At 68.4% G+C, this 57,671-nt stretch carries 49 protein-coding genes, 1 pseudogene and 1 riboswitch (1 of these 51 running past the window's edge); of the genes and pseudogenes, 28 read left to right on the top strand and 22 right to left on the bottom strand.

What is annotated here, in order from left to right:
• Positions 1–194: 194 nt before the first annotated feature.
• Positions 195–392 (bottom strand): hypothetical protein, encoded by a 198-nt coding sequence (locus NBG84_RS26510; RefSeq protein ID WP_250922131.1) that lies wholly within the window; start codon positions 390–392, stop codon positions 195–197.
• A gap of 38 nt (positions 393–430) precedes the next feature.
• Positions 431–1,375, bottom strand: a complete 945-nt coding sequence (locus tag NBG84_RS26515; RefSeq protein WP_250922188.1) for a glucosyl-3-phosphoglycerate synthase — start codon at positions 1,373–1,375, stop codon at positions 431–433.
• 182 nt (positions 1,376–1,557) lie between these two features.
• Positions 1,558–1,760: riboswitch (SAM riboswitch) on the top strand.
• Between the two features lie 17 nt (positions 1,761–1,777).
• Here NBG84_RS26515 and thrC point away from each other — a divergent pair.
• The 4 genes from thrC to groL all read left to right on the top strand — a co-directional run bounded on the left by thrC (position 1,778) and on the right by groL (position 6,360).
• Complete coding sequence (gene thrC / locus NBG84_RS26520) at positions 1,778–3,061, top strand: threonine synthase (protein WP_250922132.1); 1,284 nt, start codon at positions 1,778–1,780, stop codon at positions 3,059–3,061.
• Between the two features lie 28 nt (positions 3,062–3,089).
• Complete coding sequence (locus tag NBG84_RS26525; RefSeq protein WP_250922133.1) at positions 3,090–3,365, top strand: MoaD/ThiS family protein; 276 nt, start codon at positions 3,090–3,092, stop codon at positions 3,363–3,365.
• A 439-nt stretch (positions 3,366–3,804) separates the two neighbouring features.
• Entirely contained in the window at positions 3,805–4,008 is a 204-nt protein-coding gene (locus NBG84_RS26530) for a cold-shock protein (RefSeq protein ID WP_005315736.1), read from the top strand.
• A 729-nt stretch (positions 4,009–4,737) separates the two neighbouring features.
• The gene (groL, locus tag NBG84_RS26535) at positions 4,738–6,360 is read left to right on the top strand and encodes a chaperonin GroEL (protein WP_250922134.1); all 1,623 of its coding nucleotides are present in this window, start codon (positions 4,738–4,740) and stop codon (positions 6,358–6,360) included.
• Between the two features lie 435 nt (positions 6,361–6,795).
• On the opposite strand, the gene NBG84_RS26540 is transcribed toward groL, so the two are convergent.
• Together NBG84_RS26540 and NBG84_RS26545 are read right to left on the bottom strand one after the other, a co-directional pair.
• Complete coding sequence (locus tag NBG84_RS26540) at positions 6,796–8,493, bottom strand: hypothetical protein (protein ID WP_250922135.1); 1,698 nt, start codon at positions 8,491–8,493, stop codon at positions 6,796–6,798.
• On the bottom strand, positions 8,483–10,174 hold the full coding sequence (locus NBG84_RS26545; protein ID WP_250922136.1) for a hypothetical protein: 1,692 nt from the start codon (positions 10,172–10,174) through the stop codon (positions 8,483–8,485). The genes NBG84_RS26540 and NBG84_RS26545 overlap by 11 nt, the downstream gene beginning before the upstream one ends.
• Before the next feature lie 419 nt (positions 10,175–10,593).
• On the opposite strand from NBG84_RS26545, the gene NBG84_RS26550 reads away from it, so the two are divergent.
• The 6 genes from NBG84_RS26550 (at position 10,594) to aroQ (ending at position 17,088) form a co-directional block, all read left to right on the top strand.
• The gene (locus NBG84_RS26550; RefSeq protein WP_250922189.1) at positions 10,594–12,129 is read left to right on the top strand and encodes an alpha/beta hydrolase; all 1,536 of its coding nucleotides are present in this window, start codon (positions 10,594–10,596) and stop codon (positions 12,127–12,129) included.
• A 504-nt stretch (positions 12,130–12,633) separates the two neighbouring features.
• Positions 12,634–14,160, top strand: coding sequence for an alpha/beta hydrolase (locus tag NBG84_RS26555; protein ID WP_250922137.1), 1,527 nt, complete (start codon positions 12,634–12,636; stop codon positions 14,158–14,160).
• Positions 14,161–14,359: 199 nt separating this feature from the next.
• Positions 14,360–14,575 (top strand): hypothetical protein, encoded by a 216-nt coding sequence (locus tag NBG84_RS26560; protein WP_250922138.1) that lies wholly within the window; start codon positions 14,360–14,362, stop codon positions 14,573–14,575.
• Between the two features lie 86 nt (positions 14,576–14,661).
• Complete coding sequence (locus tag NBG84_RS26565) at positions 14,662–15,069, top strand: RidA family protein (protein WP_250922139.1); 408 nt, start codon at positions 14,662–14,664, stop codon at positions 15,067–15,069.
• A 217-nt stretch (positions 15,070–15,286) separates the two neighbouring features.
• Positions 15,287–16,321 (top strand): Clp protease N-terminal domain-containing protein, encoded by a 1,035-nt coding sequence (locus NBG84_RS26570; protein WP_250922140.1) that lies wholly within the window; start codon positions 15,287–15,289, stop codon positions 16,319–16,321.
• Positions 16,322–16,455: 134 nt separating this feature from the next.
• Positions 16,456–17,088, top strand: a complete 633-nt coding sequence (gene aroQ, locus NBG84_RS26575) for a gamma subclass chorismate mutase AroQ (RefSeq protein ID WP_250922141.1) — start codon at positions 16,456–16,458, stop codon at positions 17,086–17,088.
• 119 nt (positions 17,089–17,207) lie between these two features.
• Here aroQ and murQ read toward each other — a convergent pair whose 3' ends face one another.
• Positions 17,208–18,200, bottom strand: a complete 993-nt coding sequence (gene murQ, locus NBG84_RS26580) for an N-acetylmuramic acid 6-phosphate etherase (protein ID WP_250922142.1) — start codon at positions 18,198–18,200, stop codon at positions 17,208–17,210.
• A 67-nt stretch (positions 18,201–18,267) separates the two neighbouring features.
• A complete protein-coding gene (locus tag NBG84_RS26585; protein WP_250922190.1) occupies positions 18,268–19,221 on the bottom strand; it encodes a MurR/RpiR family transcriptional regulator in 954 nt (317 codons plus the stop codon).
• A 99-nt stretch (positions 19,222–19,320) separates the two neighbouring features.
• Between NBG84_RS26585 and NBG84_RS26590 the strand changes: the two genes are divergently transcribed.
• Positions 19,321–19,677, top strand: coding sequence for a hypothetical protein (locus tag NBG84_RS26590; RefSeq protein ID WP_250922143.1), 357 nt, complete (start codon positions 19,321–19,323; stop codon positions 19,675–19,677).
• Positions 19,674–19,940 (top strand): DUF4031 domain-containing protein, encoded by a 267-nt coding sequence (locus NBG84_RS26595; RefSeq protein ID WP_250922144.1) that lies wholly within the window; start codon positions 19,674–19,676, stop codon positions 19,938–19,940. Before NBG84_RS26590 ends, NBG84_RS26595 begins: the two co-directional genes overlap by 4 nt.
• A gap of 78 nt (positions 19,941–20,018) precedes the next feature.
• On the opposite strand, the gene NBG84_RS26600 is transcribed toward NBG84_RS26595, so the two are convergent.
• Both NBG84_RS26600 and NBG84_RS26605 read right to left on the bottom strand, forming a co-directional pair.
• Positions 20,019–21,236: a Cmx/CmrA family chloramphenicol efflux MFS transporter gene (locus NBG84_RS26600; RefSeq protein ID WP_250922191.1), complete on the bottom strand. Its 1,218-nt coding sequence runs from the start codon at positions 21,234–21,236 to the stop codon at positions 20,019–20,021.
• A 196-nt stretch (positions 21,237–21,432) separates the two neighbouring features.
• The gene (locus NBG84_RS26605; RefSeq protein ID WP_250922145.1) at positions 21,433–22,113 is read right to left on the bottom strand and encodes an HD domain-containing protein; all 681 of its coding nucleotides are present in this window, start codon (positions 22,111–22,113) and stop codon (positions 21,433–21,435) included.
• Positions 22,114–22,263: 150 nt separating this feature from the next.
• Between NBG84_RS26605 and NBG84_RS26610 the strand changes: the two genes are divergently transcribed.
• Entirely contained in the window at positions 22,264–22,578 is a 315-nt protein-coding gene (locus NBG84_RS26610; RefSeq protein WP_250922146.1) for a DUF6479 family protein, read from the top strand.
• A 34-nt stretch (positions 22,579–22,612) separates the two neighbouring features.
• Here the strand turns inward: NBG84_RS26610 and NBG84_RS26615 are convergent, their stop codons facing one another.
• Positions 22,613–24,892: a heavy metal translocating P-type ATPase gene (locus NBG84_RS26615; protein ID WP_250922147.1), complete on the bottom strand. Its 2,280-nt coding sequence runs from the start codon at positions 24,890–24,892 to the stop codon at positions 22,613–22,615.
• A 191-nt stretch (positions 24,893–25,083) separates the two neighbouring features.
• Here NBG84_RS26615 and NBG84_RS26620 point away from each other — a divergent pair, with 191 nt between their 5' ends.
• From NBG84_RS26620 to NBG84_RS26645, 6 genes are all read left to right on the top strand, one after another.
• Positions 25,084–25,782, top strand: coding sequence for a copper homeostasis protein CutC (locus NBG84_RS26620; protein ID WP_250922148.1), 699 nt, complete (start codon positions 25,084–25,086; stop codon positions 25,780–25,782).
• A gap of 708 nt (positions 25,783–26,490) precedes the next feature.
• A complete protein-coding gene (locus NBG84_RS26625) occupies positions 26,491–27,243 on the top strand; it encodes a DUF6879 family protein (RefSeq protein WP_250922149.1) in 753 nt (250 codons plus the stop codon).
• Positions 27,240–28,085 carry a helix-turn-helix domain-containing protein gene (locus NBG84_RS26630; protein WP_250922150.1) on the top strand — a complete coding sequence of 282 codons (846 nt, stop codon included), beginning with the start codon at positions 27,240–27,242 and terminating at the stop codon, positions 28,083–28,085. Before NBG84_RS26625 ends, NBG84_RS26630 begins: the two co-directional genes overlap by 4 nt.
• A 295-nt stretch (positions 28,086–28,380) precedes the next feature.
• Positions 28,381–29,502: a radical SAM protein gene (locus NBG84_RS26635; RefSeq protein WP_250922151.1), complete on the top strand. Its 1,122-nt coding sequence runs from the start codon at positions 28,381–28,383 to the stop codon at positions 29,500–29,502.
• Positions 29,499–29,678: a hypothetical protein gene (locus NBG84_RS26640; protein ID WP_250922152.1), complete on the top strand. Its 180-nt coding sequence runs from the start codon at positions 29,499–29,501 to the stop codon at positions 29,676–29,678. Before NBG84_RS26635 ends, NBG84_RS26640 begins: the two co-directional genes overlap by 4 nt.
• 100 nt (positions 29,679–29,778) lie before the next feature.
• Complete coding sequence (locus NBG84_RS26645) at positions 29,779–30,585, top strand: aminoglycoside phosphotransferase (protein WP_250922153.1); 807 nt, start codon at positions 29,779–29,781, stop codon at positions 30,583–30,585.
• A 531-nt stretch (positions 30,586–31,116) separates the two neighbouring features.
• Here NBG84_RS26645 and NBG84_RS26650 read toward each other — a convergent pair.
• The 3 genes and pseudogenes from NBG84_RS26650 to NBG84_RS26660 all read right to left on the bottom strand — a co-directional run.
• Positions 31,117–31,326: a DUF397 domain-containing protein gene (locus tag NBG84_RS26650; protein ID WP_250922154.1), complete on the bottom strand. Its 210-nt coding sequence runs from the start codon at positions 31,324–31,326 to the stop codon at positions 31,117–31,119.
• A gap of 175 nt (positions 31,327–31,501) precedes the next feature.
• Complete coding sequence (locus tag NBG84_RS26655; RefSeq protein ID WP_250922155.1) at positions 31,502–31,699, bottom strand: DUF397 domain-containing protein; 198 nt, start codon at positions 31,697–31,699, stop codon at positions 31,502–31,504.
• Positions 31,696–31,941, bottom strand: a pseudogene (locus tag NBG84_RS26660) (Scr1 family TA system antitoxin-like transcriptional regulator); the annotation flags it as partial. The pseudogene NBG84_RS26660 and the gene NBG84_RS26655, both read right to left, overlap by 4 nt.
• A 195-nt stretch (positions 31,942–32,136) precedes the next feature.
• Here NBG84_RS26660 and NBG84_RS26665 point away from each other — a divergent pair.
• Positions 32,137–32,496, top strand: a complete 360-nt coding sequence (locus tag NBG84_RS26665) for a hypothetical protein (RefSeq protein WP_250922156.1) — start codon at positions 32,137–32,139, stop codon at positions 32,494–32,496.
• 622 nt (positions 32,497–33,118) lie between these two features.
• Here NBG84_RS26665 and NBG84_RS26670 read toward each other — a convergent pair.
• Positions 33,119–35,197, bottom strand: a complete 2,079-nt coding sequence (locus NBG84_RS26670) for a HelD family protein (RefSeq protein ID WP_250922157.1) — start codon at positions 35,195–35,197, stop codon at positions 33,119–33,121.
• A 340-nt stretch (positions 35,198–35,537) separates the two neighbouring features.
• Here NBG84_RS26670 and NBG84_RS26675 point away from each other — a divergent pair, with 340 nt between their 5' ends.
• Entirely contained in the window at positions 35,538–35,735 is a 198-nt protein-coding gene (locus tag NBG84_RS26675; protein WP_250922158.1) for a hypothetical protein, read from the top strand.
• 110 nt (positions 35,736–35,845) lie between these two features.
• Entirely contained in the window at positions 35,846–36,169 is a 324-nt protein-coding gene (locus tag NBG84_RS26680) for a hypothetical protein (protein WP_250922159.1), read from the top strand.
• A 17-nt stretch (positions 36,170–36,186) separates the two neighbouring features.
• Here the strand turns inward: NBG84_RS26680 and NBG84_RS26685 are convergent, their stop codons facing one another.
• Both NBG84_RS26685 and NBG84_RS26690 read right to left on the bottom strand, forming a co-directional pair.
• Positions 36,187–37,821 carry a DNA repair helicase XPB gene (locus tag NBG84_RS26685; protein WP_250922160.1) on the bottom strand — a complete coding sequence of 545 codons (1,635 nt, stop codon included), beginning with the start codon at positions 37,819–37,821 and terminating at the stop codon, positions 36,187–36,189.
• Positions 37,822–38,197: 376 nt separating this feature from the next.
• Positions 38,198–38,446, bottom strand: coding sequence for a hypothetical protein (locus tag NBG84_RS26690; RefSeq protein ID WP_250922161.1), 249 nt, complete (start codon positions 38,444–38,446; stop codon positions 38,198–38,200).
• 393 nt (positions 38,447–38,839) lie between these two features.
• Between NBG84_RS26690 and NBG84_RS26695 the strand changes: the two genes are divergently transcribed.
• Entirely contained in the window at positions 38,840–39,520 is a 681-nt protein-coding gene (locus NBG84_RS26695; RefSeq protein WP_250922192.1) for a VanZ family protein, read from the top strand.
• On the opposite strand, the gene NBG84_RS26700 is transcribed toward NBG84_RS26695, so the two are convergent.
• Complete coding sequence (locus NBG84_RS26700; RefSeq protein ID WP_250922162.1) at positions 39,483–42,041, bottom strand: helicase-associated domain-containing protein; 2,559 nt, start codon at positions 42,039–42,041, stop codon at positions 39,483–39,485. The two genes, NBG84_RS26695 and NBG84_RS26700, sit on opposite strands and share 38 nt — an antisense overlap.
• Positions 42,042–42,140: 99 nt before the next feature.
• On the opposite strand from NBG84_RS26700, the gene NBG84_RS26705 reads away from it, so the two are divergent.
• A complete protein-coding gene (locus tag NBG84_RS26705; RefSeq protein WP_250922163.1) occupies positions 42,141–43,223 on the top strand; it encodes a hypothetical protein in 1,083 nt (360 codons plus the stop codon).
• 285 nt (positions 43,224–43,508) lie between these two features.
• The gene (locus NBG84_RS26710; protein WP_250922164.1) at positions 43,509–44,144 is read left to right on the top strand and encodes an HAD family hydrolase; all 636 of its coding nucleotides are present in this window, start codon (positions 43,509–43,511) and stop codon (positions 44,142–44,144) included.
• Here NBG84_RS26710 and NBG84_RS26715 read toward each other — a convergent pair.
• Positions 44,141–44,377, bottom strand: a complete 237-nt coding sequence (locus tag NBG84_RS26715; protein WP_250922165.1) for a hypothetical protein — start codon at positions 44,375–44,377, stop codon at positions 44,141–44,143. The genes NBG84_RS26710 and NBG84_RS26715 overlap by 4 nt on opposite strands.
• A gap of 180 nt (positions 44,378–44,557) precedes the next feature.
• Between NBG84_RS26715 and NBG84_RS40765 the strand changes: the two genes are divergently transcribed.
• On the top strand, positions 44,558–44,941 hold the full coding sequence (locus NBG84_RS40765; protein WP_308312115.1) for a cold-shock protein: 384 nt from the start codon (positions 44,558–44,560) through the stop codon (positions 44,939–44,941).
• 48 nt (positions 44,942–44,989) lie between these two features.
• Here NBG84_RS40765 and NBG84_RS26725 read toward each other — a convergent pair whose 3' ends face one another.
• From NBG84_RS26725 to NBG84_RS26740, 4 genes are all read right to left on the bottom strand, one after another.
• Positions 44,990–45,829 (bottom strand): 1,4-dihydroxy-6-naphtoate synthase, encoded by an 840-nt coding sequence (locus tag NBG84_RS26725; RefSeq protein WP_250922166.1) that lies wholly within the window; start codon positions 45,827–45,829, stop codon positions 44,990–44,992.
• Positions 45,826–46,485 carry a futalosine hydrolase gene (locus NBG84_RS26730; protein WP_250922167.1) on the bottom strand — a complete coding sequence of 220 codons (660 nt, stop codon included), beginning with the start codon at positions 46,483–46,485 and terminating at the stop codon, positions 45,826–45,828. The genes NBG84_RS26725 and NBG84_RS26730 overlap by 4 nt, the downstream gene beginning before the upstream one ends.
• A gap of 34 nt (positions 46,486–46,519) precedes the next feature.
• Complete coding sequence (locus tag NBG84_RS26735) at positions 46,520–46,999, bottom strand: DUF2771 domain-containing protein (RefSeq protein ID WP_250922168.1); 480 nt, start codon at positions 46,997–46,999, stop codon at positions 46,520–46,522.
• A 344-nt stretch (positions 47,000–47,343) separates the two neighbouring features.
• A complete protein-coding gene (locus NBG84_RS26740; protein ID WP_250922169.1) occupies positions 47,344–48,693 on the bottom strand; it encodes an MFS transporter in 1,350 nt (449 codons plus the stop codon).
• A 473-nt stretch (positions 48,694–49,166) separates the two neighbouring features.
• Here NBG84_RS26740 and NBG84_RS26745 point away from each other — a divergent pair, with 473 nt between their 5' ends.
• Both NBG84_RS26745 and NBG84_RS26750 read left to right on the top strand, forming a co-directional pair.
• Positions 49,167–50,102, top strand: coding sequence for a DUF3027 domain-containing protein (locus NBG84_RS26745; protein ID WP_250922170.1), 936 nt, complete (start codon positions 49,167–49,169; stop codon positions 50,100–50,102).
• A gap of 805 nt (positions 50,103–50,907) precedes the next feature.
• Positions 50,908–54,054 (top strand): sacsin N-terminal ATP-binding-like domain-containing protein, encoded by a 3,147-nt coding sequence (locus NBG84_RS26750; protein WP_250922171.1) that lies wholly within the window; start codon positions 50,908–50,910, stop codon positions 54,052–54,054.
• Positions 54,055–55,857: 1,803 nt separating this feature from the next.
• On the opposite strand, the gene NBG84_RS26755 is transcribed toward NBG84_RS26750, so the two are convergent.
• Positions 55,858–57,671, bottom strand: partial view of an HAD-IC family P-type ATPase gene (locus tag NBG84_RS26755; protein WP_250922172.1) — the 3' portion only. The gene runs 643 nt beyond the window's last position; only the last 1,814 of its 2,457 coding nucleotides appear in the window; its start codon lies off the right edge, out of view — the gene reads right to left on this strand; it ends in the stop codon at positions 55,858–55,860.

Genomic DNA, 57,671 nt, shown 5'->3' on the forward strand with positions numbered 1-57,671 from the left:
CCCCACCAAGACAGGCCCCTGCCAGGAGCCCACCTCAGCCCGTCCGGCGTTTGAGGACGGAACCCCCCACCCCCGGTGGGGACAACCAAGACGGGGGCCGCCGACCCCAAGAACCAAGGCCTCGCCCCAGGCACAGGCACCCCTGCCAACACAGGCCCCCGCCAGGACCCCACTCTGGGCCGGCAGCCCCAAACTCACTCCCGCCCCCGCCCCCGCGCCGCCACCACCCCCACAACCCCCGCCGCCGTCAGGCTCAGCGCCAGTCCCCCCAGCAACCAAAGGCGCTCGGTTCCTGGATTACCGGCCGGAGCCGCCGGAGCGGCCGCCCCCATGATGGTGACGACGATGAAGAACAATCCGATGTGCCTCAGCGCATGACTTCCAAAGTTCATAAATAGGATGGTCATTTACCAAGAGGAATCGGGCGTGGCTATGCCGCGCGACGCGCCGCATACTCACCGATCTCGCGCATTGGCGGTCGTTCCTCGGTGTCCACCGGATAGGTCCGGGGAACGAACCCCTCTTCGCCCCGTTCGAATTGCGTCAGTGATGGGCGTACCAAATGGCCACGGGAGAGTCGCAGTTGCGCGGTTCGATAGATCGTGGCGGCCATACGGCCCAGCGCCTGTCCGTCTTGGTGGCGGTGCTTGCGTGAGCCGACATCGACCTGGGCGAGGCCGTCGAGCCCCACGGTGTGCAATGCGTCCACGAGAAGCCCCAACTCCACCCCGTAACCGACGGGGAAGGGCAACCGCTCCAGCAAGGAGCGCCTCGCCGCGTACTCCCCGCCGAGCGGTTGGACGAACCCGGCCAGTGCCGGCCAGTGCAGATTGAGCAGTGGGCGGGCCACCAGCTCGGTCACTCGGCCGCCCTGGCCTGCGAGGTCGCCGAGCGGGCGGTCGTACATGGCCTTGACGAAGTGCACATCGGGCTCGGTCAGCAGAGGGCCCGCGATTCCGGAGACGAAGTCGGCCGAGAAATCCCGGAGGTCCGCGTCCACAAAACAGACTATGTCACCGTGCGTAACCATTAGTGAGCGCCAGAGCACCTCGCCCTTGCCGGCGAGGGTCGGAATCCGCGGCAGGATCGCGTCCCGGTGAACCACCCGGGCGCCGGCTTCAGCGGCGACCTCGGCCGTACGGTCCGTGGAGCCCGAGTCGATCACCACCAACTCGTCGATGAGTGGCACCGCCTCCATCAGCTCACGGCGGATGACGGTGGCGATATCGCCGACCGTGGCCTCTTCGTTCAGGGCGGGTAGAACCACGCTGATGGTCGTTCCCGCTGAGCGTTTTGCCGCCATCAGCCGGGCCAGCGGGCGGTCGGCTGCGGACCAGGATCGCCTGGTCAGCCAGCGCTCCACCTCTTCGAGCACGTTCGCCACTCCTGCACCTTGTGATCCATCTCGCGGTTCGGACGACTATCTCAACAGTCCGGGCGTTCGGTTACAGTCTTGAGCAACGCTGACGCCCGGCGCATGTCGGGGTGGCGTGTTGATCGGTGCGGAGCGGGTTCAGCTCAGCCTGATCGACATCAGCATGATCGATAATTGAATACCGCTCATCCAGAGGGGCAGAGGGATACGGCCCGTTGAAGCCCCGGCAACCACCAGCCGGTCTCCGTCGCATGAAAGAGTCTGCTGCTAGTCACTGACAGTTTCGTCAGACGGCTGCGGCAGTGCCATCAGCGTCGCGAGGCTCCCGGCTAGGGAAGGTGCCAAATCCGTCTCATGGCGAAATGCGTCATGAGGAAGATGAGGAGAAAGGGCCTCGCCTCCATGGCTGTGCAGACTGCCGCAGACACCACCACACTCGACCTCGGACCCGCCTCAGCGCTCTCCTGTCGCGAGTGTGGCGAGCGATTCGAACTCGGCCCGATCTTTGCCTGTGCCTCGTGTTTCGGCCCACTGGAAGTCGCCTACGACCTCCCGACCGAAGGCCCCGAAGAGCTGCGGAAGCGGATCGAGGCCGGCCCGAACAACATCTGGCGCTACGCCCCGCTGCTGCCCGTCCCCGCCGATGTGGCCGACAAGCCCAGTCTCAACCCCGGCTTCACCAAGTTGGTCGAGGCCGGCAATCTCGCCCGCGAACTGGGCGTGACCGGCTCGCTCTACATCAAGGACGACTCCGGGAACCCGACCCACTCGTTCAAGGACCGGGTCGTGGCCATCGCCGTTGAGGCCGCCCGTGCCTTCGGCTTCACCACCCTGTCGTGCTCCTCCACCGGCAACCTCGCCGGTGCGGTCGGCGCCGCGGCAGCCCGTGCCGGCTTCCGCTCCTGCGTCTTCATCCCGCATGACCTGGAGCAGGGCAAGGTCGTGATGGCCGCGGTCTACGGTGGTGACCTGGTCGGCATCGAAGGCAACTACGACGATGTCAACCGCTTCTGCTCCGAGTTGATCGGCGACCCGCTCGGTGAGGGCTGGGGCTTCGTCAACGTCAACCTCCGCCCGTACTACGGCGAGGGCTCCAAGACCCTCGCGTACGAGATCTGTGAGCAGCTCGGCTGGCGGCTGCCGGACCAGATCGTGATTCCGATCGCTTCCGGCTCGCAGCTCACAAAGATCGACAAGGGGTTCCAGGAGCTGATCAAGCTGGGACTCGTCGAGGACCGCCCGTACAAGATCTTCGGTGCGCAGGCCGAGGGGTGTTCACCGGTGTCCGCGGCCTTCAAGGCCGGCCACGAGGTGGTACGCCCGGTGAAGCCGAACACCATCGCCAAGTCCCTCGCGATCGGCAATCCCGCCGACGGGCCCTATGTGCTGGACATCGTCCGCCGCACCGGTGGCGCCGTCGAGGACGTCGATGACGAGCAGAACGTGGCCGCGATCAAGCTGCTGGCCCGCACCGAGGGCATCTTCGCCGAGACCGCGGGTGGAGTGACGGTAGGGGTGACCCGCAAGCTGATCGAGAGCGGGGCGCTCGACCCCACCCTCACCACGGTCGTCCTCAACACCGGCGACGGCCTCAAGACCCTGGACGCCGTCGCGCCGACCACCGGCCCTGCCGCGACCATCCGCCCGAGCCTGGACGCGTTCCGCGCCGCCGGCCTAGCCATCTAGAGCCACTGGATCACTGGGAGACCCGAAGATGAGCGTCAACGTCCGCATCCCGACCATTCTGCGCACCTACACCGGCGGCAAGGCCGAGGTCCCGGCCGAGGGCGCGACCCTCTCCGAGGTCATCGCGGACCTGGAGAAGAACCACACGGGGATCGCCGCACGCGTCCTGGACGACCAGGGGAAGCTGCGTCGCTTCGTCAACGTCTATGTGAACGATGACGACGTCCGTTTCGAGCAGGGACTGCAGACGGCGACCCCGGATGGTGCGGGCGTCTCCATCATCCCCGCCGTGGCCGGTGGCTAATTACGCAACGTCATTTCAATTGCCCCCTCCGTGAGAGAAGCGGAGGGGGCAATTCTGTGTGGTTGAGCGCGATACAGTTGGGGAACGCCTCGCCGCCGCCCTTGTTGGCCGCGTAAGAGAATGCGCCCCGGGTCCGATAAGAAACAGCCAATGTGCTCCGGAGATTTGTCTCATAAGTCTCCTTTGCCTGGCCCGACTTGCCCCGGAACTTCTGGAATTCATATCAATTTCCCGTTAGCTGATGCTGCGATTTCTCGTCCGATTGACCTGTTGCAGAGGGCAGTTGGGCAGATACATTCAGCCGCGGTCGACGCGTTCCGGCGCACACCTGTAGCCGCCTCCCCACTGCTTTCGTCAGGGGAGAACGACAGCAGGTGAGGTCTGACCCGGGTCCGCGAAGTGCGGTCCTGCGCAAGGGCCAGTAATAGGGGAGTTAGGCATGGCTCAGGGCACCGTCAAGTGGTTCAACGCGGAGAAGGGCTACGGCTTCATCGCGGTCGACGGTGGTGCGGATGTTTTCGTCCACTACAGCGCGATTCAGATGGACGGCTACCGCACCCTGGAGGAGGGTCAGCGAGTCGAGTTCGAGATCTCGCAGGGGCAGAAGGGTCCGCAGGCGGACATGGTCAAGCTCGCGGTCTGACTCCGCGGCATCTGCGACGCGATCGGCCACCGACACGCTCATCTATATGTATATGGGGTCCACATCCCGCCGGGGGGTGTGGACCCCATATGCGTGTCCCGCTCGGGCCGCCATCCCCATCGTCTCGTGATCGTCTCAAGGCTCCGGCCCGATCCCGTGCCGGGGCCCTGGGCCTCCCGCACCGCTCGGCCCCGGCCCCGCGCCGGGTTCGCTCCCCGCCACCGCGGCTCCGCGCGCATTCGCGCCCCCGCGTACAACCCCGCGGGCCCGGCCGCCCCGGCCCCTGGGTCCCGCCCAAGTGACCCGGCGCACTCGGCTTCATCGCGCCCCCGTTCCGTCGTCGGAGCCCGCGAGCGCCCGCTGTCCGCTCCAGTCGCGCGCCCCATGGGCCCCGGCGAGTCCACGGTGGGTCTCCATCGGCTGGGTATCGCAGCCGCGCCGCGCGCCCCCCTTCCCACCTGCTCTCTTGTCCTTGCACAGGCTCCGCCCAGGGCCCTTTTCGCAGGGCCGGCCCGGGGGTGGTTATCCCCAAGGCGCTTGCACTCGGAGGGGGCGAGTGCTAATCATTGGCGTTAGCACTCTCCGGGTGAGAGTGACAAAAAGAAGGACCGGGTCGGTGAGGCCCGCAGGCCGGAAGGTACAGAAAACCATCCGGCAGGCAGGCCGTCCGTCGCGGGCGCCAGCGCGGTCCCCCAGAGCTTCCCACCCAGTCCGTGGAGGACACTTCACATGGCAAAGATCATCGCGTTCGACGAGGAGGCACGGCGCGGCCTTGAGCGCGGGATGAACCAGCTCGCCGACGCCGTCAAGGTGACCCTCGGCCCCAAGGGCCGCAACGTCGTCCTTGAGAAGAAGTGGGGCGCGCCCACGATCACCAACGATGGTGTGTCCATCGCCAAGGAGATCGAGCTGGAGGACCCGTACGAGAAGATCGGCGCCGAGCTGGTCAAGGAAGTCGCCAAGAAGACGGATGACGTCGCTGGCGACGGCACGACCACCGCCACCGTTCTCGCTCAGGCGCTCGTCCGCGAAGGGCTGCGCAACGTTGCGGCCGGCGCGAACCCGATGGCCCTCAAGCGCGGTATCGAGAAGGCCGTTGAGGCCGTCTCCGGTGCCCTCCTTGAGCAGGCCAAGGACGTGGAGACCAAGGAGCAGATCGCTTCTACCGCCTCGATCTCCGCTGCTGACACCCAGATCGGCGAGCTCATCGCCGAGGCCATGGACAAGGTCGGCAAGGAAGGCGTCATCACCGTCGAGGAGTCCCAGACCTTCGGTCTGGAGCTGGAGCTCACCGAAGGCATGCGCTTCGACAAGGGCTACATCTCGGCGTACTTCGCCACCGACATGGAGCGTATGGAGGCGTCCCTGGACGACCCGTACATCCTGATCGTCAACTCCAAGATCGGCAGCGTCAAGGACCTGCTGCCGCTGCTGGAGAAGGTCATGCAGTCCGGCAAGCCGCTGCTGATCATCGCCGAGGACGTCGAGGGCGAGGCCCTGTCCACGCTCGTCGTGAACAAGATCCGCGGCACCTTCAAGTCCGTTGCCGTCAAGGCTCCGGGCTTCGGCGACCGTCGTAAGGCCATGCTGAACGACATCGCCATCCTCACCGGTGGCACGGTCATCTCCGAAGAGGTCGGCCTCAAGCTGGAGAACGCCGGTCTCGACCTGCTGGGCCGCGCCCGCAAGGTCGTCATCACCAAGGACGAGACCACCATCGTCGACGGTGCCGGTGACAGCGACCAGGTCGCCGGGCGGGTCAACCAGATCCGCGCCGAGATCGAGAACTCTGACTCGGACTACGACCGCGAGAAGCTCCAGGAGCGCCTTGCGAAGCTGGCCGGCGGCGTGGCCGTCATCAAGGCCGGTGCCGCGACCGAGGTTGAGCTCAAGGAGCGCAAGCACCGCATCGAGGACGCCGTTCGCAACGCGAAGGCGGCCGTCGAAGAGGGCATCGTCGCCGGTGGTGGCGTGGCACTGCTCCAGGCTTCCTCGGTCTTCGAGAAGCTCGACCTTGAGGGTGACGAGGCGACCGGCGCCAACGCCGTGCGGCTCGCCCTGGAGGCCCCGCTCAAGCAGATCGCCATCAACGGTGGTCTTGAGGGTGGCGTCGTCGTCGAGAAGGTGCGCAACCTCACCCCTGGTTTCGGTCTGAACGCCGCGACCGGTGAGTACGTGGACATGATCGCCGCGGGCATTCTCGACCCGGCGAAGGTGACCCGCTCGGCACTGCAGAACGCCGCGTCGATCGCCGCGCTGTTCCTCACCACCGAGGCCGTCATCGCCGACAAGCCGGAGAAGGCCTCTGCGGCTGCTCCGGGCGGTATGCCCGGCGGTGACATGGACTTCTGATCCACCCGGATCGGTAGCCCCAGCACATCCAGAGGGCGGCACCCCAACTTCCAGGGGGTGCCGCCCTTTGGCGTGCCGGGGCGCGGCCGTACGGAAGGCCGGTCGAAGCTGCTCTGAGCCCCCCGAGCCCCCGAGACCTTCGGAAAGCCCGGGGGCTGTCAGGGAGTGGCTCAGGCGCCGATGGCACCCGCCCAGGGCAGCCAGGCCCGCTCGAAGCCAGCCCGCGCCCCACCGGGCTCCGGCGACACCTCGCCCCTCACCGGCGCCACGGCACTGACGCAACCGCACCGGCAGGACGGCACCGGCAGGATCGCCCCGGCGGGGCGGGTGCTCCAACCGGCCCGGCTTCAACCGGTCTGGTTCCAACCGGGCCGGTTCCAACCGGCCCGGTCTCTCTCCCGGCCCGGTCCCCCGCCCCTGACGCCCTCCCCGACCTCAGCGCACGTCGACCCAGTCGCCCACGCCGGTCGAGTTGAAGCGGGTCGAGTCACCGAGGTAGCGGATCAACCAGGTGCCGTCCACGGTCGCCTTGGCCGTCAGCTTGGCCCGCCCGGCCGAGTCGGTCTTCCCGGTGCTGACCCGGGCGTACCTCGTACCGCTGGACGGCTTGAACCACAGCTCCACCGGTGCCTTGGCGATCCCCTTCCAACCACTGCCCTTCTTCTCGCTGAGCAGCCCGGCGACCGTGATGGTCTTCCCCTTCCCGATGGGTTCCGGAGCCGCGTTGATCCCCGTCACCCGGGTCTCGGCGCGCGCCAGTCTGAACACCGGGCTCACGCTCTCCGCGAACTCGTCGCTGACCAGATGGCGGACCCGGAAGTACCCGCCGGTGGTGCTCTTGGAACGCAGGGTGTAGGTGTGGGCGTACCAGCCGCCTGAGTCGGCGAGTGAGGTGTCGCCCGTGCCCACCGGCTTCCAACCGTTCTTGCCGTCGACCGAGTGCTCGATCTGGAGCCACTGTCCGCCCTGGTAGGTGGAGCCGCTCTGGTAGGTACCGCGGAAGGTGCCGCTGACGGTGACCACGCCGTCCGCTGAGAGCGAGGCCGACAGCACCCCGAGCGAGGACTCGGACGGCATGGCCACCTGGCCGATCGCGGTGCCGCTCTGGAAGGGATCGTCGGGGGTGGCGATCCATCCGGTCACCTTGTTGTCGGGGGTCGCGGGCAGTTGGGCGGTGAAGCGTCCATCAGCGTCGGTGGTGACGGTCGTGGTGACCACCGTGTCCTGGTAGTCCCTGGTGAGCCTGACCCGCATGGCCGTGTTCGCGACCGGTTCCGTGCCGCTCAGCACCCGCCCGTCGACGGTGAGCCGCTCCCCGGGCAGTACCCGGGCCTTGTCGGCGCTCGCCGACACCGTGAGGCGCTGGGTCGCCCACTGCCAGACCCTGGCGTCATGGGACGCTTGGCCGTTGACCTGGGCACTGGTCTCGGCGAAGGTGGCACGGAACTCGCCCGCCGGCGCGGTCAGCGCGAAGGCGGGAGAGGTGAACTCACCGCTGTCCGTGGTGACCACCTGGTGGGTCGGACCGCCCCTGCCGTCGGTGCGGGTGACCTCGACGGTACGGCCGGGCAGCGGCACCGAGTCGTTCGAACCCGGCTGGTAGCCGATCAGCCGGCCCTGGGGTCGGGCGTTGCGGTCGTCGAAGGTCGGCTTCCCGACCTGGAAGCCGATGCCGGGACGCAGGGTGAAGTTGAGCGTGCCCGCGTTCTTGCGGGTCACGGTGTTGCCCTTGTCGTCGGTTGCGGTCACATCGATCGCGTACCGGCCGAGTTCGGGGATGGAGCCGCCGTCCTCGGTCAGCTTCAGCGGGTTGGCGGCGGATATCCGGAAGGTGCCCGGGTCCCCGGCCAGTTCCGGAACCGAATCCACGTCGGCTATGACGCGCTCGTCCTGGCGGATCCGCGCCGACACCTTCTGGATGCGTGCGCTGGGGGCGTCGGTCCAGGCGGTCACCTGGAACACCCCGCGCTGGATCTGGTCGGTGGCGGCGACGCCGACGCCGACGGGGGCCGGATCGCCCGGGGCGTTCGGGGCGGCGATCGCCGGAGCCGTGGCCGTGGCGATCGAGAGGGCCGCGACCGATGCGACGAGGGAGAGCCTGCCCCTTCGGGGGCCCGTGAGGTCAGCGCGCATCGATGTAGGTCACCTTCGTCTCGCCATGGAAGTAGCCCTTGGTCTCTTCGGTGATCACGGCCCAGTGCCCGTCGCCGTGCACCTTGCCCTTCAGCGAGTACTTGCCGCCGCTGCCGGACTTGCCCTTGGCCACCCAGTACCACTGGGTGTCGCCCTTGGGCTTGAAGAGAACCATCAGCTTTGCGCCGGCGTACGGCTGCCAGACGCCCTTGACCTGGCGCTGGAGCGTGCCGGACGCGGTGAGGTTACTGTTCTTGGCCGGTCGGGCCGGTGACAGCTTGGGGCCGGCGAACCGCACCGGGTACCGCGACTGGTAGACCGGTGTACTGGCCTGCTCGCGGTAGTAGTCCGACTCGGCGTGGTGGACGCGGTAGTACGCACTCACATAGCCGGGAGCGGCGGTACTGAACGCACAGTTGCTGGTGGTGTTGACGGTGCGCATGTTCCACCAGGTTCGGCCGTCGACCGAGTACTGGAGGGAAACCCTCTCGTTCTCGCACCACCCCTGGGCGAGTTGGCCGCTTGCCGACACCTCGCCGTACGAGGAGAGCGCGATCTTGACGTTCTTGTAGGCGACCGGCTGTGGGACGAAGACCTGGCTCCGGTCGAACGCCAGATCCGCCAGATGGCCGGAGGGCCGTACGAAGGTGCTGGCCGCGGCTGCGGTGTACGCCTTCGCCTGGTACGAGAACGTGCCGTCAGCCGCCGCCGTGCCACTACCCAGCAGACCGGCGATATGGGTGATCGACGACTGCCGGGGGTCCTGCTCGGTGGTCACGATCGGCGCACCCGCGAAGGGCTTCCAGCCGTCCCCGGTCAGCCGTTCGACCTTCCCCTTCACCGTGAACGGCACGCCCTGATGGACCCGGCGCCTGTCCGTCTGGGCCGTGATCCGGTACTTCGTCGTCTCGGCCGAAAGCCCCGGCACGGCGAACCCGCTGACGGGATCGGTGTCGGCGGCCGGTTCGACCACATGCGCGTAGCCGTTCTGGATCTCCCCGTCGGGGGCGATCGGCATGGCGAAACCGCCCGCGGGACCGGTGAGCGCGGTGGCGGTGACCTGCCGGTGGTCCAGCCGCGTCCACACGCGCAGGGACACCTTCACCTTGGTGCCTTCGCGGGCGGGTGTGCGGGCGCCCGTGGCCGGGTTGTAGGTCGTCGCGGTTCCGGACAGCACCACATGGCGGTTGTCGTAGTCAGTGCTCTCCCGGTCGTACTCCAGCCGGGAGACACCGGTGTGCAGCTTGTAACTGAACGTGCCGCCGAGGAGGCGCTGCACGGACCCGTTGGGCAGCCGGTACTCCACGCGCACCGGATAGTCGCCGAGGGCGACGCCCTCCGGCAGTCGAATCGGCTCGGTGGTCGTCCACGCAGGGGGAGCCGACGCGGTGTCCAGCCACGTCAGGTCATCGGTCGCGGCGAGTACCTCAGCCCCCGCCGCGGTGGACGCCAGGACGCTCACCTTCACCCAGAGGGCGGTGGACGGGGCGCCGGTGAGCAGCCGTCCGTCATCGAGGGTGAGGGACGTGACCGCCGCCGCGTGGGCGGGCGGCGCGTTGACGAGAGCGGGCGCCGCAACACCTGCTGACAGAGCGAATACTGCTGCCGTACGCATCAGGGCATACGGCAGCGTGCGCTGGGAGCGCAGCAAAAGGACCCCCCACAGGTCAGTTGGCGGCATGCCCTACCCGGGCAGCCGCAGGGCGATAACTCGCGAGAATGCGAGATCGCGTGGGGTGCACGATATCCATGTGGCGGGTGAGGTGCTACGGCTGGGTAGGAAACTCCGTGTTCTCGGCATCCATCTCGGTCGGGAAGGGCATTCCAGGTGAACTGACCGCCCGTCAAGTGCGCTCGAAGCGGGTTGCTCCCACCATCGGCCGCCCTGCCAACAGCGGACATAAACAGGTCGCTTGACGTTGTACGCCGCAAGGAGGAGAAGGGTCGATCAGTTGTCCGACCTGAGGTGGAGAGAACCCCACCTGACCGGGGGATTCACCGAACGCCCCGGCACGGCAGGGTCGTCATGTCCCTTGCAAGCGCTGGAAGGATTCCTCCGTGCAAAGACGTCGACTGGTCCCTGTGCTCGCCGTGAGTGTGATGGCGACACTCGCCCCCGGGCTCGCCGCGACCCCGGCCGCCGCCGCGAACCCGCTGGACCAGTACACCCAGCAGAAGCCGACGTGGAAGCGGTGCGGGTCCAGCACCCCCAGCACCATCCTGTGCGCGACGATCAAGGTGCCGCTCGACTACAAGAAGCCGACCGGGAAGAAGACCGAGGTCACGATCTCCAGGATGAAGACCAGCGTCGCCGCCAAGCGCCGCGGTGTGCTGTTCTTCAACCCCGGTGGCCCGGGCGGCGAAGGGCTGTACATGCCGCTTGAGATGAGGCAGGTGCTGCCCAAGTCGGTGCGGGACCGCTATGACCTCATCGGCTTCGATCCCCGAGGCGTTGGGCGCAGCGCCCCCGTCAGTTGTGGGCTCTCCGCCAAGGACAGTGACTGGCCGCGCCCGTACAAGGCTGCGACCTTCAACAAGGACGTCTCCTGGGCGCGTGGGGTCGCGGACAAGTGCGCGAGGAAGGTCGGGGACAAGCTCCCGCACTTCACCACCCGTAACACCGCTCGGGACATGGACATCGTCCGCGCTGTCCTGCGTGAGAAGAAGATCTCCTACCTGGGCTACTCCTACGGAACCTATCTGGGCGCCGTCTACACCCAGATGTTCCCGAGCAGGTCGGACCGGTTCGTCCTGGACAGCGCGGTGGACCCGAACCTCGCCTGGCGCGGCATGATCCAGGCCTGGGCGGTGGGCGCTGAGCCCGCCTTCAAGCGGTGGACCGAATGGGCCGCCAAGCGGAACTCCACGTACGGGCTGGGTGACACTCCCGCCAAGGTCAGCAAGACGTTCTGGGACCTGGTCGCCCAGGCCGACCGGAAGCCGATCGACTACTACGGTGAGCTCCTCACCGGAGACGACATCCGCGCCGGGCGCCACATCTTCTTCGATGTCGAGTGGGCCTCCGATGAGATATCGGAGTTGAAGTTGGCTGCGGCCGGCAAGCTGTCCTCCCGTAAGTCCCCCTCGGGTGAACGCTCCATCGGCCCCGGTGCGCCGACCCGTTCTCCTAACTCCTTCGCGCCGCTGGACAACGGTGAGAGCGCGTTCTGGACCGTTGTGTGCAACGACAACTCGGCCGCCTGGCCGAAGGACGTCGAGCAGTACCGCAAGGACGCGATCCGCGACAAGGCGCGCTACCCGATCTACGGCGACTTCACTTCCAACATCAAGCCGTGTGCCTTCTGGGGCAAGTCCGTCGAGCCTGTCACCGTCGTCAACAACAAGGTTCCCGCTCTGGTCCTCCAGAACGAGTGGGACTCCCAGACCCCGCTGTCCTCGGGTATCGGGCTGCACCGAGCCCTGCGTGGCTCCAAGATGATCACGGTGAAGAACGGCCAGGGCCACGGTGTCTACGGCTTCGGCAGGAACTACTGCGCCGACAGCAAGACCAACGCGTATCTCAACACCGGAAAGCTCCCGGCCAAGGACCTCATGTGCAACGCGCCGGCCTCGCCGCGCGCTTCCGAGGCCCGCACCAGTCGTCCTCCGGTTCCGCAGCAGCCCAACCGATTCTGATGAAGCGTCAGTAACGGCACCAGTGAGTTGACCCCGGTGGGGGATTCGGCCAAACGGCATGCGGAGTAGGGCAATCCTGTCCTGTACGCGCCGTTCGGACGGTCCTCCACCGGTGGAGGACCGCCGATGAGGTCTCCGCGGTGTCCCTGAATTCCGCTGTTCAAGCCCCCTGGGCCTGGAAGCTGCGAGCTGAACCGCTATTCAGCGTGGCGAAGGTCACAGGGCCGTATCGATGGCTGTTTCTGGTGCCTCGGCGCCCCGCCGACGGCCTCAGCGATTCCTCCGAGTTTCGGCCGGGTTCTCGGTAAAAGGCATGGTCCCTCGCCGGGGCCGGATGCGTGCCCAGTGAATCCAGTGCCCTGTTGGATGGGTCGGGCAGCCCCTCGGCAGCGGGAAGATACCCCCTGGTGTGACCAACTGGGGGTTTCGGTCGCACCGTTAGGCACGGCAAAGTCATTGCAGCCCGTTCCCTGGGCCCCGGACCGTGACCGGAAGGACTTCTGCATGCGCGCCCAACGGTTGGTGCCACTGATCGCGGTCACCGTGCTCGCGACACTGGCCCCCGCGCTCTACAGCGTTGAGCCCGCCAGTGCCGCAAGTCCTCTGGACAGATACATGAAGCAGTCACCGCTCTGGAAGCAATGCGCCGAGACCGACCAGGACCTTGAGTGCGCGACGATCGAGGTGCCGCTCGACTACCGGGAACCCGGGGGCAGGGCGATCGAGTTGGCGGTATCCCGGCTCGCGGCCGGCGACCCGACCAAACGCCGTGGGGTGCTGTTCCTCAACCCCGGTGGCCCCGGCGCCCAGGGGCTGGGCATGCCGCTGCAGATGATGACCGCCATGCCCGAGTCTGTTACTGGCCGATATGACCTGATCGGTTTTGATCCACGCGGAGTCGGCCAGAGCACCCCCCTCAGCTGCCGCACCACCGAGGCGGAACGGCAGTGGATGCGCCCGTACAAGGCCACGACCTACACCCAGCAGGTGGCCTGGGCGCGCACGATCGCACGCAAGTGCCGCACCGAGTCCAGCGACCGCATGCGGTACACCACCACCCGTAACACCGCCCGGGACATGGACGTCATCCGCAGCGTGCTCCGCGAGCAGAAGATCTCGTACTTCGGATACTCGTACGGGACGTATCTGGGCGCCGTCTACGGCCAGCTCTTCCCGAAGCAGGCCGATCGCTTCGTACTGGACAGCGCGATCGACCCCGAACTGATCTGGCGCGGCACCTTCCAGAAGTGGGCGTCGGAGGCCGAACCGGCCTTCCAGCGGTGGACTAAGTGGACCGCCTCGCACCACTCCGCCTACCAACTCGGCGACACCCCGGCGTCAGTGAGCAAGACCTTCTGGGACCTGGTCGCCCAGGCGGATCGTCACCCCATCGTCTGGGGGAAGTACTCCCTGACCGGAACCGACATTCGTGACCTCTTCCGGGGCACGTTCTTCTCACCGCGGGTGGGGGCGGGATACATAGCCGATCTGAAACGGGCGGCAGCGGGTGAGCCGGTCCCTGAGCTACCGGAGTTGGGAGAGCTGCCCGACAACGCCGTTGCCGTGCTGTACGCGCTCCTGTGCGGTGACACCCGGAGCTGGCCGCGTGACCCGGGTACGTACGCGAGGGAGTCGCGCCGCGACGCGGCCCGCTACCCGCTCTACGGGGACCATCCGTCCAACATCTCGCCCTGCGCCTTCTGGACCAAGGCGATCGAGCCGGCCACGAAGGTGAACCACCGCGGCAGCGCCCTGATCCTCCACAACGAGTGGGACTCACAGACTCCGCTCTCCACCGGGATCGCCATGCACAAGGCGCTGAAGGGCTCCCGCCTGGTGACCGTGGACGAGGGCGAGGGGCATGGGGTGTACGACCTCAGCGGGAACGTCTGCGCGGAGAGCGCGGCCAATGACTATCTCGTCACCGGTCGGCTGCCGACCGCCAATCTGATCTGCGAGGCCCCCTCGGCCCAGAAGCGAACCGGTTCCCTACCCGCCCCGAACAACCCGCTCACCCCTGGATTCCACTGAGGGTCGGGGAGGTCGACGGATCTCCCCGACCGCCTTGGCCGATCCACGGACGTGAGCAGGGTGGTCTCGCCGTAACTCACCCCCAGAGGCCACCGCGTCGGTGAGCCGTCCTTCGTACGGGATTGTCCTTGTTCAGGCGGACCACTTCTTGGACACGCTGTGTACGTAAGTAATTGCATGGCGTGGAGGTGGACGGCGTATGACATTGCGATCGGCGGAGCGGCTGCGGGCTGCCGAGGAGGTCATCGAGCAGTTGCGGACCGAGCTGAGGGAGATGGGGGTCACGCTCCCATCGCTTCGGGTCGATCCCGTCTCGCTTGCCAGTGATGATCCGTATCCGCTTGTCGACCTGGGGCGGTGCAATCTGGACACGGCGATGCGACTTGCCGTCGTACTCCATCAAGTCCGGAGCTGACCGGCTGGGTATCTGAGTACGGGCATGGGGCGAGCCGGGTGGAAAACCCGGTGCGCCCCGTTCGTCGAGGGGCGAGAATCGGACATATGACTGCACAGATCACCCGCATCAACCCCGACAATCTTCACGCAACCCCTGGATACCACCACATCACCGTCGTTGAGGCCGGCCGCACCGCCTATCTGTCCGGCCAGTGTCCGCTGGACCCGGCCGGCGAACTGGTGGGCGCCAGTGACCTCAACGCCCAGATCGACCAGGTGGCTGCCAACGCGCTCGCCGCCCTCGCGGCGGTGTCCGCTACCCCGGAGGATGTCGTCCGTTCGGTGATCTATGTGGCCAGCGACGATGCCGAGGTCCTGGCGGCGGCCTGGTTCCGCCTCAATGACTCCGTGATCGCCCCGGCCTTCACCACGGCGAGCACCCTGCTCGGGGTCGCCCAGCTCGGATATCCGGGCCAGTTGATCGAGGTGGACCTGACCGCCGCGCTCGGCTGAGCCTCGGGGCGGTGCCGCTGGGATGGCCGGGACGGAGGCCATCCCAACGGTTCCATCCGCGTGGATGGAGTGGATGGGACCGACCGCTAGCCCAGCGACCCCGTCGGCGCAACTCCCTTCGGGTGCTTTTCCCGCCCTGACCCCGCGACCAACGAGAACGCCGTGGCTCCCTCTCACAGCCGATGCCCGCACCGTCCTGATCAGGCACTCTTGCCCTATGAGCAGCCATGCGGGGAACTCCCCGACCCAGCACGTCCTTGAATCCAACTGGCCCGCCGTGGGGGTGTTCGGCGCGGCTCAAGGTGCCCGGGACGGGGATGGACCGATCGGTACGGAGCAACTGCTCGCCGGGCTTTCCGGCGAGGGCGGCAAAGCGAGAACCGTCCTCAACGACGCCTGGGTGACCAAGACCGTCATACTCAGTCTCCTGCGGGACCGCGAAGGGCGCACCGACGCCTGGTCGAGCAGCGACGATCGCGACCAGGGCGTTGCCGCTTCGCCCGTCGTCGGAGACCACATGGGCAAGAACGCCCGGCTGACCGGCGCGGCCAGACGAGCCGTCGAAGCGGCCATGGCAGCGGCCCGCCAGGAGAGGGCCAAGAAGCTGACCCCGGTTCATCTCCTGAAGGCCATCCTCCAGGACGACGGCAACCGGGCCGCCGAGACACTGCGGATCTGCGGCACCACCCCGGAGGCGGTGCTCGCCCTCCTCGACGGCGCTGAGCCCGATCTCGAGGACGGGCTCGACCTCTTCCTCTGGCCCACCCGTAACTCCCTGCTGGGGCTGCGCAGCTATGCGGGACTGGGGCTCTTCAGACGGTGGACGACGCAGTTCGCCGGGATCAACTGGGCCACTGACCCGATTGCCTGGATCAAGCTGGAGTCCCGCTACCAGATGCAGGCCGTCGGCCACGGGGAGGGAACCGAGCATCTCCTGCTCGCCGTCCTCGCCACCCATGAGGTGGCCGTGCGCTATGCGCATCTGGCGGCTGAGGGCCTTGAGGGTGTGGACATCCTTCAGACCCGTTACGCGGGTGGCCAGCGGCTGGCCGAGATGGGCATCGGCTATGTCGCCGCCCGTGCGGTCATGGACCGTGACCCGGACCTCGGGACAGCCGATCAGCGGCCCCTTGAGGCGTATCTGAAAGCTGCTCTGACCGACGGGGGAACCGGCCCCCTGGTCGATGCCCTCCTGCGGGACGACACCCGGGCCCGGCGACTGGTGGAAGCACTCGGCGCCGCCAGCGACTGACCCGGCACACCACTCGTTCACCGCGGTCGGCACTGACCGTACTGCGGGCGAGCACATCGGCGCGTTTCGGCAGCACCGTTCACCGGTTGCTCCTTGACGTGTCTTCGTCCGCCCCGGCCTTCATAGGGAGATCCATGTTCCACCACAACACCGCACGCCATGCCTTAACAGCGGCTGCCGTCGCTGTGGTCCTCCTCGCGGGGGCCACAGCCGCCAGCGCGGCACCGCTCGCCGCCGATCCCCGCCCGACCGTGGGCGAGGCCCACTCGGGGTCGTACGGCCAACTACGTACCATCGCTGTGCTCTCCGCCGAGCGGCTTGCCACCGCCGATCTGGTGGCGGCGGCCAAGTGGGGGACGGCCAGCCCCATCGACGATCCCGCCCGGGAGCAGGTGGTGCTCGACACGGTGCGTCAGCAGGCAGTGGAGATCGGGGCCGATCCCGAAGCGACGTCACGGATCTTCCGCGATCAGATCGAGGCCAACAAGGTGGTGCAGCGCGGGCTGCACCGGCTGTGGACCGCGGACCCCTCCCAGGCACCCACCTGGCGCCCGGACCTCCATGAGGTCCGCAAGGAGATCAATCGCGTCAATTCCGGCTTGGTGCGTGCCATCGCCGATTCGGCGACGGCGCGTTCGGCCGCGTACTGCCGTGGGCTGTTGACGGTGTCGGCCGTCCAGGTGCGCCATGAGAAGCAGCTTGATCGGCTGCACGGCAAGGCGCTGTCGCGCGCTGTTCCCTCGGTCTGCGAGGAAGACGCCGGCTGACCGTGGGGGCGGTGCCGGGGCCTCGGATGCGGCCGAGGGCTTGACGGGCGCGACGGCGATGCCGACTCCGCAAGCTGTCCCTCTCGCAGTACTACGACGAAAGTGCGGACCAGCCGTTGTCAGCCGGCCGCGATGAGGGCCGCACGAAGATGGCCCTTGCTCTGGGTCAGCAGCCGAGCTGCCGTGGTGCCGTCCACCTTTCCCAGGATCGTCAGGATCGCGCCCTTCACCTCGCCGTCCGTTGCGATGAGAGCGGCCTCGATCTCATCGTCGGACGCGTCGGTCGCCAGGGCGACGATGCGCCGGGAGCGGGCGCGTAGCTTCTCGTTGGAGGCCCGTAGATCGACCATGAGGTTTCCATAGGTCTTGCCCAACCGGATCATGGTGATCGTTGAGATCATGTTCAGCACGAGCTTCTGTGCCGTGCCGGATTTCAACCTGGTGGAACCGGTGAGGAGTTCGGGTCCCACCACGACTTCGACGCGGTGATCGGCGGCGGCCGACAGCGCGCTCCCCGGATTGCAGGAGAGGCCCACGGTGAGTGCGCCGAGCGAGCGGGCGTGGCTCACGGCGCCGACCGCGTAGGGAGTGCGGCCCGAAGCGGAGATCCCCACCACGGTGTCGTCCGGTGTCGGTGCCAGCGCGGTCAGATCCTCGACGGCCAGTTCGGCGCGGTCTTCGGCGCCTTCGACCGCTTCCGTCATGGCCGCTGGGCCACCCGCGATGAGACCCAGGACCTGGGTGGGGCTGGTGTTGAAGGTGGGCGGGCACTCGCTGGCGTCCAGAACACCCATCCGACCGGCGGTGCCCGCACCCGCGTAGATGAGCCGTCCACCGCGGCTCATCCGCTCCACGATCGCGTCGATGGCCGCGGCGATCTGCGGCAGTTGGGCGGCCACGGCGGCCGGTACGGTCTGGTCCTCGCCGTTCATGATCCGTGCGATGTCCAGCGTGGACCGCTGGTCGATCTCCGCCAACTCGGGGCGGAACGCCTCGGTGGTGAGCACGTCGAGTTGGGCGCGGAGCTCATGGTCCGGTGGCGCGGTGGGGGGAGGCGAAAAGGAAGCGGACGAAGCGGACGAAGGGGACGACGGTGATGACGGGTAGGCCATGGAACCCTGCTCTCTGTGAGATGGTCCGTCGCTGCTGTTCATCTGGTGCTGCCGTACTGGGTGTCGTTCATCGGGTGCTGCGGTGACTGTGGCTGCTGTTGCGGTGGCTATGGCGGTGGGCGAGTGCCTCGTAGGAGGCGGCCAGCGCGGGTGCCGCCGTCTCATAGGTGCGCTGGGCCACGCCTATGAACAGGCAGTCGACGACCAGCAGTTGTCCGGTACGGGAGGACATGGCCGCCGGCCGTAGCTCGCTCTCCCTGGCCGTGGAGGTGGTCAGTACGTGGTCGGCGTACTGGGTGACCGGTCCGTCCGGTCGGCCGGTGATGGCGATGGTCGTCGCACCGCGATCGAAGGCGGCCCGCAGGGGCTCGATCACATCGCTGGTCTTTCCTGAGTGGGTGATGGCGATGGCCACATCGCCGGACCTCAGCTGTACGGCGTTGGTGATGGCCAGATGGGGGTCGGCGTGGGCATGGACGATCAGGCCGATGCGGAGCAGTTTCTGCTGGAGATCCATGCCCACCAGACAGGACGCCCCCACGCCGTAGATATCGATGCGGCGGGCGGTGGCGAGTGCGGTGACGGACGCGGAGAGCTGACCGACGTCGAGACCGGCCGCCGTATCGGCGAGGGTCTGCTGTTCGTCGTACGCCAGCTTGGCGACCACCTCGCTGATCGGGTCGTCGACAGCGATGTCAGCCGTGACGCTGGGGGATCGGCCGGACTCCTGGTGGGCGGCGAGACCGGCGAGCGCGAGGCGTAGATCTCGATACCCGGGGTAGCCGAGGATGCGCGCGGTGCGTACGACGGTCGCCTCGCTGGTGCCGGTCAACTCGGCGAGACCTGTGACAGTGAGGGCGGCGCAGCCGGCGGGGTCCTCGGCGACGGCTTCGGCGACCCGCTGCATGGAGCGGGTCATCGACGGCGCGAGGGTGCGGACTTTCGCGGCGAGGGCGGCTGGGGCCGGGGGCGTATGCCCCCTTGACCCAGTAGGGGGACGCGTGCTGAAAATATCCTTCACGGAATCACTCACATTATGAAAGATATTTTCATAATTGTGCTCACGTCAAGACCCTGTGCGGCGCCGCGGTCGGTACGCCACAGGGGTGACAATGGCTGCATGGATGACACCGACCCCCTTGAGCAGGCCCTTCATATGGCCCGCGCCCTCGTGCTCGCGGACCTCACCGCGCGCGATGTGGCTGACGCGGAGGTCGTATCGATCGTGGAAGCATCGGTGACCAGTCGGCGTTGGTGGGTGGAGCAGTGGCCACAGGGCATTGAGTACATCACGGGCTTGGTCGCCCAAGATGTACAGGACGCACTTTTGGAACGCCATGGCCGTTGGCCGCTCTGCCCCGTATGCGACAAGGGCGACCCCCACGCCCTGGAGGTGGTGCCCGAACTCGGGCCCGATCCCCAGTGGGTGTGCCACCAGGCGGGCGTGGTCGTGGCCCGGGTCGGCGGACTCGCGTGACCGTGTACATAGACCCCCCGACCTGGCCGGGCCACGGTCGGCTCTGGTCCCATCTCATCAGCGATCAGTCCTACGACGAACTGCACGCCTTCGCCGCCTCGATCGGCTGCCCGCCGCGCGCCTTCGAGCGGGACCACTATGACCTGCCCTCCCACCGGTACGCGGACGCGGTGGCTGCGGGCGCGGTGGAGGTGTCGAGCCGCGAGGTGGTGAGACTGCTGGTGGGCGCGGGCCTCAGGCGCCCCAAGGGGCGGGCCTGGTAGCTCCTTCGCCGGGAGCTCGGCGGGGGAACCGCGCGGTGTCCAGCTTTACGTCGAAGGGCGCGGGTAGGCGCGTCTGACTCATACGTGCTCGGCGCTCGGTGTCGTGCTGCGAGTGGCCGAGGGGAGGGACGAGGAACTCGCCACCAGACGTGAGGTGCCGTGGAGCCGTAGGGAGACGGCGACCAGGGCCAGTGCCACGATGGTCATCCCCGCCCCCGCCCAAGCCGTCGCGGCGGCGCTGAAGCCCCCGTCGATCACCCTGCCGCCGAGCCATGGGCCACCCGAGTTGCCCAGGTTGAAGGCTGCCGTGGTGGTCGCGCCCGCCAGTGTGGGGGCCGCGCCGGCGACATTGAACATCCGGGCGTTGAGCGCCGGAGCGGTGAAGAACGCGGAGAGCCCGAGCAGGAACGCCAGGGCGATCGTGACCGCGGGGGTGGCGGCGAAGAGGGCGAGGGCCACCAGAAAGACCGTTGAGGCCGTGATCCCGGTGAGCAGCACTCCGAAGAGATGCGCGTCCGCGACCCGACCGCCCACGGTGGTACCGATCAGCGCACCCAGACCGAACAGCCCCAGCACCATCGGCACCGAGCCCTTGTCCATCCCCGTGACCTCGGTCAGCAGCGGTGCGAAGTAGGTGAAGACCGCGAAGACCCCGCCGGCCGCGAGTGCGGTGATCGCGATCGACAGCCAGACCTGTCGATCGCGGTAGATCGACAGTTCCTTGCGGAGCCTCGGCTTCTCGGCGGGCACCGGGATGCGCGGGATCAGCGTCACCACACCGACGAGCGCGATCGCCGATGCCAGGCCCACCGCCCAGAACGCGGACCGCCAGCCCAGATGATCACCGAGGAAGGCCCCGGCCGGGACGCCGAGCACATTGGCTATGGAGAGCCCGCCGATCATCACGGCCATGGCGCGGGCCCGAGAGGTGACCGGAACCATGGCGATGGCGACCGTCGCGCCAACCGCCCAGAACCCCGCGCAGGCGAGTGCGCTGATGACGCGGGAGGCGAAGAGGATCTCGTAGGTCGGTGCGAGGGCACCGGCCACCTGTCCCAGGCCGAACACGGAGATCAGGCTGATGAGGGTGGTCTTACGGGGGAGCCGCAGGGTGGCGACGGCCAGCAGGGGCGCGCCGACGACCATACCGATCGCGAAGGCGGAGGTGAGCAGGCCTGCCTGCGGGATGGAGACGTCCATGTCGTCGGCGATGGGCGGCAGCAGCCCGGAGAGCATGAACTCGCTGGTACCGAGCGCGAAGACGGAGAGGCCGAGGATATAGACGGCAAGGGGCATGCGGGAGCGGGGGACGGAGTCGGGCATAGCAGTGGCAACGGGAAGTACGGGGGCTGGCATTCCCAGCGCGCGGTGATAGCCGGCGCCGGCGGTGGTCCCCGGTAGCGGGGGGAGGGGACGCGGAGAGTGCCGTCCCCGCTCGCCCGACGGGGGCGCTGGCGCTTGGGCCGAGCGCTTCCGCTCCCTCCCCTTCGAGTCAACTTCCCTTATGATCAGCCGAGTTGGGACCCTGCCCGAGAAGTACTAGTTCGGCCGTCAGATTGGCTCGCGCCGGGGCTTCCCACTCCCGTACCCCATGGGGTGTGTGGAACAGCGACGGAAGAGCGAGGAGCTGCTGGAGCACCGCCGCGCGACCCGCCCGGAAGGCGTCGTCCGGGACGAAGCCGTACTCCTCCCGTACCGCCGCCGCATAGGCCGCGTACGGCGCCGGTGGGGCGGCGAGGATCGCGAGATCGGCGTCGCACAGCACCGCACCCCGGGCATCGGACGGCTCGGGTGCGTGGGTGATCGTGAGCCGGACGAGCCGGGTGACCTCGGCGGTGGCCTCGGCGGGAAGCCCCGCTTCGGTGAGCGCGCGCTCGGCGAGGCGGGCGGAGCGCTCCTCGTTCTCGGAGCGGTCGGGGAGGTAGACCGCGTCATGGAACCAGGCCGCGAGCCGTACGAGATCGGGCTCGCTGGCGTGGGCGGCGAGCGTGTCGATGTGGTCGAGGACCGCCGTGAGGTGCGCGGTGGTGTGGTACCGGCGCTGGGGCTCGGCCCAGCGGGTCAGAAGCTCATCGGCGTACGGAAGGGGATCGGGGCCCTCCGCACCGGCGCGGGCGGCGAGGAGTGCCCGGGAGAAGCGTTCCCGGAGGGCGTCAGCGGCGGTGGGGCTCATGGCTCTGACTCTAGAGCGGGCCGTGGGGGCCGCTGAGGGAAGGAGGCGAGCCCCGGGGCACTGGACCTGGCCAAAAGGTACGAAAATGGGCAAATGGGGTGACACTGGGGTTAGGCGGTGCGTGCACCCCTGGATGGAAGGCGGACAGCCATGATCTTTGTGATGCTCGTTATCGGTATCTTCCTGGTGGCCATGCTGACCGCCGCCATGTGGTGGGACTCGCGCCGCCGGGACGAGTTCGTACCACCACGCGCCGATGAGCAGCCGCATCAACCCGACCATCGAGAGCACATCGAAGAGGTCAGGGAAGAGGACGAGGGCACCTTCCCCCCGGGGGAGAGGCTGCTCCCGTACAACATGAAGGCATTCAGCAGTCACAGCACCGGCAAGGGCCGGGAGGCCCGGCCCAAGCACGGTAAGAACGTCGGTGGCGGGGCATTCGGAAGCGGAGGCCTGGGCGGCTGACGCCCAGACCTCCGCTGTTCCCGTTCTCCCGTTGTCAGCTGTTGGAGAGTGCCTTGAAGCGCCTCAGCCGCAGACTGTTGCCGACCACGAACACCGACGAGAACGCCATCGCCGCGCCCGCGATCATCGGGCTGAGCAGCCCCAGCGCGGCGAGCGGCAGGGCGGCGACGTTGTAGGCGAAGGCCCAGAACAGGTTCGACCGGATCGTGCCCAGCGTGCGGCGCGCCAGCCGGATGGCGTCTGCCGCCGCCCGGAGGTCACCGCGTACCAGGGTCAGATCGCTGGCCTCGATGGCCGCGTCCGTACCAGTGCCCATCGCCAGTCCCAGATCGGCCTGGGCGAGCGCTGCGGCGTCGTTCACACCGTCGCCGACCATGGCGACACTGCGGCCCTCCGCCTGAAGGCGCTTGACCACATCGACCTTGTCCTCCGGCATGACCTCGGCGATCACCTCGTCGATGCCCACCTCGGCGGCCACCGCGTCGGCGACGGCCTTGTTGTCACCGGTGAGCAGGATCGGGGTCAGCCCCAGGGCGCGCAGCCGGGTGATGGCCTCGGCGCTGGTGTCCTTCACCGCGTCGGCGACCTCCAGGATGGCGCGTGCCTCGCCGTCCCATGCCACAGCGATCGCGGTACGGCCGCTGGCCTCGGCGTCCGCCTTGGCGCGCTCCAGCTCCACCGGCAGCTGGATCTCCCACTCGGCGAGCAGCTTCTGCCGGCCCACCAGGACCGCGTGGCCGTTGACGATGCCCTGCACGCCCAGACCGGGGATGTTGGCGAAGTCCTCGGGGGTGGCGAGCGGGCCGGTCTTCTCGATGGCGCCGGCTGCGACGGCCTGGGCGATGGGGTGCTCGGACGCGTTCTCCAGGGCTCCGGCGATCCGCAGCACCTCGGCGTCGTCGGTGGACGCGGCGGAGTGGACGGCGAGCAGGGTCATCTTGCCGGTGGTGACGGTTCCGGTCTTGTCCAGGACGACGGTGTCGACCTTGCGGGTGGTCTCCAGGACCTCGGGACCCTTGATCAGGATGCCGAGCTGGGCTCCTCGACCCGTACCGACCATGAGTGCGGTCGGGGTGGCCAGACCCAGGGCGCAGGGGCAAGCGATGATCAGTACGGCCACGGCCGCGGTGAAGGCCGCTGCCCAGCCCTCTCCGGTCGCCAGCCACACCGCGAGGGTGCCGAGCGCCAGGAGGATCACGATCGGGACGAAGACCCCGGAGATCTTGTCGGCCAGTCGCTGAGCGGCCGCCTTGCCGTTCTGGGCGTCCTCGACCAGCTTGGCCATCCGGGCGAGCTGGGTGTCCGCACCGACCCGGGTGGCCTCCACGACCAGCCGGCCGCCGGCGTTCAGGGTGGCACCGGTGACGGCGTCACCTGGGGAGACCTCTACGGGTACCGATTCGCCGGTGAGCATGGAGGCGTCCACGGCGGACGAACCCTCGACGACGACACCGTCGGTGGCGATCTTCTCGCCGGGGCGCACCAGGAAGTGGTCGCCGACCGCGAGCTCACCAGTGGGTATACGGACCTCGTCACCATCGCGCAGGACCGTGACTTCCTTGGCCCCCAGGTGCATCAGGGCCCGCAGCGCCGCGCCGGCCTTGCGCTTGGACCGGACCTCGAAGTAGCGACCGGCCAGGATGAAGGCCGTGACGCCTGCGGCGGCCTCCAGGTAGATGTTCGACGCGCCATCGGAACGGGAGATGGTGAGCTCGAAGGGGTGGGTCATGCCGGGCATGCCCGCGTGGCCCCAGAACAGGGCGTACAGCGACCACAGGAACGCGGCCGTCGTGCCCACCGAGACCAGGGTGTCCATGGTGGCGGCGCCGTGCTTCAGGTTCTTCCAGGCCGCACGGTGGAAGGGCCAGCCGGCATAGACGACGACCGGGGCGGCGAGGGTGAGCGACAGCCACTGCCAGTACTGGAACTGGAGCGCCGGGATCATCGCCATCGCGATCACCGGTACGGAGAGGGTGACGGCGGTGATCAGGCGCTGGCGCAGGGCCACCACCTCGGGGTCGTTCCCCTCGTCCTCCTCGTCGTCTCCACCGCCGGCCTGGCCGCTTCCCGCACCGGGTGCGGCCTTCGGCTTGGGCTGCTTGGCGCTGTAGCCGGTCGCCTCCACCGTGCCAATGAGATCCTTGATGGAGACCTCATCGCTGAAGGTGACCTTGGCCTTCTCCGTCGAGTAGTTGACGGTGGCCTCGACGCCGTCCATCCGGTTGAGCTTCTTCTCGATACGGGCAGCGCAGGAGGCGCACGTCATGCCGCCGATGGCGAGTTCTACCTCTTGATGGGTGGCTGTGTGCGCCATGAGTCCTCCCTGTACGACGTTTATACCCCTAGGGGGTATGTCTTCTGAGTTCATGTATACCCCCTGCCCGTATCTTCTGCAAGTCTGAACCCATGGGGGTGCTGCTGCGGTGGTGAAAGCTGCGCACTAGGCTTGCTATTGGACTAGACCTATTGGAGCGATATGCCGTCTCCCTGGAGGAATGGGGTCACATGAGCAACCGTGCAGTCCTTGAGGTGATCGCTCTGGACGCAGAGGACGCGGTCGCGGCCCAGACCGGAGGGGCGGACCGGCTGGAGCTCATCACCGACATAGCGGCAGACGGTCTGACCCCGTCCCGCGAGACCTTCGGCCGTATCCGAGCCGCCGTGGACATTCCGCTACGGGTCATGCTCCGCCTGGCCGACGGATTCTCCTGCGGGTCCCCGGAAGATGTGGACAAGCTCGTCCAGTCCGCCGCGGAACTCCGGGCCGAAGGCGCCGAGGAATTCGTCCTCGGCTTCCTCGACGAGAAGGGCAACCCCGACCTGGTCACCGTGGAACGACTGCTCGTCGAGATCTCCGGCTGCGCCTGGACCTTCCACCGGGCCATCGACCGCGCGACCGACCGCGACGCCCTCCGCAAACAACTGGCGGACGTCCCCGGCCTCGACACCTACCTCACGGCAGGGTCCCCCTCCGGCGTCGACGAGGGCATGCCCACCCTCCTCGCCGAACTCGCCCTCGCGGGCGAACCCGGCTACGAGGCCCACATCCTGGTCGGCGGCGGCCTTCGCCTGGACCATGTCCCCGTACTGCTCGCGGCCGGGATCGACGGGTTCCACATCGGCGGGGCGGCGCGGCCTGGAGGGTGGGAGGGGGCGGTGTCGCCTTCGGCGGTACGGGAATGGCGCGAGGTGCTGGACGCGTAGGGGTCCCCTTGGCGGGGGGCCTGTGCCTGTGCCTTGGTTCTTGGGCTGGGTGCCCTTGCTCTGTCGTGCTCACCGGGGGTGGGGGGTCTGTCCTCAATCGCCGGACGGGCTGGGGTTGTCTTGGGCGGGGGTGCTTGTGCTTGGGGGCCTTGGCTCCTGGGCCGGGCGCCCTTGCTTTTGCTGTCCTCTCCCGGGGCGGGGGGTTCCGTCCTCAAGCGCCGGACGGGCTGGGGGTGCCCCCTGGCGGGGGCTTGTCTTGGCGGGGGTTGCCCGGGGTTGGGGTTTTGGGTTTCCCGCCGTGAGGGTCTTGTCCTGTGGGGGTTGGGGGGTGCTATCGGGGGTGACTCCTCAGCGTCGACGGCCTGAAGGTCCTTTGATCCGGCATGCGGGTCTTGCCGTCGATCGCTTCCGGGGACACCCCCTGCGCGCCCCCACGCCGAGACTTACATCCCCTGCCCCCAGGGGCCTCTTTCCGCTGAGGTAGCTAGAGGGAAGGCCCATGTGTGACCCCATGCCCAAGCTTGGTCCCGCTTGCCCCTTGGGACGCGTGGCCTTGGTAGGAGCCTGGGGGAGGTTGCTGAACCTCAAGCGCGGGTGCGGGGCCACCGCATAGCACCGGGGATGCGAATAATCGAGAATCACCCCGGACGGACCCCCCTTCGGATCGTCATGCTTGCGTTGTTGTGTCCGACGACGAGGGGAACGGCCATGGCAAGGCGTCTGCGGGTCCTCGGGAGCACATCCGGATTGGGTGACTGCCCCACGCTGTATGAGGATCTGGACACGGGGGAAATGCTCGTGCAGGGGGACGCGGTGATTGACCCCACGGACGTGGCGCAGCTCAAGTACGTCAAGGATGGGGAAGCGTTCGTGGTCGTACCTCGGGCACTGCTGGCGGACTTCTCCCCAAGGGAGGTCACGCACGTGCCGGAGTTCGTTCCGCAACAGAAGATCAGCGAGTTCATCAACGACGGGTTCGAGCACACCGCATGGCGGCTGGAGACCCGAAGTGGGTACGCGTCCGACCAGGCGATGCCGTCTTACCAAGAGTTCCTGCGGACCGGTGACACCGCCGGGGAAGTAGGGCACTCATGGTTCGCCAACGTGCGGCGCATGGTGGACGTTGGCAAGAGGTTCGAGCGGGTACGGATCGTGGACAACCCGCCGACCACCGGCCAGCGGTACCTGCTTGCCTGTGCGCGGACGAACGTGGCAGCCGGTGAGGACATCCGTCACCTGTGGCGGGACGATGCCGAGCGTCACGGTGTGAACCTCTCGGACTTCTGGCTGTTCGACTCCCGCACGGTGGCGCGTTTTCATTTCGAGGGTGAGCGCACTATCGGCATGGAGTTGATCACCGATCCTGCCGAGGTGCTGCGAGCCTGTCAGCTGCGGGACGTCGCATGGCACCACGCCATCCCCTACCAGGAGTTCACGGGGAAGGTACCGTCCTCTGAGTGAGTACGGACTTTCAGCAAGCCCGGGTGTCCCTCGGTGCGCGCCTGCGGGAGTTGCGCACCGAGGGCGGGCTTACGGGCCGCGAACTGGCTGACCGGCTTGAGTGGGGACAGTCCAAGGTCAGCAAATTGGAGACTGGAAAACAGACACCGACTGTCGCGGATCTCAGTGCATGGGCTGAGGGGACCGGGAAGCCGGGGGTAATCGGCGAACTCGTCGGGCGACTGCGTGGGCTGGAGACGCAGTACCGATCATGGCGCCGACAGTTGGCGGGTGGCTATCGCGCCGTGCAGGAAGCGCACGGGGCACAAGCTCAGAAGACGCGCACTCGGCGCAGCTTCGACCCCGCGCTAATACCAGGGCTCTTGCAGACCGCCGACTACGCGCGCGCAGTGCTCACTCGATACTCCGCTATCCACACCGCCCCTCGGGACATCGAGGCCGCTGTGCAGGCACGTATGGGGCGTCAAGACATCCTCATGGACCAGAGTCGGACGTTTCACTTTCTTGTCTGGGAAGGGGCTCTACGGGCGCGGCCTTGCTCGCCCCCGGTGCTCTCGGTGCAGCTTGACCGAATTGTGGGGCGGCTCGGTCCAGGGAACGTGCGGGTAGGTATCGTGCCATTCGAAGCAGACATGAACGTTCCCGCTGGTGTCGGATTCTCCGTCCATGATGACAGCCTCGTGATCACCGAGACCTGGCACGCCGAAATGTGGTTGGACGATCCGGAAGACGTAGCTCTGCACATTCGTGCTTGGGCCGCGTTGGAAAGTAATGCCCTCTATGGCGCCGGGGCGCACCGGGTCGTCATGCGGGCTAGGCAGTCTTTGGGCCCGCGAGAGTAACCGCGAGTACCACCTCTACGCCGTCCCGAGCCTTGCCTAGCGTTCCGTCGGATAGAGCCAGTGGCGAATGGCGGTCGGTGAGCCGAGAAGGCACGAACACCAACAGCCTGGTGCCATGTTGCTGTGGATATTTCGGGATAGCGACCCCATGCCCGTTAGCTTCGATAACGCATGGCGGAAGTTTCCTGACCAACCGGTCTGAAGGACTACCCGAAAGCGCACACTCTCACCGGGGGAGCGATCCAATCATGGTGGTTCAGCGAGGGTGGGTAGCCAGTCTGCTGAATGGAGAGCCATGCACCAAGTAGTCGCTACTCCGCAGGATGACAAGTTCGCTGTTGTACGGCAGGGGGAACAAAAGGCGCTCCACATCCCCCGTTCCTTCTACGAAGAAGTGGTGGAGGCGGTAGCTGGGGGAAGCCCGGTCCCGGGTTGGCTCGCTGACGCTGCTCAAGCCGCCTGGGGGCTCCGACCCGCCGGACAGCCTAGCGACACGGCGGTCCTCGTTCGGCCGCTCACCATCCTCAATTACAGCCGGGCAACCTTCGAGATCAACAAAGGCTGCAACTTTGGGTGTGAGCACTGTTTCCTTCCGGAACGGAAGTTCGAAGGATTGGGCATGGACGAGAAGAGGCTTCTCCTCACCATGCTCCGTGACGCCGGAGTTCTCTGGCTCCAGTTCACAGGCGGTGAACCGACGATTGATCGGGACTTCCCTGCCGCGTATCGGATGGCCCATGGCATGGGAATGCTGCTGGAACTTCTCACCAACGGCTCACGGCTCTACCAGCCTGCCATGATCGACATGCTCACCGCCCTACCGCCCCACAAGGTGATGGTCTCTCTGTACGGCGCCACATCAGAGAGCTTCGATGCCCTCACTCGGCGTCGCGACTCCTTCAAAGGCGTGATGAAAGGAATAGCAGCGGCAAAAGAAGCTGGTATTCCCTTGGAGATCACGCTCATCATCACAAAGCGCAACGCCCACGAAGTGGACGCTATGCGCGATCTCGCCGACCGATACGGGGTCTACCGCAAGGAGTACGGGAGCATTTCCCCCACCTACGACGGCGGAAACGAGCCTCTTGCTACCCAGGCGGAAGACTGGATTGGCCGCTCGTCTGTCTTCGCCGGGTGCCCGGCCGGTTACCGCTTCTTTCACGTTGACCCGCACGGCTGGGTGACCATGTGCAAGATCGGTCGCGAGAACCCCATCAACCTGTTGGCCGAAGGATTGAGCGGGCTTACCCGGCTGCCCGCAATCGCAGATTCTCAAATGTCCCGCGCCGGTGGATGTTCCGGCTGCAAGTTGTCGAAGACCTGTCGGGTCTGTCGGCCGCTTGCGAAGGTGTACCAGGAAGCGGAGGCACCCCTCCGCACCTACTGTCAGCACGGAATGAAGGAGGCAACGAAGTGACTGTTGTTGCGGTAGAGATCACCCCCCTAGGCGCGGTGGGGGACTGGCAGCTGACCACGATCCAGGAGCGTCCCCGTGCGGGCATCCCTGAGCTGACGGGCGTCCAGATCGTGGACGTGGAGACGCTCGCGTCTGCTTCAGACCGCGGATGCGGCAACGACAACCCTTACCAGTAGTCGGCCCGCCGCTCCGGGCCTTTACGTACCCGCGCGGGCTTCGCGGCGTTCATTCGACGTGGTGGGGCCGCACAGCTCGTGTGTGGAAGTGTGAGGAGCCGTGGCAACAAACCGAATCGCCTTTGAAGAACTGCCTTCGGCGGTGCTCGCCGAAGTCGAAGCGCTCACCGGACCTCTCCTGAAGGCCGAACCGGCGGAGGAGGGGTTCAACAGTGAGATTGCTGCCCGTGTCTTCACGGAGACCGGGAGCGTCTACGTGAAGGGACTCCGGGCCGGCCATCCCCGGGCCTGGACCCAGCGTCGCGAAGCGGAGGTCAACCCCTTCCTTCAGGGAGTCGCCCCGGATCTCCGGTGGCGGATCGAAGGTGAGGAGTGGGACCTCCTGGGCTTCGAAGCCCTTGAAGGCCACCATGCGGACTACTCGCCCGGATCGCCAGACCTCTCGAAGGTTGCCAACCTGCTAGTTCGTCTGGGAGAAGTCGCTTGCCCGGACATCGAGCTGCGGCATGCAGAGCAACGCCTTGAGCGATACGCAGCGAAGCCTGGAGACTTGGCCCACTTCGCCGGGGACTCTCTCCTTCATACGGACCTCAACAACGCCAACGTGCTGGTGGAGGAGACCGCATTCCTTGTGGACTGGGCCTGGGCCACCCGGGGCGCCAAGTGGTTGGACCCTGGCTACTGGGTGATCTGGCTCATGGCCGCTGGGGGCCACACGGCGGAATCCGCGGAGCACTGGGCGGGAGAAGTCCCCTCATGGCGGAGCGCCCCATCTGAGGGTGTGGACGCGTTCGCCATGGCCAACGCCAACCTGTGGGAAGAGATCGGGGGCGGAGACCCGGACCCATGGACCGCCCGCATGGTCACCGCGTCCGCCCGCTGGGCCGCCCACCGCACCAAGGCATGAGCGCGCACTGAGCCTCGCTAGACCACCTACCCATGGGGATTCAAGGGGTGTGGCGGGGCTTTCGTTGTTGAGTGGTGCTGCGCTGTGGCTCGGAGCCGCCGCGCTGGTCTTCCTCGTCTGAGGCGGAGGGTTCCGTCCTCAAGCGCCGGACGGGCTGGGGGTGCCCCCTGGCGGGGGCTTGTTTTGGCGTGGGTTGCCCGGGGTTGGGGTCTTGGGTTGCCTGGGCTGGGGGTCTTGCCTCTGTTGGGGTTGGGGGGTGCTATCGGGGGTGGCTCCTCAGCGTCGACGGCCCGAAGCTCCTCCGAGCCGGCAAGGCTCTCTTGCCGTCGATCGCTTCCGGGGACACCCCCTGCGCGCCCCCATCCGAGGCCCGGTACCTCTTGCCCTCAGGGTCCTGTCCCCGCAGGGGCCGGGGGAGGTAGATCGTGGCTATGGCGCACGCGAAAGCCCCGCCATGTCCCCGAACGGAATCCGAATGTGGCGAGGCTTTCGATGGTGGATGTGCTGCCCCGTACATGCTTCGTCGGCCAGTCAGACAGTGCTGAACTCCCCGGCCTTGACACCCGCCACGAAGGAGGCGAACGAGTCGGCGGGAAGGCTCAGTATCGGGCCGTGCGGCTCTTTGGAGTCACGGACGGGGACCATGCCCGTAGTGGACGCGTGTGCCGGGGCCCACTCGACACAGTTGCCCCCCTGCTGGCTGTAGGAGGACTTGATCCAGATAGGAGATTCGGTCGTCATGAGTCGCCCTTTCGAAGACTGATCCGTCGTTACAGATGCAGCTTGGGAGAGCCCTTTCCACTTGGCCGTCGAGAGAAGACCGTCAAATGCTCTTACTAGGAGTCTTGTTGCCTGACACGGCTGAGCCCTGCACTCCGAAAATGATGTGCAGGGCTCAGCTTGCATCGGAGTGTTGTTAAAGCTCGCTGGACCGGGCAAGGGCGACCAGCCCGGCGAACGCCGACGGGGACACCAGGAGGACCGGGCCGTTCACTCGCTTGCTGTCTCGGACGGGGACGACGCCGGATGACGCAAATACGGGGGCCCACTCAACGCACGCACCGCCGTTTTCGCTGTAGGAGGACTTGATCCAGCGGGGGGATTCAGTCGTCACGGGTTGCCCTTTCGCAACTGATTGATCATGGCTACGGATGCCGCTTGGGACAGTGCTTCTGCTTGTAGTTGATGGTAGGCGGTCAACAGAGGCACTACGGAGGTGCTTTCCCGCTCAAGTTGGCCCCGTTGGGCGGACTCCGCGTAGGACAACAGGGATCGGTTCTGCAAGGTCAGGATGTAGAGCGGCAAGCTGAGGGGGCGACTGTCACCCATGTCGAACGGGGCGACCTGGAGCACGGTCGGACGGGCCACCCAACCCAATTTTTTTCTGGTCGGTGCCGCTCCCCGCCAGGGGACACAAGAACACAACATCGGCCATCCGCGCCACACCCCTCCATGCGCACACGCAGCAGTGAAAAAGAAACGCCCCAAGGAACCGGTCGTACCCAGTTCCTCGGGGCTCACCGAACAGCTTTCTCAGGAGCTGAACGACGTATGTGTGATCGTATCGCCCGGGCACTCGTATGGGTGCTGAACGTACTGCCGTGGACCCGCCGACCCCGGCCCGGATGGCACTCCGCCGACTACAGCGGGTCGGGTGAGATGTCGGGGAGAGTTCGTCGATGTTCATGCGGCTACCGCCGCTGTGTTGACCGGGACTTGGTGGACACCGGTGGTGGCGGTGTAGGGGGCGCCGAGCACTGTTGCGACTGCGGCAAACTCACCCGTGCCCCCATCGCCGTACGCCACCTCCACACCACCAACGGACCCGGGACCACCCTCTACACCTGCCCCCACTGCTTCCCCAACCATGATCCAGGCCCCACCCCCGGCGACCTGATCTGGAAGGCATAGGCACACACGAAGACAACTGCACCCCCACCCGGACCCATAGGGGTACACATACCCGAGGGCAAGAGGAAGCTGGCATGGGCGTGGGGGCGCGCAGGGGGTGTCCCCGGAAGCGATCGACGGCAAGACCCGCATGCCGGATCAAAGTGGCATCAGGCCGTCGACGCTGAGGAGTCACCCCCGATAGCACCCCCCAACCACAACACAACAAGACCCTCAACCCCGGAAAACCCAAAACCTCGACCACCAGCAGCCCCCGCAAACAAAAGCACCCCACGCCAAGGAGACCAATTCAGCCCGTCCGGCGTTTGAGGACGGAACCCTCCACCCCGGGTGAGGACAACCAACACGGGAGCGTCCAGCCCCTGGGCTCAAGGCCCCAGGGCACAGGCGACCCACGCCAATACAGGGCACCCCGCCAAGGGGCAACCCCAGCCCGTCCGGCGTTTGAGGACGGAACCCCCCACCCCCGGTGAGCACAACCAACACCGGCGCGTCCAGCCCAAGAGCCAGGGCTCCCACCCCCGGTGAGCACAACCAACACCGGCGCGTCCAGCCCAATAGCCAGGGCTCCCACCCCCGGTGAGGACAACCAACACAGGCCCCCAAGCGCAGGCCGCAGGCCTCACCCCAGTTGGGGCGGCAGCGCCCCAACATGCAACACCGTCAACCCCGACACCGCACGCGTCAAGGCCACATACAACCGACGAAGCCCCGTGCGCTCGTCAGGCTCGGCCGCCACCACCGTCGCGGGATCGTCGAGGACCACGTAGTCGTACTCCAGGCCCTTGGCCAGGGACGCCGGGACCAGGGTCAGGCGGGAGTCGGCGGTGGTTTCGGAGCCGGGGGTGAGGTGGGGGAGGTTGGCTGTGGTGAGGGCGGTGGCGAGGGATTCGACGCGGCTGTCGGCGGCGATCAGGCCGATCGATCCCTCGTGTTGGAGCGCATCCACGCACGCTGCCACCACCGCCGCGTCCAAGTCCCCTCTCACCTCGCGCACTTCCAGCGACCCGGGGGACTCTCGCATCGAGCGGACCTCGGCCAGACCTGGGGACATATGGGGGAGCAGCCTGGAGGCGTAGGCGATGACCTCGCGCGGGACTCGGAACCCCGCGGTGAGCTCTTCGACCACGGCGTCCGACTTCCCGAGGTGGTCGAGTGCCTCCTGCCAGCTTTCGGTGGCCCAGGGGGTGGTGCCCTGGGCGAGGTCGCCGAGGACCGTGGCCGATCCGGTGGAGCAGCGGCGGCCCACCGCGCGGTACTGCATGGGGGAGAGGTCCTGCGCCTCGTCGAGGACCACATGGCCCAGCGACGCGGTGCGTTGTACGAGGTCGGTCGCCTCGTCGATCAGCACGGCGTCCGCGGGCGACCACTTCACGGTCCGTACGCTCCGCGCCGGCTTCGCCCAGAGGATCGTGTGCTGTTCCTCCGGGGTGAGCAGCCCTTCCGCGTGGGCGGCGAGGAAGTCGGCGTCGGAGAGCAGTCGTAGCACCAGTTTGGCCGGTTCCACCGGTGGCCAGATGGCCTTGACCGCTGCTTTCACGGCCGGGTTGCGGGCCACGGCGTCCTGTACCCGGTCGTCCGGTGCTTCTCCGGTGGCTTCCATCCGGACGAGTACGGCGTGGGCGATGCGCTGGGGCAGAGCGTCGCGGGCGGCCCCGTAACGGATGTCGCGGGCCAGTAGCTCCTGGACGATCTCTTCGAGTTCGTAGGCGGGGATCCGCCAACGTCGGGAGCCTCTCACCACCATGACGGGCTCGGTGGGGAGGGTGACATGCGATCGGAGGGCCCTGCGCAGTACTTGGGCCATCCGGGCGTCGCCCTTGATGACGGCCGCTGCCGCCGGGTCGCTCCCGCCTACCTCGACCTGGGCCACCAGGTCGTCGACGGTGGCCTGTCTGACCTCCAGTTCGCCGAGCGCGGGCAGCACCTGCTCGATGTAGTGGAGGAAGGAGCGGTTCGGCCCGATCACGAGGGTGCCGGTCCGTGCGAGTCGTTCCCGGTGGGCGTAGAGGAGGTAGGCGACTCGATGGAGGCCCACGGCCGTCTTCCCGGTGCCGGGGCCGCCCTGGACGCAGACGGTCCCGCCCAGTGATGACCGTACGATCTCGTCCTGTTCCGGCTGGATGGTGGCGACGATGTCCCGCATGGGACCGACTCGGGGGCGTTCGATCTCGGCTTGGAGGAGCTTGCTGGTGTGTTCGCCCTCCGGGGCGGGATCGGTCAGGTCCTCGTCCTCGTAGGCGGTGAGCGCTCCGCCGGTGTAGCCGAATCGGCGACGCAGCCGGACATCGTGCGGGTCCTTCCGCGACGCCCGGTAGAACGGTTGGGATACGGGTGCGCGCCAGTCCACGACCATGGGGTCGCCGCCCCCGTCGTGCACATGGCGGCGGCCGATGTAGTAGCGCTGTCCCTCCTGGGTGGTGTGGAGGTAGTCCAGACGGCCGAAGAAGAGGGGGGTGTGGGAGAGGTCGGCGAGCTCTGCGATGCGCGCGTCGATCTGCGACTGGAGGACGGCGGCGCTGACCCAGCTCCCGGTGACGTCCTTGATGTTGAGTTGCTGCACCTCCTCACGCATGGCGCGCAGTGCGGTGCGGGAGGCGCTGAGATGGGCGCGTTCGCGTTCCAGCGGGTCGGGTGCGGGGGTGGGTTGGGCGTGCGCGGGCACGGGGCGCCTCCGGAAGCTGCGAGCGGTTCTGGGCATGGCTGGGCCGTCCGGTTTCCGGCCGGACGGCGGCGCTCCGCGAGGGGAGGCGGGCAAGGCGCAGGAGTCTACCGAGCGTTCCGGAGAGCTACGACCGGGTTTTCGCCGACCGCTCTCCGCGTGGACGCGCCCCTGGCCGCCGCGATTGCGGCCCGGGGTGTCCGGGGGCAAGCTGAGTCATACGGCCGTGGATCGGTTGCCTGCCGCAGGGATGAGTTGCGGGTCCTCCTGAGGTGCGTGCCCGTAGGGGACCCCCTATGCCTGGAGTCGTAGGAGGGTGGGGGCGAGGTTCAGTCCTTGGTTCGATGTCTTCGGTGTGCCGGCTCGCGACCATGGAGACATGAGTACAGCGACCTTCACACCCACCGCCCAGGTCCCTCGACCGCGTGCCCACCAGGGCGCCACGGCGAGCGGCACCCCGCACTCCCCCCACCGCACCGGCAACGCGCTGCGCGCGGTCAAGGTGTTCGTCGGCACGATCTTCAGTGTTGCCGTGCTCGGCGAATACGCGGAGGAGGCGGGCGTCCACCGCCGCTGATGGCCACCGTCGTTCCGCTCCCTACCGCACACCCCTGAGTACCGGTACTCACCCCTGCTTTGAGCAGCCCGACCGTGGTCGGGCCGCGTCCATCCTGTTGGGATGGACGGATGAAGACGAAGATCGCCCCGCGCCCGGCGACCCCCGCGGCAGCGCGGCCGCACCGGCTGGTGGCAGGCGTCGGAATGCTGTTCCTGCTCTGCGCCTGGGTGCTGTGCGCAGTCCTCACCCTGCTCGACCCGCACGGGCCTTCCCGCGTCGAAGCGACCATGATCGAGGCGGCTTTCGGCCTTCTGTGGCCCGCGGGCATCGCGGGCCTGGCAGCTCTCGCCCTGCCCTTTGACGCACTCTCGACTCGCGTCCGGACCTTGTGCCTGGTCGTCCAGTACGCGCTGATGACGATCGCGCCGCTACTGATCGCCTTCACCCTCTGACCGTTGCCGCCCCGGCGTCAGCTGAGTAGTTCGTCCGCGTCCATGATGCGGTAGGCGTATCCCTGCTCCGCCAGGAAACGTTGGCGGTGCGCGGCGAAGTCCTGGTCGATCGTGTCCCGTGCGACCACCGAGTAGAACCGTGCCTCATGGCCGTCCGCCTTCGGCCGCAGTACCCGGCCCAGGCGCTGGGCTTCCTCCTGGCGGGAGCCGAAGGTGCCCGAGACCTGGATGGCCACGGTCGCCTCGGGCAGGTCGATGGAGAAGTTCGCGACCTTGGAGACGACGAGCACCGAGATCTCGCCCTGCCGAAACGCTTCAAAGAGCTTCTCGCGCTGGGCGTTCGATGTCTCACCCTTGATGACGGGTGCGTCGAGGTGTTCGCCGAGCTCGTCGAGTTGGTCGATGTACTGGCCGATGACCAGGGTCTGTTCGCCCTTGTGCTTGGCCACCAGGGCCTCCGTCACCTTCCGCTTGGTCGCGGTGGTGGCACAGAAGCGGTACTTCTCCTCGGTTTCGGCGGTGGCGTAGGCGAGGCGCTCGGCGTCGGTGAGGTTGACCCGCACCTCCACACAGTCCGCGGGGGCGATGTAGCCCTGGGCCTCGATCTCCTTCCACGGAGCGTCGAAGCGCTTGGGACCGATCAGTGAGAAGACGTCCGACTCCCGCCCGTCCTCGCGTACCAGGGTGGCGGTCAGCCCCAGTCGACGCCGGGCCTGGAGGTCGGCGGTGAACTTGAAGACGGGCGCGGGCAGCAGATGCACCTCGTCATAGAGGATCAGCCCCCAGTCACGGGAGTCAAAGAGCTCCAGATGGGGGTAGATGCCCTTCCGCTTGGTCGTCAGCACCTGGTAGGTGGCGATGGTGACCGGGCGGATCTCCTTCCTCGTCCCGCTGTACTCACCGATCTCCTCCTCGGTCAGCGAGGTGCGCTTCACCAGTTCGTGCTTCCACTGGCGGGCCGAGACGGTGTTGGTCACCAGGATCAGGGTGGTCGCCTTCGCCTGAGCCATCGCGCCCGCGCCGACGAGGGTCTTGCCCGCGCCGCACGGCAGTACGACGACTCCGGAGCCGCCGTGCCAGAAGCCTTCGACGGCCTGCTTCTGGTACGGGCGCAGTGCCCAGCCGGTCTCGTCGAGCTCGATGGGATGGGCCTCGCCGTCGACATATCCGGCGAGGTCCTCGGCGGGCCAGCCGAGCTTCAGCAGGGTCTGCTTGATCTGCCCGCGCTCCGAGGGGTGCACGGCGACCGAGTCGGCGTCGATCCGCTCCCCGACCAGCGGCTGCACCCGCTTGGACCGAAGGATCTCTTCGAGGACCGGTCGATCGGTGCTGGTGAGCACCAGGCCGTGGGTGGGGTGCTTGGAGAGGGTGAGCCGGCCGTAGCGGGCCATGGTCTCGGCGACGTCGACAAGGAGGGCATGGGGCACGGGGTAGCGGCTGAACTCGACGAGCGCGTCCACCACCTGCTCGGCGTCATGCCCGGCGGCTCGGGCGTTCCACAGCCCGAGCGGGGTGATCCGATAGGTGTGGATGTGCTCGGGGGCACGCTCCAGCTCCGCGAAGGGCGCGATGGCGCGCCGGCACGCGCCGGCCAGCTCGTGGTCGACTTCGAGGAGGAGGGTCTTGTCGCTCTGGACGATCAAGCAGGACACGCATACCTCCGTAGTTACGATCGTCCTGTGACGGACGGCACACCCGCCACAGCGCGGGCTTCGCCCCGTGCCGGACGCTCAAACGGCGTCTCGGCTAGTGCGCCGGGAATGCGCGCTGCCATCTATGTCAGGCTTTCGCGTGAAACAGGGGAGTCTACCTCGCCGAGCGACAGCGGGCGGCGTGGGAGGCAGTGGGTGAAGCCAGGGAATCGCAGGTCGTGGCCCCTGGAAGAGGACATCGACCTACCAGGATACCCGCGCGGACCACACCGCCCCGTGGTGTCGCGTCCGCGGTCTCGCCCACCGAGTTCCCTGTGATCGTTCTCTTCGCGGATCGACCGGGGGCAGTACATCGCCGAGTGTGCCCCGGGGGCGACTACCGGCCCTTGGCGATCTGATCCACTCGGGCGTATGTCAGGTCCAGGATGGCGGCCACCTCACGCAGGGTGCGCCCCTCGCGCAGCTTGAGGACGACTTCCTGGCGCACGCCCTTCGCCTTCCTGGCGGCGTCGGGCAGCAGGGTGTCCAGCATGCGTCGTGCGGCGCGCTCGCGCTCCAGGGGGTCGGAGATCTCACCCAGTGCGGCAAGGGCGGCATCGATATGAGTGGCGATCTGATCTGACATGACGTCAACCTAGAGTGTTCCCACGACCACTGTATAGCCCTGGCTTGACATGAGTGTCTCGGCTTCCCGGGGAGGGGCCGAGGAGGCGCGCTCCGATCGATCGGCCTTCAGCTCGGCGGCTTTGGGCCAGTCCTCCGCAGATGCTCCCTGGACGGGAGTGAAGGGTGAGGGCCCGGTGCGCTCCTGTTGCGGGTCGCGGTGGATCAGCCGGAGGCCGGCCAGCGAAGGCTGGTGCCGGAGGCCATTCGGAGGCCTGATCGCGGGCTCGCGGGGCAACCGCGAGCTATGACCGTACAAAGGGGAGCACAAAGGGAAGGGGGCACTCCGGCAGTCGATTCCTCGGCGGGCCCGTCGGGTGTCTCATGGCGCACTACAGCTCTGCGTTTGCTGATCATGACAGTGGCGGTGGCCGCGCTGGTCGCGTTCTCCGTTGTGCTGGCCAGGTTGACCCTCACTCCGTCGACCGCGTCCGCCGACATCGCCGGGGCCAATCTCCAGCCAGGGAAATCCCTTCGGCAGTACGCCGAGGAGTACACCTTCCTCGCCGCCTGCAAGCAGGTCGGCGGCAATCTGCTGCTGGGAGCGCCGTTCGGAGTGATCCTGCCGGTGCTGGTGCCGCGGCGGCTGCGGATGCTCCGGATGCTGCTGCTGACCATCGGGGTGATGGTCTTCGTCGAGTTGGCGCAGGGGGCGCTCGTCGAGGGGCGGGCGTTCGACGTCGACGATGTCATCCTCAACACCAGCGGGGCGCTGATCGCCTATCTTCTGCTGGGGCGGCGCATCGGGCGTCACTTCCACCATCTGGCGGAGTCGGACCAGCGGCTGGCGGCCGAGCGGGCCGAGAAGGCCAAGCGCGCCAAGGAGCAAGAATCGGCAGCCGCGTTGGACACCCAGGACGCACGGGACGCGGGAGACCCGACGGCAGCCGTCGGGCCGCGGTCCGGGAAACCGTCCCTGCGCAAGCCGGTGTCCCGCACCGACCCCCGGAACCGGGCCAACGCGCTGGCCCGGCTCAGGGTGAGGTTCGGCGACGGGTTCAGCTCACGTCGTCCGCGAGCTCCGCGACGCCCGTGATGCGGTGGAGGGGATAGGTGCGTACCTCGTCGGCCGTATGGTCATACGCGGTCACGAAGCCGCCCTCCACCCGGACCGGCGCGATGACCCGCTGGCTCGCCGAGCCCTCGGCGTTCACATAGCCGATCCAGACCACCGATCCGGTCATCGCCGCCGCCTGGACCGTGGCCAGCGTCTCGGCCGGGGTTGATCTGGGCAGTTCACCGCTGGCCGGCTGTTGGGCCGGCTCGGACGGGGTGGGCTTGAGCGCCACCGTGGACGCCAGATCGCCCGCCCGGATCGCCTTGACCGCCGCGGTCAGCAGGGTCGTGTTCGGTACGGGTGGACCGTCGGGGACCGGGGCCGGTGGGGTGCGCGGCGGGGTGCGGCGGGCATGGGCGCGGGCGATCAGCACGGCCCCTTCCGAGGACTCCGCCGCCGGTGCGTAGCCCAGGGTCCGGAGCGCGTCGAGCAGAACGGGCGCCTCGGCTTGGGCGGCCAGCACCGTGGGGGCGATGCGCCGGAGCCCCAGCGGCTGGGAACGCCTGTCCGCGAGGATCTCATCGAGCAGGGCCTCATCGTCACAGCGGACGTACGCGGAGGCCGTGCCGACCCGTAGATGACCGTGGCGACGGGCCACATCGTCGATGAGGTAGCTCAGCGGCTGCGGTACGGGCGTACGCGAATGGGCGGCCAGGAAAGCGTGGAGGTCGGATGCCGAGCGACCGGCGTCCAGAGCGCGACGCACCGAGCCGGGGGTGAAGCGGTAGACCGTGGCGCCGCCCTTGGACTCCACGTCGGCGAGCACGGACAGGGTCTCCGCGAGCGGGCGTTTGAGCGGGCCCGGGGCGACGGCGGTGAGGTCGGCCTGGAGCAGTACGTGGTCCAGCGGCTCGGGCAGCAGCGGGGTGAGGACGGCGGCGGCTTTCCGCGCGGCCTCAGCCGAGACGGCCGCCACCTCGGCCTGGTGGGTCGGCTGGGTGGCCCCGGAGTGTTCCGCGGCGGACGCGCCCAGCAGCGCCCGCCCGTGACTCGCCAGTGCTCCCCGCCCGGTCACCCCCATGGATTCGGCCTCCGCCAGCGTCCACGCCGCGATGCGTGAGCGCAGGTCGATCGGTCCGCTCGCCCGGTCGGCGGGGTTGTTGCTGGTGATGGTGTTGGCCGCGGTGGCCGCCTGGAGCGGACGCTCCCAGCGCAACCGCGCCAGCAGGGTGTCCTGCGCCGCGGCCGTTCCCTCCGGCAACTCGGCGAGCAGTTCCAGCACTCGCAGCCTGGTCTCCACCGTCGCCGAACGGTCCAGACCGGGACCGAGTACCGAGTAGGACCGCCCCTTTCCGTCCAGGCTGCCCACCAGACCGGAGGTACGGGTCGAGGTGAGCCAGGCCTGGGCCAGCTGGGCCCAACGCCCGGCCGACGGGAGGGTGAGCCACTCGTCATAGGCGGGCGTGGGGGCGTACCGCTCGTCCGTCTCACCGTCCGATGCCAGCAACCCGGCCGCATAGGCCAACTCCAGCCAGAAGGCGGCCATCGCCTCGGTGGTGTCGAGCGCCATCGCGGCCCGTTTGAGGTCCCGTACCGAAAGCCCGCCCGCGCGCAGGACCGCGGGACCGCCCTCGTGCCAGTCCTGGAGCAGATCCTCCACCGCGGTCAGCGCGGTGAGCGCCTGGCCCGCCGCTGTCGCGTCCACCAGCTGTGGACGGCCCTCGCCGAGAGCCGACGGCGCGGCCCTGACCGCGGGCGGTACCGGCTCCGGAACGCGATGGGCCCGGCCCGCGCGCAGATGGAGGGCCACCTCCCGCGGGAGGACCACCGTGCGCGGCGAGGCGGGCAGCAGCAGCCCGCGATCGCGCAGCCAACGGACCGGCGGGGTGGGGTTCGACGTCACCTCTCCGTACGGCGGGCCCCAGACCAGCCGGTCCAGCACGGTCAGCGCCTCGGAGGGCGCGGTGTCAAGGAGGGCGGCCATGCGGTCCCGGTCGGTGAACAACGCCGTCAACCCGGCTACCGCCGATACCGGATCGTGGGTTGTTGTGAGCCCCGCCGCCGTGATGATCTGTTGAATCCGGCCGGGTGACATCCCGGATGTGGACTCTCCGACGGTCGGGCCGAGTCCCGTTGGCGACGGCCGGCTGGGTGAGGGGGCGAGTAGCTCACGGGCGGTGCGCACCAGCCGGAGGCGGTCATCGCCGCCCCAAACCAACGCCTGGGTACGCAGCAGCGCGACCGCACGCGGTAGGGCCGCTTCCACCACCTCATCGCCATCGTCGCCGGCCATCAGGGCCACCAGGGCGTCGTACGGGGCCAGATCAGGGGCCACGGCCAACGCTTCGGCGGTTTGGAGCGCAAATCTGTCGAGCCGTTCCAAGGCCCGTACGACAGACGCGCGGGTGCCCGCTCGGGTCGCCAGCTGGCTGAGATCGCTGGGTACCGGGGACAGCAGATCGGGGCGCGCGCGCAACAGTGCCGCGAGCTCCCCATCGTCTCGGGAGCGCAAGGCCTCGGCCAGTGTGCGCGGGCTGCTTCCTTCGGGTGTGGTCCCCATCCGCCCCACGGTAGCCCCTGGAGCGCTACGGTCTGGTGCAGGGCGGGCCGGACCGGGGAAGACGGAGTGGCCCGGGCAGGGAACGGCAGGGGAAAGCCTGTGGGGATCGAGAGCGATCAACTCGTCTACGACTATCTGAGCCGGGTCGGCGATCTGGCGCAGCAGCGGCAACTGTCATCCGGCACCCGCATGCAGTTGGTGTCGGCGTTGCGTGGGGAGATCGACCGCGAGCGGGCCAAGGCGATCGCGGACAATCCCGCCTCGGTGCGGCGCATCCTGGGACGGATCGGCACGCCTGACGAGGTGGTGACGGCGGCGGGATCCGGCGGTTCGGACACACCGCCCCCGTTCCCGACCGGAGCCGGGCCCGCCCCGCCCACCAGCGGCTCCGCTCCCCCTTCCGCCACACCCTCGCCAGGGCTCCCTCAGCAGCGGGTGCGCCGGCGCGTTCCGCGGCCCCGCAAGTTCTGGGCGGCCGAGTCGAACGGCGCCGTCGAGGCTTCGAGCGACCCACCGGCCCCGGCCGGTGCGCTGCCGCCGCATGTCGCGGGCCTGGACGAACTCGGTGGGTCGGGCATGGGCCCCGACGTGGACTGGTGGCGGGTCGAGTCCACCCCGTTCGGGGTGGGCGAGCGGGTCGCCGGCTTCACGGGCGGGGTGGAGATCCCGGAGATACTGAAGCCGCCACCACCTCCGGAAGACGAGACGGAAGACGAGACGGCGGAGGACGGAGTCGAGGCCGAGGCCGAGACAGCGGCGGAAGGGCGGGGGGCGTTCCGCTGGATCCGGTTTCTGCCCCGGCTCGGCCGTCGCAGGGCGGGAGTGGTCACCGAAGGCGGTAGCGGCCTCGGCAGTCCGCTGCTTCTGGTGGCCGCTGCCCTGCTGATCGCGGGCGCGCTACTGAGTTCTCTGCTGGCGCTCGGCGGTGGATGGTTGATCGCGTGGGCCTCCCGCGGGCTCACCGTCATCCAGAAGAAGATCGCGGTCCTCGGGATGCCAGGGGTGGCGGTGGCGGGCGGTCTGGTGTGGCTTTGGGGCCGTTCCAACGAGCGCTGGGGCACGGCGATCCCCACGGACGGGATGCGGGACGCGCTGGTGGAGACCTGGCCATGGGTACTGAAGGGGGCCGCTGTGGGATCGGCGCTCTATCTGGTGTGGCGGGCGCGGAAGCCGGTTGAGTGAGGCGGCGACCGTCGGTCGCCTCTCGTCATGGAGAGTAGTGAGGTGACCGGTCCGGTTGCGTGATGGCTCAGCGCGGCCCGCTCCTCACCTTGCGGTGTTCGCGCCGCCCGGGGAGTTTGTAGCCGTAGCCGTAGCCGTAGCCGTAGCCGTAGCCGTAGCCGTAGCCGTAGCCGTAGCCGTAGCCGTAGCCGTAGCCGTAGCCGTAGCCGTCGTCCGCGGTCGGAAGATGGTCGGCTGGGGCGATCAGCGGGTGGGTGTATCGGACACGCAGGCAGAATGGGCCCTATGGCTCCTGACCCGACGACGGCTCCCCTGACCATCGGCTTCGACCTCGATATGACCCTGATCGACTCCCGACCCGGAGTTCGCGCTGCGTTCATCGCGCTCTCCGCCGAGACCGGTGTGAGGATCGACGCCGATCTCGCCGTCACCCGGCTGGGACCCCCGCTGGAACAGGAGTTGGCGCACTGGTTCCCGGACGATCAGATTCAGGCCATGGGCGATCGGTACCGCGAGATCTATCCCGACCACGCGATCGCCCCCACTACGGCCCTCCGCGGTGCGCGTGAGGCGGTCGCCGCCGTGCGGGAGATCGGTGGGCGCGCGATCGTCGTCACCGCCAAGTACGAGCCCAATGCCCGCCTCCATCTCTCACACCTGGGCATCACCCCCGACGCGGTGATCGGATCGCTGTGGGCGGAGGGCAAGGCCCTGGCCCTGCGGGAGCACGGCGCGAGCGTGTACGTCGGAGATCACCTCGGCGATGTTCGCGGGGCACAGCTTGCGGGAGCCCTTGCCGTCGCGGTGCCCACCGGCCCGTGTACCGGCGCTGAGCTGCGAGAAGCCGGTGCCGAAGTGGTCCTCGACGATCTGCGGGAATTCCCGGACTGGCTGCGCGGGCACACCGCCGCGCGGGCCTAGGCGACCATCCGCGCCGCCCGCCGCTGGGCCGCGATGGACCGTAGTACGCCCGCCCCGGCGATCATGAAGCCAACGCCCATCAACATGCACACCGCATACGCGATGGGCGGAAACGGTTCGGTCCCCAGAAAGAGCGGAGCAACAGTGACCAAAGTGGCCACTGCGCCGACGATAAAGACAATCGCTCCGGCGCGGACCAGCCCATCACCCGGGGCGGAAGGAGTAGCAGTCATCCGGCCAGGGTAGTTCCCAGCAGGTACGAACCGATCCGGGACGTCTTGTCACCAGCCTCTGGACCATTAGCCTTGGGCTGGCGGGTCGGACGACCCGCTGTAGTGCTATCCAGAGCCGTTTTTCGGCGCCAAGCTTCCGGTGGCCCCAGCGCCCCAACGAGTACGAAGACGAGGACAGACGTGCCTACCGGCAAGGTCAAATGGTTCAACAGTGAGAAGGGCTTCGGCTTTCTCTCCCGGGACGACGGCGGCGACGTCTTCGTACACTCGTCAGTGTTGCCTGCCGGGGTCGATTCGCTCAAGCCCGGCCAGCGCGTGGAGTTCGGCGTGGTCGCCGGACAGCGAGGCGATCAGGCGCTCTCCGTGACGGTCCTGGACCCCACCCCCTCCGTCGCTGCCGCCCAGCGGCGCAAACCCGATGAACTGGCCTCCATCGTCCAGGATCTGACGACCCTCCTGGAGAACATCACCCCGATGCTGGAGCGCGGTCGCTATCCCGACAAGGTCCATGGCGCCAAGATCGCGGGTCTGCTCAGGGCGGTGGCGGATCAGCTCGACGTCTGAGCCCGATATGAAGCCCTGGCCATGGCTTGGCCATGATGTGCCAGGGGCCTATGTGAATGCCAGCGCATCCCGGCCGAGGGGCGGTACGAGCCCTTCGGCCGCCGCGCGTGTCAGTAGCCCGCGCACCGCCGCATAGCCGTCCTCGCCGAGGTCGGCCGTGAACTCGTTGACGTAGAGCCCGATGTGCTGATCGGCGACCGTTGCCGACATCTCCTGGGCATGCGCCCGCACATACGGCCGGGAGGCCTCGGGGTCGTCCCATGCCATGCGTACCGAGGTACGGATGGTGTCGGCCAGCCGCTGCAGGGTCTCCGCGCCCAGCGAACGCTTGGCGATGATCGCGCCGAGGGGGATGGGCAGGCTGGTCGTGGACTCCCAGTGCTCGCCCAGATCGACGAGACGGTGAAGTCCGTAGTTCTGATAGGTGAACCGGGCCTCGTGGATCACCAGCCCGGCGTCCACCTTGCCCTCCCGCACCGCCGGCATGATCTCGTGGAACGGCATCACGACCACCTCGCCGACCCCGCCGGGCACCAGGTCAGCGGCCCACAGCCGAAACAGCAGATACGCCGTCGAACGCTCGCTCGGTACCGCGATGGTCTTCCCCGCCAGATCCAGCCCCGGCGTACGGGCCAGGACGAGCGGGCCGCAACCGCGGCCCAGGGCCCCGCCGCAGGGCAGTAGGGCGTAGTCGTCCAGGACCCAGGGGAGCACCGCGTAGGACACCTTGAGGATGTCGTACTCCCCGCGCTCGGCCATCCCGTTGGTGAGGTCGATATCGGCGAACGTCACCTCGACGGCGGGGCCGCCGGGGACCCGGCCGTGTGCCCAGGCGTCGAAGACGAAGGTGTCGTTCGGGCAGGGCGAGTACCCGATGCGCAGGGTCATGGCGACTCCTCCAGAAGCGGGCCGAGGGCTCGGAAGGCGCCCTTCAGCGAGGTGAGGGCCTCTCCGACGCGCCAGGCGGGTCGGTCCCGCGGGCCCACCGCATTGGAGATCGCCCGGATCTCAAGCACCGGGACGCCCTGGAGGGCGGCGGCTTCGGCAACGCCGAAACCCTCCATCGCCTCGGCGCCGGCACCCGGGTGACGTGAGCTCAGCTCGGCGGCACGGGCAGCGGTGCCGGTGACGGTCGACACGGTGAGCACCGGAGCGTGCAGGGCGCCCAGCGCCTCGGCCGCGCGGGCGGCGAAGGCCGCGGGCGGACGGTGGGTGGTCCGGCCGAAGCCGAGTTCGACGACGGGCAGAAAACCATCGGCGGTCTCGGCGCCGAGGTCCGCTGCCACCAGGGCATCGGCGACGACGAGCGAGCCGACGGGCGCCTGGGGCTGGAACCCGCCGCCGATGCCCGCGGAGATCACCAGGTCGTACGGGGACGCGGCCAGCGCGGTCGCGGTGCTCGCCGCGGCGGCGGCCGGGCCCACGCCACCGGCCAGGACGACCACCCGGTGTGCGGGGTCGACCGAGTCCACCAGGGCGGCGGACAGCCCCGCGGCGACGGAGTCGGCCTCCGCCGCCACCGCGGTCATGACGAGTACGCGCACGGCCAGTCCCCTGAGATCAGGCGGTCCCCCGAGGTCAGGACTTCTTCTCCAACGTGAAGTGCCAGACCCCGAGCTGCTTGCTGCCCTTGGTCTCGACGATGCTCACATTCACCTTCTTCACCGGCTGACCGGTCTGAGAGGCGAAGAAGGCTCCGGCCTGAATGGACCGGTAGGTCTTCTTGAACGGCTCTTCCTCGGCCCGCTGACCGCCCAGGTAGAGCATCCAGCCGTTCTCCGCGATGGTGGTGTCGACACCGAAGCGGATCTGGTCGTCGAGGTCGACCTTGATGGTCTTTCCGGTGGTCTTGCTGATGCACTCCTGAGCCTTGGACTCCGCGAGGGCCTTGCCGTCGTTGTAGCAAGTCGCCTCGGAGTTGACGGATTCCGTCCCCACCGTGATGGTCGCCAGTGGCGTCGGCTTGTCGCAGCCGGAGAGTACGAGGAGCCCGGCGGAGACGGCGCCGAGGGTGGCAGCGGCCCGGCGGCGCTTACCGGAGAAGAACGCAACGGTCATGGCCGAAAGGCTATCGGTCCCGCCGCGCTTGGTTGTGTGGGGGTCCGGCGCGCCGCCCGCACGCCTCGCCAAGTCGACGCCCCACGGGCGGGCTGACGGCTCCTGACCGCGCATGGCCGCCCCATCGGGCAGGCGGCCTGCCCGGGGGCGACAAGAGGGCGCCCCAGCACCCCTGGAGGCGTCCTGCGCCCGCTCCCGCCCTCGCCGGGGAGACCCGAGCCGGAGCCTTCCTGCCGGAACCTTGGGCCTCGGTCCGTTGCGGCGCGGCCGGCTCCACCGGCTCACCGATCGGCCGGGGCAGGGGCGCGGGAAGGTACCCGGCCCCATCCACGGGTCCCACGGAGTTACGCCACCCGCGGCCTTGGGCTGCCGCCTCCGTGGGCCGCGTTCAGCAGCCCCCGCACCGAGACGGTCGCTCCGGTGAAGACGATCGCGGCGGCCATGGACATCCCCAGGACGCCATTCAGCGGCAGCACGATCCCGATCGCCCCGCCCACCACCCAGGACATCTGCAACAGCGTCTCCGACCGGGCGAAGGCGGAGGTACGGATCTCCTCCGGGACATCCCGCTGGATCGTCGCGTCCAGGGACAGCTTCGCCAGCGCCTGACAGAGCCCCGCCGTCGCCCCCAGCACCGCCACCATCCCGGCGCCGAAGAAGACGGCCGCCATGATCGCGGCCGTCAGCACCATGCCCTGCACGGTCGCGATGATCATCTCTGGGGCCCGGGCCTTGAGCCAGGCGCCGATCGCGGTGCCGAGCGCGTTGCCCGCGCCCGCGGCGACACCGACGATCCCCATCGACAGGGCGGCGCTCTGCCCATCGAGCGGATGTTCCCGCAGGAGGAAGGCCAAGAAGAAGATCAAAAACCCGGAGAGCATCCGAAACGCGGCATTCGCCTGGAGCCCATGGAGCACGGACGGGCCCACCGACCGCAGCGAGGGCCTCTTCTCCCCGTGAGCGAGGATGCGAACCGTGCGCTCCCCCTTCGCCGAATCCACCTTGGGCGGCATCCGCAGCGCCCAGTACGTACCCAACAGAAACAGCGCACACGCCCCGTACAGCGGCCACTGATGGCCCACCTGTTGCAGCCCGGCCGCGATGGGCGCGGCGACACCTGTCGCCAGCAGACCGGCGAGCGTGACCCGGGAATTCGCCTTCACCAGGGAGAACCGCGGAGGCAGCAGCCGCGGTACGACCGCGCTGCGGACCACCCCGTACGCCTTCGAAGCGACCAGCACGCCGAGCGCGGCCGGATACAGCTCAAGGCCCCCGGTCGCCACCAACCCCGACATCAGCACGGCCAGCACGGCCCGTGTCAGCATCGCGCCGGCCATCGCGGCGCGGCGGCCGTGGGGAATGCGGTCCAGCAACGGGCCGATCACCGGCGCGAGCAAGGCGAAGGGAGCGAGGGTGATGGCCAGGTAGAGCGTGACCCGGCCGCGAGCCTCGTCCGTCGGTACGGAAAAGAACACGGTGGATGCCAGCGCGACGGTGATCATGACATCGCCCGCGCCGTTCACGGCATGCAGTTCGATGAGTTTCCCAAGACCCGACTCGCCCGCGCCGTGCGCATGAGTCGCCTTGCGGATTCCGCGCGCCGTTCCCGTGAACGGCAGGTGCAGAGCGCGGCCGACGGCCCGGCCCGCTCTGCTGAACGGGCCGGGCCTGCTCGACGAGCTTGCGGCTGCCACCTGGCCCATAGTGCCCCAAGGGCAGCCCTGAGGAGGCGTGATGCGGCGTTGTCCCATTTTCTTCTGCTGCCACAATTCACCCAGGAGTACCGCTTCGATGCGGTGCACACGTGCTGACGCCGAACCAGGCCCCGACCCGCCTCGGTCAAGTGCCCTTGGCGACTCATTGATGTCTCGTTGATGTCTCGGTGACGTCTCAGTGGTCGCTGATCGGCTTCTGATCGGCCCCTTCTTGGGGCGCGCAGGTGGGCTCCACGCTGTGAAGGGGGTAGCGTGCGTAGCGCGCCACCGGCGATTGTTCTCGGCCGCGCTCCTCGTCGTCATCCCGCAGAATGGATGGCGGTAGGTGTGCCCGGGACGGGTTGGTCTGGGCGCGGACGTTGATGCGGCCCCCTGGTCCGCTCCGCCTGCGGCCCGTACCTCGCGAATCGGTCGGCGCACCCGTGAGACGGCGTAGGAGAGAAGCGAGACCTGTGAGTGCTGCGACGACGCGAAGCCGAACCCCCGACCGTCTGTGCGCCGAGGCGGTAGACCTCGCCCGGGAGGCGGCCGAGGAGGCCGCGGCCCCAGGGGTGGTCGGTGAGCATGTGTCCCTGGTGTCGGAGGGGGACCGTGTCGTCACGCACTTCTTTGAGTGCGAGGAACTGGGCTACCGCGGCTGGCGCTGGGCGGTGACCGTGGCCCGGGCGTCCCGGGCCAAGATCGTCACTGTCGACGAAACCGTCCTGCTGCCGGGCCCTGACGCGCTGCTCGCCCCCGAATGGGTGCCTTGGAGCGAACGGCTGCGCCCGGGGGACATGGGCCCCGGTGATCTGCTGCCGACCGAGGCGGAGGACCTGCGCCTTGAGCCCGGCTTCTCCGGCGAGGACGCCCCCCCGCCGAACTCGATCATCGCCGAGACCTCACAGGAGCTGGCCGACCGAGTCGAGGCGGAGGACGCGGAACTCACCGACCGTGCCCCCGCGGACACGGTTCTGAACGCGCGTGGCGAGCTCGCCGCGATCGCCGAGGAACTGGGCATGCGCCGGGCCCGAGTGCTGTCCCGATACGGACTGCACATCGCGGCGGACCGCTGGGACGAGGCCTTCGGCCCCAAGACCCCGATGGCGCAGGCAGCGCCCGCCGCCTGTGTGACCTGCGGGTTCCTGGTACCGATGGCGGGGTCGCTACGGCAGGCGTTCGGCGTGTGCGCCAATGAGTTCTCGCCAGCGGACGGGCGGGTGGTGTCGCTGGCCTACGGATGCGGCGGCCACTCGGAGGCCGCGGTGATGCCCAAGCCGCCGCAGCCCGCACCGCACGTCTTTGACTCCATGGGCACGGATGAGTTCCGACTCCACCCGGACCGGGAGGGCGGCTCCGTGTCGGCGGTCGGCCAGAACGGCGCGGACGACGATCTCGGCCACTCCTGACCAGGCCCCTGCCTTCTTCCCGGCCCCGCACCCATGTGGAGGTTGACGGCGGGGTTGCCAGCGCGTGGCGCTGCCCGTAGGCCCGTACGGCAGAACGGATGGCCCTGCGCGGCACCAACGCCAGGGGCGCCAGCGCGAGCCATGGCGCCGGAACCGGTCGGGGTTTTGCGAACGGGGAACTGGTCGGGGTACTCCGAGCACTTCCCCGTTCGGGACCGGTCGGGGTTTCCCGAGCAGTTCCCCGTGCGGGACCGGCACGAGGTCCGAGGCTCCCCTCGGTGATCGGTGATCGGTGATCGGTGATCGGTGATCGGTGATCGGCGGATTCAGGCCAGATTTTCGGTATCCCAGCTCCTCCAGAAGGATCAGCGTGTGAGCCCTCGCCGGACCCTGGCCGAGGAACCTCTCCCGGCCCTCACCGAACACCCGCACCCATCGAGGCGGACAGCGCGACCTACCTCGGCATCGGCCGGGCGGCAGAACCCGTCCTGCTGACTCGGGGCGGCGCCCAGCGGGCGGCAAGCCGCCCGGAGCTCGCAGAACACCCAGCTCCGCGGGCTGTTCCAGCAGACCTCGGATGACTGCGCCGGGGCAGACGCGCCCGCGCGCGGCCCCGGCAGTGCGTATGCCCGGGGAGTTCCGGGCGGGTGCACGCCCACCCGCGACCCGCCCTGACCCACCCTTCACCCTCCCGGCGGGATAGCGTCACCTCCCTTGCGGGAAACGCTTCCCGCCACCCACGCGGTACGTTCGGGACCAGTAGAGCCGCACCAGAGCGCGTCACCGGAAAGAGCGGAGTCACACCGTGAGCGTCACGACCACCGAGGGCGCCGACCCGTTCGCGACCGCACGGCTGCGGCAGGGAGTCCTGGACGCCTGGAGCGCCAGCCCCGCCCGGTTCCGCGAGGACGCCAACGCCGAAGAGGACCTCGTCCTTGGCGGCTACCGCGACCGCCTCATCGTCGAACTGGCGCAGAACGCCGCCGACGCCGCCGCCCGGGCCGAAGTCCCCGGCCGGCTGCGACTCACCCTCAAGCCCGCGGTGGAAGACACCCCCGCCGTCCTGGCCGCCGCCAACACCGGCGCCCCCCTCGACGCGGTCGGCGTCGAATCCCTCAGCACTCTGCGCGCCTCCGCCAAACGGGACACCCAGGACAGCAGCGTCGGCCGCTTCGGCGTCGGATTCGCCGCCGTACTCGCGGTGAGTGATGAACCCTCCGTCATCGGCCGCCACGGAGGCGTCCGATGGTCCCTCGCCGAGGCCCGCAACCTCGCCGATGAAGCCGCCCAGGCCAGCCCCGGCCTCGGCGAGGAGCGCCGGCGCCGCGACGGCCATGTGCCCCTGCTGCGGCTCCCGCTACCCGCCGAAGGCACCGCTCCCGACGGCTATGACACCGTCGTCGTCCTCCCGTTGCGCGATGGCTCAGCCGTCGATCTCGTCGAACGCCTGCTCACCGACATCGACGATGCCCTGCTGCTCACCCTCGACGGTCTCGTCGAGATCGTGATCGAGGCACCCGACGGCGTACGCACCCTCCGGCGTTCCGCTGAGGGCCCGTACATCCAGATCCGGGACAGCCGACATGGCGACCGGCGCTGGCGGGTCGTCAGCCACAGTGGGGAAACCGCCTCCGAACTGCTCGTCGACCGCCCGGTGGAGGAGCGGTTGCGGCCGCACTGGACCGTCACCTGGGCGGTACCCGTCGACGCCGAGGGCGCGCCCACCCGACCGCGCACCGAGCCGGTCGTCCACGCGCCCACGCCCACCGATGAACCGCTGGGCGTCCCCGCGCTGCTGATCGCCTCGCTGCCGCTGGACACCACCCGCCGGCACCCCGCCCCCGGCCCGCTCACCGACTTCCTGGTGGAACGCGCCGGTCACGCCTACGCGGAACTCCTCGGCGGCTGGGAGCCGGTCACCACCGGCACCATCGACCTCGTCCCCGGCCCGCTCGGCAAGGGCGGCCTGGACAGCGCCCTGCGGGAGGCGATCCTCGCGCTGCTGCCGCGTACCGCCTTCCTCAAGGCCGCAGCGCCCCGGGGCGACTTCAACGGCGCGGACATCGGGCTGCCGGACCGTCAGGCACCCGGTGCGCTGCGGCCGATCGAAGCCGAAGTCCTGGAAGGCGCCGGCGCCGAGACGGTCGAGGTACTGGCCGAGGTGCTGCCCAGCCTGCTCCCCGCCGGGCAGGAGCGCCGGGTGGAGCTGCGGACCCTCGGGGTCGCCCGGGTGCCTTTGACCGAGGCGATCGACCGCCTCGCCGGACTTGAGCGCCAACCCGAGTGGTGGCGGCGGCTCTACGACAGCCTCGCCGGAGTCGACCCCGACCGGCTCACGGGACTGCCCGTTCCGCTGGCCGACGGCCGTACGGTCATCGGCCCCAGGCAGACCCTGCTGCCGCTGGCCGACACCCCGCCCCGCCTCGCCCGACTGGGCCTGAAGGTCGTTCACCCCGATGGCGCCCACCCGCTGCTGGAGAAACTGGGCGCACTGCCCGCCACCCCGCGGGCCGTACTGACGACTCCCCAGGTCCGGGCGGCGGTCGCCGGATCACTCGACGAGGGCGAGATCTGGGATGAGGACGCCCCCGACGCCGAGGAACTCGCCGACACCGTCCTGGCGCTGGTCCGCGATGCCGACCTCGAACCCGGCGACGAACCCTGGCTCGGGGCACTGGCCCTGCCCGACGAAGAGGGCGAACTGGCACCGGCCGGCGAGCTCGTCCTGCCGGGCAGCCCGTTCGCTCTGGTGATGCGTCGCGATGAGCTCGCCCTGTGCGATGCCGACCTCGCCGCCCGCTGGGGCGAGCAGCCACTGGCGGCCTGCGGTGTGCTCGCGAACTTCGCCCTCGTCCGGGCCGCCGATGTCGTCCTCGACCCCGATGAACTCGAACCCCGCGAGGGCGAATACGCGGAACCCGATGACGCCGGACTCCTCGACGCGGTCGACGTCTGGTGCGAGGACGTCCTCGACCAACTGCCCGAGACTCCGGTGCCCCCCGTCGCCACGGAGATCGTCGCCGTCCGCGACCTCGACCTGGTCGATGACGACTGCTGGCCGCAGGCTCTGGCACTCCTCGCCCAACCGCCGCTACGTGACGCACTGACCCAGCCCGTACGCGTACTGCTGCCCGACGGTACGACGCAGACCGTACGGTCCTACACCGCGTGGTGGCTGCGAGACCACCCGGTCCTGGACGGCCGCCGCCCCGCTGGCCTTCGGGCCGCGAGCGGCGACGCGCTGCTCGACGGGCTGTACGAGGCCGTGGACGCGACGGGCTTCGACGACGCGCAGGTACTGCGAGCCCTGGGCGTACGCACTACGGTCGCCGCACTCCTTGATGAGCCGGGCGGTGCGGCGGAGCTACTGGGCCGACTGGCCGACCCCGAACTTCCCGTACGCCCCGCCCAACTGCACGGCCTCTACACCGCCCTGGGAGACCTCGACCCGGAACAGGTCACGCTCCCCGACGAGCTACGCGCCGTGGTGGACGGCGAAGCCCGGGTCGTCGACGCCTCTGACGCGGTGATCGCCGACACCCCCGATCTGCTGCCCCTCACCAGCGGCCTGCCCTTGCTTCCGGTAGCCCCCGAGCGGGCCGCTGAGCTCGCGGAACTGCTCCAGGTACGGCTGCTGAGCGAGACCGTCACGGCAGAAGTCACCACCGAGGGCGAGGAGCACGCGGTACCCGATTCGGTCCGCGCCCTCCTGGGCGCCCGCACTCTCCAGACCTACATCGAACACGAGGAACTGATCGCGGGCGGCACCGAACTCGAATGGCGCCGCACACCGGACGGAGCCCTCCACGCCTCGACCCTGGAGGGAGTCGCCGCCGGCCTCGCCTGGTCAGCCGGCCAATGGCCGCGCCGCTTCGAGGTAGCAGCACTTCTGGAGGACCAGTCCCGGACGGGGGAGCTGGGGCGGGACAGATGGTTTGATCCGCTCCGCTAGGGGGCTGTGCTGGGGGCTTTGGTTCTTGAGGTGGGGGCTCCCGTGTTGGGTGTCCTCACCCGGGGTGGGGGTTCCGTCCTCAATCGCCGGACGGGCTGGGGTTGCCCCTTGCCGGGGGTGCTTGGGCCTGGGGCCCTGAGCACACGGGCTGTACGTCCCCGTGTTGGGTGTGCCCACCTGGGGTGGAGGGTTCCGTCCTCAAACGCCGGACGGGCTGGATTGGTCTGCCGGGACGGGGGCGCCAGGGCCTAGCGCCTTGGCCCATCAGCAGGGCACACCCATGATCGATGTCCCCACCCAAGGCGAAAGGTTCCGTCCTCAAAGGCCGGACAGGCTGAATTGGTCTGGCCTTCGAGGTGTTCTTCTGCGCTGGGGCTGCTGGTGGTCGAGGTTCTGGGTCGCCCGGACTGAGGGGTCTTGTTCTGTGGTGGTTGGGGGGTGCTATCGGGGGTGACTCCTCAGCGTCGACGGCCTGAAGCGACTCCGAGCCGACCAGGCTCTCTTGCCGTCGATCGCTTCCGGGGACACCCCCTGCGCGCCCCCACGCCGAGACTTGCTCTCGTTGCCCCTGGGGACCTGTCCGTCGGAGGAACCAGGGGACACCTCCTGCGCGTGCCTCCACCGCCAAGGGCTGGTGTCACTTGCCCCCGAGGCTCCTGTCTCGTCGAGAAGCCAGGGGCTGGTTTTCCGGTGTTCCCTGTGGCGTGTCTGCCTGCGGGTTGTTGTTCTTAGCCGGGGTCTCTCAGCCTGGTTTCTGCGTCGCTTCATCTCGGCGGTGATGGGGAAGGAGGTCTCAGCGCTCTCTTGTCTGGTGTTCCACGTGCGACTGAAGGCACACTCAGGGTGCTCTTGATCCGTGGTGGGGGAGGGTGTGCGATCCCGGGCCTGGGGTCGTGGTCCTCGTACCCGGCCCTAGCGCTGGCACTGCCCATGGGCCAGGACGGCCATGGACGCACCCACTCGGCCTGTCCGGCGTTTTGCGGATTCACTCCCATCCCCAACCGGCCCCTCAGCCAGGGAATCCACTCAGACTTGTCCAGCCCCTGGGCGGCAAGGGGCCACCACACACTCGGACCCATCTGCCCTTTGTTCCTCGATGGGCCCGACACCCTCCGCCAGGGACACCTGGTTTCGGATGGGGGCGCGCAGGGGGTGTCCCCGGAAGCGATCGACGGCAAGACCCGCACGCCGGACCAAAGGAGCTCCAGGCCGTCGACGCTGAGGAGTCACCCCCGATAGCACCCCCCAACCACAGCAAAGACAAGCTCCTAGCCCGGGAGACCCAGGACCTCGACCACCAGCAACCCCAGCGCAGAAGAACACCTCGAAGGCATACCAATTCAGCCTGTCCGGCCTTTGAGGACGGAACCTTTCGCCTTGGGTGGGGACATCGATCATGGGTGTGCCCTGCTGATGGGCCAAGGCGCTAGGCCCTGGCGCCCCCGTCCCGGCAGACCAATCCAGCCCGTCCGGCGTTTGAGGACGGAACCCTCCACCCCAGGTGGGCACACCCAACACGGGGACGTACAGCCCATGTGCTCAGGGCCCCAGGCCCAAGCACCCCCCCGCCGGGGGCAACCCCAGCCCGTCCGGCGTTTGAGGACGGAACCCTTCACCCCGGGTGAGGACACCCAACACGGGAGCCCCCACCCCAAGAACCAAGGCCCAAGGCCCAGGCCCAAGCACCCCCTGCAGGGGGCAACCCCAGCCCGTCCGGCGTTTGAGGACGGGAACCCCCACCCCGGTGAGGACACCCAACACAGGAGCCCCCACCCCAAGAACCAAGCCCCGACAGGGGCAAGTTCACCGCACCCGTCGATCAACCCAGCGCCAGCTGACCTCCAGAAGCAGCGCCCCCACCCCCGCCACCCCCACCGCCGTCCACGGCATCACCGTCCCCACCAGCTTGAGGGCGAAGAATTCCTGGAGCCAGGGCACGACGAGCACGATCACAAAACCCAACGCCATGGTGCCCACCAGGCAGATACGCCACCAGGTGTAGGGCCTGGCGACGATGGCGAGGACCCAGAGGGAGACCAGGAAGAGGGTGAGGGTGGCCGCGCTGGTTTCCGCGTCCAAGGAGTGGGGGCCGGTGTAGTGGGAGCGGGCGAGGAGGTAGGTGCAGAAGGTGGCCGCAGCCGCGATGATCCCCGCGGGGATGGCGTATCGCATGACCCTGCGTACGAAGTGCGGTTGGGCCCGTTCCTTGTTGGGGGCCAGGGCGAGGAAGAACGCGGGGACGCCGATGGTGAGGGTGGAGAGCAGGGTCAGATGGCGGGGCAGGAAAGGGTACTCGACCTGGCTGCAGACGACGAGGATCGCCAGCAGCACCGAGTAGACCGTCTTGGTCAGGAAGAGGGTGGCGACTCGGGTGATGTTGCCGATCACCCGCCGACCCTCGGCCACTACTGACGGCAGGGTGGCGAAGCTGTTGTTGAGCAGCACGATCTGCGCGACTGCTCGGGTCGCCTCGGAGCCGGAGCCCATGGCCACGCCGATGTCGGCGTCCTTGAGGGCGAGTACATCATTGACGCCGTCGCCGGTCATGGCGACGGTGTGACCGCGGGACTGGAGTGCCCCCACCATGTCCCGCTTCTGCTGCGGGGTGACTCGACCGAACACCGAGCCCGTGTCCAGCTCGCTCGCCATCGCCTCCTTCTCGGCGGGGAGCCTGCGGGCGTCCACGGTGTTCTCGGCGCCCGGGAGGCCGAGTTTGGCGGCGACCGCGCCCACCGACACCGCGTTGTCCCCGGAGATGACCTTCGCGGCGACGTCCTGTTCGGCGAAGTAGCGCAGGGTGTCGGCGGCGTCGGGGCGTAGCCGTTGTTCGAGGACGACCAGCGCGGTGGCCTGTGCTCCCTTGGCGATGTCGGGGGAGTCGAGGTCCCCCGGGGTACGGGCGAGCAGGAGCACTCGTAGGCCCTGCTGATTGAGCTGTTCGGTTTCTGCGAGCGCGGGGTCGCCGTCGGGGAGCAGCACGTCCGGTGCGCCCAGGAGCCAGGTGGTCGTCAGGTGGTCGTCGGCGAGCTGGGCCCCGCTGTACTTGCGGGCCGATGAGAACGGCAGCGACCGGACCGGCTTGAGGCGGCCGCTGTCCGGATAGGCGTCGATGACTGCCTGGAGGGAGGCGTTGGGGCGGGGGTCGGAGGCGCCGAGGGCGCCCAGAACCTGGCGTACGGATGTCTCGTCGGCGTCGCCCAGTGGACGTAGCTCGGTGACGTCCATCCCGCCTTCGGTGAGCGTGCCGGTCTTGTCGAGGCAGACCACATCGACCCGGGCGAGCCCTTCGATCGCGGGTAGCTCCTGCACCAGGCATTGCTTGCGGCCGAGCCGGACGACTCCGATGGCGAAGGCGACCGAGGTCAGCAGCACCAGGCCCTCAGGGATCATCGGCACGATTCCGCCGACGGTCCTGGCGATGGAGTTCTTGAAGTTGTCGTCCTTGGCGACGAGCTGGCTGATGATGAGTCCGGTGGCGGTGGGCACCATCATCCAGGTCACGTACTTGAGGATGGTGCTGATACCGCTGCGCAGCTCGGAGTGGACGAGGGTGAAGCGGGATGCCTCTTCGGCGAGTTGGGCGGCGTAGGCTTCCCGGCCCACCTTCGTCGCTTCGA

This window comes from Streptomyces albipurpureus (assembly GCF_023701525.1).
In the GTDB taxonomy this organism is placed as follows: domain Bacteria; phylum Actinomycetota; class Actinomycetes; order Streptomycetales; family Streptomycetaceae; genus Streptomyces; species Streptomyces albipurpureus.

Bases quoted from the DNA above. Each gene is read 5' to 3' on its own strand.
- NBG84_RS26510 (WP_250922131.1), bottom strand. From the start codon at position 392: ATGAACTTTGGAAGTCATGCGCTGAGGCACATCGGATTGTTCTTCATC.
- thrC (WP_250922132.1), top strand. From the start codon at position 1,778: ATGGCTGTGCAGACTGCCGCAGACACCACCACACTCGACCTCGGACCC.
- NBG84_RS26525 (WP_250922133.1), top strand. From the start codon at position 3,090: ATGAGCGTCAACGTCCGCATCCCGACCATTCTGCGCACCTACACCGGC.
- NBG84_RS26530 (WP_005315736.1), top strand. From the start codon at position 3,805: ATGGCTCAGGGCACCGTCAAGTGGTTCAACGCGGAGAAGGGCTACGGC.
- groL (WP_250922134.1), top strand. From the start codon at position 4,738: ATGGCAAAGATCATCGCGTTCGACGAGGAGGCACGGCGCGGCCTTGAG.
- NBG84_RS26540 (WP_250922135.1), bottom strand. From the start codon at position 8,493: ATGCGCGCTGACCTCACGGGCCCCCGAAGGGGCAGGCTCTCCCTCGTC.
- NBG84_RS26545 (WP_250922136.1), bottom strand. From the start codon at position 10,174: ATGCCGCCAACTGACCTGTGGGGGGTCCTTTTGCTGCGCTCCCAGCGC.
- NBG84_RS26550 (WP_250922189.1), top strand. From the start codon at position 10,594: ATGGCGACACTCGCCCCCGGGCTCGCCGCGACCCCGGCCGCCGCCGCG.
- NBG84_RS26555 (WP_250922137.1), top strand. From the start codon at position 12,634: ATGCGCGCCCAACGGTTGGTGCCACTGATCGCGGTCACCGTGCTCGCG.
- NBG84_RS26560 (WP_250922138.1), top strand. From the start codon at position 14,360: ATGACATTGCGATCGGCGGAGCGGCTGCGGGCTGCCGAGGAGGTCATC.
- NBG84_RS26565 (WP_250922139.1), top strand. From the start codon at position 14,662: ATGACTGCACAGATCACCCGCATCAACCCCGACAATCTTCACGCAACC.
- NBG84_RS26570 (WP_250922140.1), top strand. From the start codon at position 15,287: ATGAGCAGCCATGCGGGGAACTCCCCGACCCAGCACGTCCTTGAATCC.
- aroQ (WP_250922141.1), top strand. From the start codon at position 16,456: ATGTTCCACCACAACACCGCACGCCATGCCTTAACAGCGGCTGCCGTC.
- murQ (WP_250922142.1), bottom strand. From the start codon at position 18,200: ATGGCCTACCCGTCATCACCGTCGTCCCCTTCGTCCGCTTCGTCCGCT.
- NBG84_RS26590 (WP_250922143.1), top strand. From the start codon at position 19,321: ATGGATGACACCGACCCCCTTGAGCAGGCCCTTCATATGGCCCGCGCC.
- NBG84_RS26600 (WP_250922191.1), bottom strand. From the start codon at position 21,236: ATGCCCCTTGCCGTCTATATCCTCGGCCTCTCCGTCTTCGCGCTCGGT.
- NBG84_RS26605 (WP_250922145.1), bottom strand. From the start codon at position 22,113: ATGAGCCCCACCGCCGCTGACGCCCTCCGGGAACGCTTCTCCCGGGCA.
- NBG84_RS26610 (WP_250922146.1), top strand. From the start codon at position 22,264: ATGATCTTTGTGATGCTCGTTATCGGTATCTTCCTGGTGGCCATGCTG.
- NBG84_RS26615 (WP_250922147.1), bottom strand. From the start codon at position 24,892: ATGGCGCACACAGCCACCCATCAAGAGGTAGAACTCGCCATCGGCGGC.
- NBG84_RS26620 (WP_250922148.1), top strand. From the start codon at position 25,084: ATGAGCAACCGTGCAGTCCTTGAGGTGATCGCTCTGGACGCAGAGGAC.
- NBG84_RS26625 (WP_250922149.1), top strand. From the start codon at position 26,491: ATGGCAAGGCGTCTGCGGGTCCTCGGGAGCACATCCGGATTGGGTGAC.
- NBG84_RS26635 (WP_250922151.1), top strand. From the start codon at position 28,381: ATGCACCAAGTAGTCGCTACTCCGCAGGATGACAAGTTCGCTGTTGTA.
- NBG84_RS26650 (WP_250922154.1), bottom strand. From the start codon at position 31,326: ATGACGACCGAATCTCCTATCTGGATCAAGTCCTCCTACAGCCAGCAG.
- NBG84_RS26665 (WP_250922156.1), top strand. From the start codon at position 32,137: ATGTGTGATCGTATCGCCCGGGCACTCGTATGGGTGCTGAACGTACTG.
- NBG84_RS26670 (WP_250922157.1), bottom strand. From the start codon at position 35,197: ATGCCCAGAACCGCTCGCAGCTTCCGGAGGCGCCCCGTGCCCGCGCAC.
- NBG84_RS26675 (WP_250922158.1), top strand. From the start codon at position 35,538: ATGAGTACAGCGACCTTCACACCCACCGCCCAGGTCCCTCGACCGCGT.
- NBG84_RS26680 (WP_250922159.1), top strand. From the start codon at position 35,846: ATGAAGACGAAGATCGCCCCGCGCCCGGCGACCCCCGCGGCAGCGCGG.
- NBG84_RS26690 (WP_250922161.1), bottom strand. From the start codon at position 38,446: ATGTCAGATCAGATCGCCACTCATATCGATGCCGCCCTTGCCGCACTG.
- NBG84_RS26695 (WP_250922192.1), top strand. From the start codon at position 38,840: ATGACAGTGGCGGTGGCCGCGCTGGTCGCGTTCTCCGTTGTGCTGGCC.
- NBG84_RS26700 (WP_250922162.1), bottom strand. From the start codon at position 42,041: ATGGGGACCACACCCGAAGGAAGCAGCCCGCGCACACTGGCCGAGGCC.
- NBG84_RS26710 (WP_250922164.1), top strand. From the start codon at position 43,509: ATGGCTCCTGACCCGACGACGGCTCCCCTGACCATCGGCTTCGACCTC.
- NBG84_RS26715 (WP_250922165.1), bottom strand. From the start codon at position 44,377: ATGACTGCTACTCCTTCCGCCCCGGGTGATGGGCTGGTCCGCGCCGGA.
- NBG84_RS26725 (WP_250922166.1), bottom strand. From the start codon at position 45,829: ATGACCCTGCGCATCGGGTACTCGCCCTGCCCGAACGACACCTTCGTC.
- NBG84_RS26735 (WP_250922168.1), bottom strand. From the start codon at position 46,999: ATGACCGTTGCGTTCTTCTCCGGTAAGCGCCGCCGGGCCGCTGCCACC.